The 55,194-nt window shown below is 64.0% G+C and carries 53 protein-coding genes and 1 pseudogene (2 of these 54 running past the window's edge); 28 read left to right on the forward strand and 26 right to left on the reverse strand.

What is annotated here, in order from left to right; all coding sequences use genetic code 11:
- Positions 1 to 418: the 5' portion of a nitroreductase family protein gene (locus RAZWK3B_RS16720; RefSeq protein WP_007817219.1), read on the reverse strand. 161 nt of this gene lie to the left of the window's left edge; 418 of the gene's 579 nt are visible here — the first part of the coding sequence; its start codon is at positions 416 to 418; its stop codon lies beyond the left edge, outside the window.
- A gap of 100 nt (positions 419 to 518) precedes the next feature.
- Positions 519 to 764, reverse strand: coding sequence for a DUF8831 family protein (locus RAZWK3B_RS16725; RefSeq protein WP_007817221.1), 246 nt, complete (start codon positions 762 to 764; stop codon positions 519 to 521).
- Positions 765 to 882: 118 nt separating this feature from the next.
- Here RAZWK3B_RS16725 and RAZWK3B_RS16730 point away from each other — a divergent pair, with 118 nt between their 5' ends.
- The 4 genes from RAZWK3B_RS16730 (at position 883) to RAZWK3B_RS16745 (ending at position 2,626) form a co-directional block, all read left to right on the forward strand.
- A complete protein-coding gene (locus RAZWK3B_RS16730) occupies positions 883 to 1,590 on the forward strand; it encodes a M48 family metallopeptidase (protein WP_007817223.1) in 708 nt (235 codons plus the stop codon).
- Positions 1,590 to 1,955, forward strand: a complete 366-nt coding sequence (locus RAZWK3B_RS16735; protein WP_007817225.1) for a YigZ family protein — start codon at positions 1,590 to 1,592, stop codon at positions 1,953 to 1,955. Before RAZWK3B_RS16730 ends, RAZWK3B_RS16735 begins: the two co-directional genes overlap by 1 nt.
- A gap of 86 nt (positions 1,956 to 2,041) precedes the next feature.
- Entirely contained in the window at positions 2,042 to 2,308 is a 267-nt protein-coding gene (locus RAZWK3B_RS16740; RefSeq protein ID WP_037296156.1) for a DUF6455 family protein, read from the forward strand.
- 36 nt (positions 2,309 to 2,344) lie between these two features.
- A complete protein-coding gene (locus tag RAZWK3B_RS16745) occupies positions 2,345 to 2,626 on the forward strand; it encodes a DUF6455 family protein (RefSeq protein ID WP_007817229.1) in 282 nt (93 codons plus the stop codon).
- 34 nt (positions 2,627 to 2,660) lie between these two features.
- Here the strand turns inward: RAZWK3B_RS16745 and RAZWK3B_RS16750 are convergent, their stop codons facing one another.
- From RAZWK3B_RS16750 to rimO, 4 genes are all read right to left on the reverse strand, one after another.
- Complete coding sequence (locus tag RAZWK3B_RS16750) at positions 2,661 to 3,050, reverse strand: thiol-disulfide oxidoreductase DCC family protein (protein WP_007817231.1); 390 nt, start codon at positions 3,048 to 3,050, stop codon at positions 2,661 to 2,663.
- Positions 3,051 to 3,124: 74 nt separating this feature from the next.
- On the reverse strand, positions 3,125 to 3,436 hold the full coding sequence (gene cutA, locus RAZWK3B_RS16755) for a divalent-cation tolerance protein CutA (RefSeq protein ID WP_007817232.1): 312 nt from the start codon (positions 3,434 to 3,436) through the stop codon (positions 3,125 to 3,127).
- Between the two features lie 159 nt (positions 3,437 to 3,595).
- Positions 3,596 to 4,246 (reverse strand): PAQR family membrane homeostasis protein TrhA, encoded by a 651-nt coding sequence (gene trhA, locus RAZWK3B_RS16760; protein WP_007817233.1) that lies wholly within the window; start codon positions 4,244 to 4,246, stop codon positions 3,596 to 3,598.
- Between the two features lie 82 nt (positions 4,247 to 4,328).
- Complete coding sequence (gene rimO, locus RAZWK3B_RS16765; RefSeq protein WP_007817234.1) at positions 4,329 to 5,708, reverse strand: 30S ribosomal protein S12 methylthiotransferase RimO; 1,380 nt, start codon at positions 5,706 to 5,708, stop codon at positions 4,329 to 4,331.
- A gap of 105 nt (positions 5,709 to 5,813) precedes the next feature.
- Here rimO and RAZWK3B_RS16770 point away from each other — a divergent pair, with 105 nt between their 5' ends.
- Positions 5,814 to 7,796 carry an AsmA family protein gene (locus RAZWK3B_RS16770; protein ID WP_007817235.1) on the forward strand — a complete coding sequence of 661 codons (1,983 nt, stop codon included), beginning with the start codon at positions 5,814 to 5,816 and terminating at the stop codon, positions 7,794 to 7,796.
- Between the two features lie 175 nt (positions 7,797 to 7,971).
- Here the strand turns inward: RAZWK3B_RS16770 and RAZWK3B_RS16775 are convergent, their stop codons facing one another.
- A complete protein-coding gene (locus RAZWK3B_RS16775; protein WP_007817236.1) occupies positions 7,972 to 8,565 on the reverse strand; it encodes a GcrA family cell cycle regulator in 594 nt (197 codons plus the stop codon).
- A 126-nt stretch (positions 8,566 to 8,691) separates the two neighbouring features.
- Between RAZWK3B_RS16775 and RAZWK3B_RS16780 the strand changes: the two genes are divergently transcribed.
- On the forward strand, positions 8,692 to 9,495 hold the full coding sequence (locus tag RAZWK3B_RS16780; protein ID WP_007817237.1) for an ABC transporter permease: 804 nt from the start codon (positions 8,692 to 8,694) through the stop codon (positions 9,493 to 9,495).
- A 4-nt stretch (positions 9,496 to 9,499) separates the two neighbouring features.
- Here RAZWK3B_RS16780 and RAZWK3B_RS16785 read toward each other — a convergent pair whose 3' ends face one another.
- Complete coding sequence (locus RAZWK3B_RS16785; RefSeq protein WP_037296142.1) at positions 9,500 to 9,847, reverse strand: hypothetical protein; 348 nt, start codon at positions 9,845 to 9,847, stop codon at positions 9,500 to 9,502.
- A 49-nt stretch (positions 9,848 to 9,896) separates the two neighbouring features.
- Here RAZWK3B_RS16785 and RAZWK3B_RS16790 point away from each other — a divergent pair, with 49 nt between their 5' ends.
- Both RAZWK3B_RS16790 and RAZWK3B_RS21255 read left to right on the forward strand, forming a co-directional pair.
- Positions 9,897 to 10,850, forward strand: coding sequence for an SDH family Clp fold serine proteinase (locus RAZWK3B_RS16790; RefSeq protein WP_232279557.1), 954 nt, complete (start codon positions 9,897 to 9,899; stop codon positions 10,848 to 10,850).
- A gap of 128 nt (positions 10,851 to 10,978) precedes the next feature.
- Positions 10,979 to 11,131 carry a hypothetical protein gene (locus RAZWK3B_RS21255; protein WP_007817240.1) on the forward strand — a complete coding sequence of 51 codons (153 nt, stop codon included), beginning with the start codon at positions 10,979 to 10,981 and terminating at the stop codon, positions 11,129 to 11,131.
- A gap of 179 nt (positions 11,132 to 11,310) precedes the next feature.
- On the opposite strand, the gene RAZWK3B_RS16795 is transcribed toward RAZWK3B_RS21255, so the two are convergent.
- The 5 genes from RAZWK3B_RS16795 to RAZWK3B_RS21260 form a co-directional block, all read right to left on the reverse strand.
- Complete coding sequence (locus RAZWK3B_RS16795) at positions 11,311 to 12,705, reverse strand: hypothetical protein (RefSeq protein ID WP_037296158.1); 1,395 nt, start codon at positions 12,703 to 12,705, stop codon at positions 11,311 to 11,313.
- Positions 12,706 to 12,799: 94 nt separating this feature from the next.
- Positions 12,800 to 15,889, reverse strand: coding sequence for an efflux RND transporter permease subunit (locus RAZWK3B_RS16800; protein ID WP_007817242.1), 3,090 nt, complete (start codon positions 15,887 to 15,889; stop codon positions 12,800 to 12,802).
- Positions 15,886 to 16,995: an efflux RND transporter periplasmic adaptor subunit gene (locus RAZWK3B_RS16805; RefSeq protein WP_007817244.1), complete on the reverse strand. Its 1,110-nt coding sequence runs from the start codon at positions 16,993 to 16,995 to the stop codon at positions 15,886 to 15,888. Before RAZWK3B_RS16805 ends, RAZWK3B_RS16800 begins: the two co-directional genes overlap by 4 nt.
- A 57-nt stretch (positions 16,996 to 17,052) precedes the next feature.
- The gene (locus RAZWK3B_RS16810) at positions 17,053 to 18,168 is read right to left on the reverse strand and encodes a glycine cleavage T C-terminal barrel domain-containing protein (RefSeq protein WP_007817245.1); all 1,116 of its coding nucleotides are present in this window, start codon (positions 18,166 to 18,168) and stop codon (positions 17,053 to 17,055) included.
- 245 nt (positions 18,169 to 18,413) lie between these two features.
- Positions 18,414 to 18,743 carry a hypothetical protein gene (locus RAZWK3B_RS21260; protein WP_157132292.1) on the reverse strand — a complete coding sequence of 110 codons (330 nt, stop codon included), beginning with the start codon at positions 18,741 to 18,743 and terminating at the stop codon, positions 18,414 to 18,416.
- Between the two features lie 46 nt (positions 18,744 to 18,789).
- Between RAZWK3B_RS21260 and RAZWK3B_RS16815 the strand changes: the two genes are divergently transcribed.
- From RAZWK3B_RS16815 to arsB, 4 genes are read left to right on the forward strand one after another with little or no spacing between them, the layout of a single operon-like run.
- A complete protein-coding gene (locus tag RAZWK3B_RS16815) occupies positions 18,790 to 19,650 on the forward strand; it encodes an arsenate reductase/protein-tyrosine-phosphatase family protein (protein ID WP_007817249.1) in 861 nt (286 codons plus the stop codon).
- Positions 19,647 to 20,645 carry an ArsJ-associated glyceraldehyde-3-phosphate dehydrogenase gene (locus RAZWK3B_RS16820; protein WP_007817250.1) on the forward strand — a complete coding sequence of 333 codons (999 nt, stop codon included), beginning with the start codon at positions 19,647 to 19,649 and terminating at the stop codon, positions 20,643 to 20,645. The genes RAZWK3B_RS16815 and RAZWK3B_RS16820 overlap by 4 nt, the downstream gene beginning before the upstream one ends.
- Complete coding sequence (gene arsJ, locus RAZWK3B_RS16825; RefSeq protein ID WP_007817252.1) at positions 20,642 to 21,913, forward strand: organoarsenical effux MFS transporter ArsJ; 1,272 nt, start codon at positions 20,642 to 20,644, stop codon at positions 21,911 to 21,913. The genes RAZWK3B_RS16820 and arsJ overlap by 4 nt, the downstream gene beginning before the upstream one ends.
- Positions 21,910 to 22,917, forward strand: a complete 1,008-nt coding sequence (gene arsB, locus RAZWK3B_RS16830; RefSeq protein ID WP_007817254.1) for an ACR3 family arsenite efflux transporter — start codon at positions 21,910 to 21,912, stop codon at positions 22,915 to 22,917. Before arsJ ends, arsB begins: the two co-directional genes overlap by 4 nt.
- 11 nt (positions 22,918 to 22,928) lie before the next feature.
- On the opposite strand, the gene RAZWK3B_RS16835 is transcribed toward arsB, so the two are convergent.
- Both RAZWK3B_RS16835 and RAZWK3B_RS16840 read right to left on the reverse strand, forming a co-directional pair.
- The gene (locus tag RAZWK3B_RS16835) at positions 22,929 to 23,717 is read right to left on the reverse strand and encodes a GntR family transcriptional regulator (RefSeq protein ID WP_007817256.1); all 789 of its coding nucleotides are present in this window, start codon (positions 23,715 to 23,717) and stop codon (positions 22,929 to 22,931) included.
- Positions 23,710 to 24,834: an alpha-D-ribose 1-methylphosphonate 5-triphosphate diphosphatase gene (locus tag RAZWK3B_RS16840; RefSeq protein ID WP_007817258.1), complete on the reverse strand. Its 1,125-nt coding sequence runs from the start codon at positions 24,832 to 24,834 to the stop codon at positions 23,710 to 23,712. The genes RAZWK3B_RS16835 and RAZWK3B_RS16840 overlap by 8 nt, the downstream gene beginning before the upstream one ends.
- 103 nt (positions 24,835 to 24,937) lie before the next feature.
- Here RAZWK3B_RS16840 and RAZWK3B_RS16845 point away from each other — a divergent pair, with 103 nt between their 5' ends.
- From RAZWK3B_RS16845 to RAZWK3B_RS16870, 6 genes are all read left to right on the forward strand, one after another.
- Positions 24,938 to 25,795 (forward strand): PhnD/SsuA/transferrin family substrate-binding protein, encoded by an 858-nt coding sequence (locus RAZWK3B_RS16845; RefSeq protein ID WP_007817260.1) that lies wholly within the window; start codon positions 24,938 to 24,940, stop codon positions 25,793 to 25,795.
- 73 nt (positions 25,796 to 25,868) lie between these two features.
- Complete coding sequence (locus tag RAZWK3B_RS16850) at positions 25,869 to 26,684, forward strand: phosphonate ABC transporter ATP-binding protein (protein ID WP_007817262.1); 816 nt, start codon at positions 25,869 to 25,871, stop codon at positions 26,682 to 26,684.
- A complete protein-coding gene (gene phnE / locus RAZWK3B_RS16855) occupies positions 26,677 to 27,477 on the forward strand; it encodes a phosphonate ABC transporter, permease protein PhnE (protein ID WP_007817264.1) in 801 nt (266 codons plus the stop codon). Before RAZWK3B_RS16850 ends, phnE begins: the two co-directional genes overlap by 8 nt.
- A gap of 217 nt (positions 27,478 to 27,694) precedes the next feature.
- Positions 27,695 to 28,351, forward strand: coding sequence for an ABC transporter ATP-binding protein (locus tag RAZWK3B_RS16860; protein ID WP_007817265.1), 657 nt, complete (start codon positions 27,695 to 27,697; stop codon positions 28,349 to 28,351).
- Positions 28,348 to 30,747 carry an FtsX-like permease family protein gene (locus RAZWK3B_RS16865; RefSeq protein WP_007817266.1) on the forward strand — a complete coding sequence of 800 codons (2,400 nt, stop codon included), beginning with the start codon at positions 28,348 to 28,350 and terminating at the stop codon, positions 30,745 to 30,747. The genes RAZWK3B_RS16860 and RAZWK3B_RS16865 overlap by 4 nt, the downstream gene beginning before the upstream one ends.
- The gene (locus RAZWK3B_RS16870; protein ID WP_007817268.1) at positions 30,737 to 31,795 is read left to right on the forward strand and encodes a lipocalin-like domain-containing protein; all 1,059 of its coding nucleotides are present in this window, start codon (positions 30,737 to 30,739) and stop codon (positions 31,793 to 31,795) included. The genes RAZWK3B_RS16865 and RAZWK3B_RS16870 overlap by 11 nt, the downstream gene beginning before the upstream one ends.
- A gap of 64 nt (positions 31,796 to 31,859) precedes the next feature.
- Here RAZWK3B_RS16870 and RAZWK3B_RS16875 read toward each other — a convergent pair whose 3' ends face one another.
- Positions 31,860 to 33,182 carry an acetamidase/formamidase family protein gene (locus tag RAZWK3B_RS16875; RefSeq protein WP_007817271.1) on the reverse strand — a complete coding sequence of 441 codons (1,323 nt, stop codon included), beginning with the start codon at positions 33,180 to 33,182 and terminating at the stop codon, positions 31,860 to 31,862.
- Positions 33,183 to 33,308: 126 nt separating this feature from the next.
- On the opposite strand from RAZWK3B_RS16875, the gene RAZWK3B_RS16880 reads away from it, so the two are divergent.
- From RAZWK3B_RS16880 to RAZWK3B_RS16895, 4 genes are all read left to right on the forward strand, one after another.
- The gene (locus RAZWK3B_RS16880; RefSeq protein WP_007817273.1) at positions 33,309 to 33,977 is read left to right on the forward strand and encodes a cupin domain-containing protein; all 669 of its coding nucleotides are present in this window, start codon (positions 33,309 to 33,311) and stop codon (positions 33,975 to 33,977) included.
- 558 nt (positions 33,978 to 34,535) lie between these two features.
- Positions 34,536 to 35,774 (forward strand): aminopeptidase, encoded by a 1,239-nt coding sequence (locus tag RAZWK3B_RS16885; RefSeq protein ID WP_007817277.1) that lies wholly within the window; start codon positions 34,536 to 34,538, stop codon positions 35,772 to 35,774.
- Between the two features lie 10 nt (positions 35,775 to 35,784).
- On the forward strand, positions 35,785 to 36,573 hold the full coding sequence (locus tag RAZWK3B_RS16890; RefSeq protein WP_007817279.1) for a ZIP family metal transporter: 789 nt from the start codon (positions 35,785 to 35,787) through the stop codon (positions 36,571 to 36,573).
- 100 nt (positions 36,574 to 36,673) lie between these two features.
- Positions 36,674 to 37,150 (forward strand): DUF411 domain-containing protein, encoded by a 477-nt coding sequence (locus RAZWK3B_RS16895; protein ID WP_007817281.1) that lies wholly within the window; start codon positions 36,674 to 36,676, stop codon positions 37,148 to 37,150.
- Here RAZWK3B_RS16895 and bhcR read toward each other — a convergent pair.
- Positions 37,135 to 37,983, reverse strand: coding sequence for an HTH-type transcriptional regulator BhcR (gene bhcR / locus RAZWK3B_RS16900; RefSeq protein ID WP_007817283.1), 849 nt, complete (start codon positions 37,981 to 37,983; stop codon positions 37,135 to 37,137). The genes RAZWK3B_RS16895 and bhcR overlap by 16 nt on opposite strands.
- 198 nt (positions 37,984 to 38,181) lie before the next feature.
- Here bhcR and bhcA point away from each other — a divergent pair, with 198 nt between their 5' ends.
- The 4 genes from bhcA to bhcD all read left to right on the forward strand — a co-directional run bounded on the left by bhcA (position 38,182) and on the right by bhcD (position 42,691).
- Positions 38,182 to 39,375, forward strand: coding sequence for an L-aspartate--glyoxylate aminotransferase BhcA (bhcA, locus tag RAZWK3B_RS16905; RefSeq protein ID WP_007817284.1), 1,194 nt, complete (start codon positions 38,182 to 38,184; stop codon positions 39,373 to 39,375).
- Complete coding sequence (gene bhcB, locus RAZWK3B_RS16910; protein WP_007817286.1) at positions 39,375 to 40,343, forward strand: beta-hydroxyaspartate dehydratase BhcB; 969 nt, start codon at positions 39,375 to 39,377, stop codon at positions 40,341 to 40,343. The genes bhcA and bhcB overlap by 1 nt, the downstream gene beginning before the upstream one ends.
- 66 nt (positions 40,344 to 40,409) lie before the next feature.
- Positions 40,410 to 41,573 (forward strand): 3-hydroxy-D-aspartate aldolase BhcC, encoded by a 1,164-nt coding sequence (bhcC, locus tag RAZWK3B_RS16915; protein ID WP_007817288.1) that lies wholly within the window; start codon positions 40,410 to 40,412, stop codon positions 41,571 to 41,573.
- 101 nt (positions 41,574 to 41,674) lie between these two features.
- A complete protein-coding gene (gene bhcD / locus RAZWK3B_RS16920; protein WP_007817291.1) occupies positions 41,675 to 42,691 on the forward strand; it encodes an iminosuccinate reductase BhcD in 1,017 nt (338 codons plus the stop codon).
- 18 nt (positions 42,692 to 42,709) lie between these two features.
- On the opposite strand, the gene tsaA is transcribed toward bhcD, so the two are convergent.
- Together tsaA and RAZWK3B_RS16930 are read right to left on the reverse strand one after the other, a co-directional pair.
- Positions 42,710 to 43,189 carry a tRNA (N6-threonylcarbamoyladenosine(37)-N6)-methyltransferase TrmO gene (tsaA, locus tag RAZWK3B_RS16925; RefSeq protein WP_007817293.1) on the reverse strand — a complete coding sequence of 160 codons (480 nt, stop codon included), beginning with the start codon at positions 43,187 to 43,189 and terminating at the stop codon, positions 42,710 to 42,712.
- A gap of 94 nt (positions 43,190 to 43,283) precedes the next feature.
- Entirely contained in the window at positions 43,284 to 44,705 is a 1,422-nt protein-coding gene (locus RAZWK3B_RS16930; RefSeq protein ID WP_007817295.1) for an FAD/NAD(P)-binding protein, read from the reverse strand.
- 172 nt (positions 44,706 to 44,877) lie between these two features.
- Between RAZWK3B_RS16930 and RAZWK3B_RS16935 the strand changes: the two genes are divergently transcribed.
- Positions 44,878 to 45,891, forward strand: a complete 1,014-nt coding sequence (locus RAZWK3B_RS16935) for an NAD-dependent epimerase/dehydratase family protein (RefSeq protein WP_007817296.1) — start codon at positions 44,878 to 44,880, stop codon at positions 45,889 to 45,891.
- Between the two features lie 56 nt (positions 45,892 to 45,947).
- Here the strand turns inward: RAZWK3B_RS16935 and RAZWK3B_RS16940 are convergent, their stop codons facing one another.
- From RAZWK3B_RS16940 to RAZWK3B_RS16960, 5 genes are all read right to left on the reverse strand, one after another.
- Positions 45,948 to 46,487, reverse strand: a complete 540-nt coding sequence (locus RAZWK3B_RS16940; RefSeq protein WP_007817298.1) for an adenine phosphoribosyltransferase — start codon at positions 46,485 to 46,487, stop codon at positions 45,948 to 45,950.
- Between the two features lie 89 nt (positions 46,488 to 46,576).
- Positions 46,577 to 47,554, reverse strand: coding sequence for a methyltransferase domain-containing protein (locus RAZWK3B_RS16945; protein WP_007817300.1), 978 nt, complete (start codon positions 47,552 to 47,554; stop codon positions 46,577 to 46,579).
- 33 nt (positions 47,555 to 47,587) lie between these two features.
- Positions 47,588 to 48,460, reverse strand: a complete 873-nt coding sequence (locus RAZWK3B_RS16950) for an S-methyl-5'-thioadenosine phosphorylase (RefSeq protein ID WP_007817302.1) — start codon at positions 48,458 to 48,460, stop codon at positions 47,588 to 47,590.
- Positions 48,461 to 48,552: 92 nt separating this feature from the next.
- Positions 48,553 to 49,578: a M48 family metalloprotease gene (locus tag RAZWK3B_RS16955; protein ID WP_007817305.1), complete on the reverse strand. Its 1,026-nt coding sequence runs from the start codon at positions 49,576 to 49,578 to the stop codon at positions 48,553 to 48,555.
- Positions 49,579 to 49,675: 97 nt separating this feature from the next.
- A complete protein-coding gene (locus RAZWK3B_RS16960; RefSeq protein WP_007817308.1) occupies positions 49,676 to 51,304 on the reverse strand; it encodes an AMP-binding protein in 1,629 nt (542 codons plus the stop codon).
- 141 nt (positions 51,305 to 51,445) lie between these two features.
- Between RAZWK3B_RS16960 and RAZWK3B_RS16965 the strand changes: the two genes are divergently transcribed.
- The gene (locus RAZWK3B_RS16965; protein ID WP_037296144.1) at positions 51,446 to 52,090 is read left to right on the forward strand and encodes a sulfotransferase family 2 domain-containing protein; all 645 of its coding nucleotides are present in this window, start codon (positions 51,446 to 51,448) and stop codon (positions 52,088 to 52,090) included.
- A gap of 67 nt (positions 52,091 to 52,157) precedes the next feature.
- Here the strand turns inward: RAZWK3B_RS16965 and RAZWK3B_RS16970 are convergent.
- Positions 52,158 to 54,360, reverse strand: a pseudogene (locus RAZWK3B_RS16970) (3-hydroxyacyl-CoA dehydrogenase NAD-binding domain-containing protein).
- A gap of 22 nt (positions 54,361 to 54,382) precedes the next feature.
- Positions 54,383 to 55,194 carry the 3' portion of an acetyl-CoA C-acetyltransferase gene (locus RAZWK3B_RS16975; protein ID WP_037296167.1) on the reverse strand. Its footprint extends 400 nt past the window's final position, so only the last 812 of its 1,212 coding nucleotides appear in the window; its start codon lies beyond the right edge, outside the window; the stop codon is at positions 54,383 to 54,385.

Below are 55,194 nucleotides of genomic sequence, written 5' to 3' on the forward strand. Positions count from 1 at the left end.
TCAGCCAATTGGCACCCCAGCCCGACGCCAGTGCCGCGTTGAGCAGCGCAAGGCACACGGCCCCCGCTGAATAGGTTTGCTCGATGGGCGGAATTTTCTCCGACGGCGTCTGAACTTCGATCACCGCCACCGCAAGATGGCTGTCGTCGAATTGCCTGCGCCCCTTGGCGACATCCGCCTCGTCGCGGCCCAGTGACTTGCCGCGCGCCTCCGCCAGATCCGCCAGCCGGTCCAGTGCTGCACGTTCCAGCACGATGAACCGCCAAGGCTCGAGCTTGCCATGATCCGGAGATCTTGCCGCCGCTGTAAGAATCGGGATCAACGCGTCGCGATCGGGAACCGGCAGACCAAGGGTCTTGGCGGGGCGGGAACGGCGGCTCAGAAGAAAGTCGAGGGCGGCTTGATTGCGATCTGGCATGGTGGTCCCGGTGCTATGACATTCTGCTGCTCTATGTCGTGTGACCGGGCAACAGGGTCAACCCCGCCAACCGCGATCCGACAAGACCGCCGGGTATCCGTCAGCCGTTTCGCTTGGGATTGTTCAGCGTATAAACCCCTTCGGGCAAATCCAAAGCCGCGCCCAGATCGCGCAATTGGCCCATGGACAGCGTGATTTTCTGCATGCTGTCGGTTCTTGGGTCGTATTGCTCGATGGTGACGCATTCCTCGAAAGCGTTGATGACCACGTCCTCCTGCAGGGGCGCGGGGGCATCGTCCACAAGCGTGATGACGGTCGAGTCGAATTCATGTTCAATCGAAAACATACCCGCAGCCTACCCACTTGGCAGGTCTTTGCAACCGCGCTCATCTTGCCGTGATCGGTGCTGCAGGGGTCGCGATAATCTGCTAAGACGTTGCCCTGTCAATCTGATGAGGATGTCTATGCGCTGGATTGCCGTTTTATGCCTGACCCTTCTTGCCGGATGTGTCTCGACGCCTGTGCCTCAGGCACCGGGGACGCCGCAGCCCAAACCGGCGCAAGCCCCGGCGACGCCGACCCGCGCCAAGGTGGATCAGTTCGTCGCGGTCGTCCAGACGGTCGAACCTGTGGCCGAGCAGTTCTGCACGGCGCAGACGAACCCGGGCACCAATTGCGATTTCCAGATCGTGATCGACGACCGGCCGGGGCAGCCGGTGAATGCCTATCAGACGCTTGATCGTAACGGTCGCCCGATCATCGCCTTCACGCTTGCGATGATTGCCGAGGTTCGCAATCAGGACGAGCTTGCATTCGTGATGGGCCATGAGGCGGCGCATCACATCGCCGGCCACATCCCTCGCCAGCAGCAGAACGCCATGGCGGGCGCCATCCTTCTGGGCGGGTTGGCGACGCTGTCGGGGGCGACCGGCGATGCGGTCCGGACGGCATCCGATCTGGGTGCATCGGTTGGCGCGCGCAGCTATTCCAAAGAGTTCGAGCTGGAGGCCGATGCGCTTGGCACGGTGATCACCAAGCGCGCAGGTTACGATCCGGTGCGCGGTGCCGAATTCTTCACCCAGATCCCGGATCCCGGTGACCGGTTTCTTGGAACCCATCCGCCGAACGCGCAGCGTATCGAAACCGTCCGGCGTGTCGCATCACAGCTGTGATGCGGCAGCTCTCCGGCGTCATCGTCGACCGTGGGTCGAAATACGCGGTGTCCGGTGGGCCGGCTCGCACCCGAGACGAGGTGGACGCCTTTCTCAAGAAGCTGAAAAAAGACAAGAAATTCGCCAAGGCCACGCATAACACATGGGCGGTTCTGCTGGAGGACGGCGTGCCGCTCAAGGGCGACGATGGCGAGGCAGGCGCAGGCATGGTGATCCTGCGCATGTTGGAACGCGAAGACCTGCGCGCGCATGTCATCGTCGTGACGCGCTGGTTCGGCGGCAAGCATCTCGGCGGTGACAGATTCCGCCATGTGCAGGAGTGTGTCCGCGCCTATCTCGACGATCTGGGCAATCCGCAGGCTTGACTCAGGTCAAGGATAAGCGCGCGGCGCTGCGTTAGCCTCTGTGTCAGGCGCTCGCGGATCAGGGGTGCCCCAACATGGAGGCTCTGATGCCCGAAAACACTACGCTCAAGCGACACGCTGCCTTGGTTGACCGGATGGCGAATACCGTCGGGATTGATCTCGAAGAAAAGCTGATGGCAGGCATGCTCGATGTCGATACGATCGGTGATGCCGTCTTGAACTGCACCGGCTGCAGCAGTCCCGGCGATTGCGAACGCTGGTTGGATGCGCATTCCCACGGGGCCGATGCTCCGCCGTCGATCTGTCGCAACACCGAACTTTTCGAACGCCTTCAGGCGGGTAAGCACGCCTGAATTTCGTCCCAAGATCGAAGAGGAGCTGGACATATCATGACCGCTCATGTCGCCTATCTTGGCGATCCGACCAAGCATTTCTGGCTGACCCGGTCGGTCGCCCGAGCGATGAACCTCAACTTGTCCGAGGCGATGGCGCATGGCTACCTGTCCGCACGGGCATATAGTGACATGATAACGCGATGCCGGACCTGTCAGCATGTCGAGAGCTGCGAATTGTGGCTGGCCTCAAGCGCTGGTGGCGCGCAATGCGCCCCTGGCCATTGCGCGCATGCCGATATTCTGAACGATCTGGCCGACCGCATGGGGACTGGTTGAGCCAGCCTGATCTGTTCGCAGATATGCCTGACTGTCAGGAGTTCCTGTCGGCTGCTTGCAATCGCATCACGCGGCGACGGTGCCGAGTATACAAGGCCGGCGCGAGGATGTGATCGTATATAGCGGCGGCCAGTTGGCGGATGATGGGCAAACCGACGAGTTTCGCAAGGGGCCGATACCGCGGCATCCGGCGCCACAGGACCAGAAACGCATCAATCCCCGCGTAGACCTGTCCATCATGTAAAACATGCAGTCGTCGGGCGGCGGCATCCTTGTCCACGCCGTAGCGTGCAAGGTCGCAGTCGTTCAGATCGTCGAACCTGATCGCAAGGCCACGCGCGGTGCTATAATTGGCATAGTGGCTGATCTCGTAATTGCAAATCGGGCAATCAGCGTTGAACAGAACGCGGGTATCGTCGGACATCGTGGCACTCCCTTGTGGAGAGTCAACTATTGCAGCCGAGCGGTTCGTCCAGAGGTCTGCGCTGCTCTGTCGCGTCAGTCGCCGCCGGTTTCCTCCGAGACCCAGGCCTCGGCATCCGAGCCGGCCGATATTTCCTGCCAGGTAATGACCGGCAGATCATAGGGGTGCTCATCCTCCAGCAGCGAAATCAGGCTGGCACGATGGGCGGTGCGGGTCTTGAGGGTCAGACCGACCTCGGTCTCTTCCTCGATCCGACCTTGCCAATGAAACAGGCTGAGAATGCCGGGGGTTATGTTTGCACAGGCGGCCAGACGCGCCTCGAGCGCGCTGCTGGCCAGCATGCGTGCGGTATCGAGATCGGGACAGGTTGTGTGCACTTGGATCATTGCTGGCCTCATGAGGTTATGTCGGGTCAGCCTAAAGCGTTTCGCAAAAAACCTGAATCACAGATTTTCGCGGAACGCTTTAGCGGTGGGAACGTCCCCTGTTAAGAGCAAGCGGTGCGCGACTGGAAACCCGGTGTGGCCATGCCTGTCCGCGCAGCCTTATCCGTTTTGTGCAAGGGCTGCGGAAATACCGATGAAGAAACAGGCCGACGCGATCACGATGAAGCCATGCCAGATGGCATTCGAAAAGCGCAGGCTTTCCCAGCAGTAAAACACCACGCCCGCTGTATAAAGCAGCCCGCCTGCAACGATCATCGCAAGGCTGAGGCCCGGCAGGACGGCGCTCAACGGCACCAGCAAGGCCAGCCCGGCCCAGCCAAGCGCCACATATGGCACCCATCCTGTGGTCATCTTGCCCGGCGCTGTCATCAGTTTGGCGCCCGCGCCGATCAGCGCGCAGGTCCAGACAATCGCAACCACCACATAGCCGAAGGCGGTTCCCAGAAAAACGGCAAGCGGGGTGAATGTCCCGGCGATTTTCAGATAGATCGCCGCATGATCCAACCGGCGCAGAAACGGGCGCGCCGATGTATGCGCGGCCATGTGATAGGCTGCCGAGGCCGTCAGCATCAGCAGCAGCGCGGCACAATAGAGGACCGTTGCCGCCAGTGTCGCGCCATCCATCGTGAACGCCCAGACCGCGAACAGCAGCGCGATACCGACAATCGCCGCGCAAATGCCGAAGATATGCACAAGCGCGTCGGCAATGCGTTCGGCCCGGGTATAGGCGGGATAGGACAAAAGGATCATCCTTGCTGTGCGACATGCCCAGTCTAGCAAGCGAATACCGGCATGTCTTGCGCTGTGACACTCCGCTGACGTAGCGGCAGGTTCAGCCCCGCAGCGTCAGAGATCCCCAGAGATCGTAGTCTCCGGCCTCGTCGACCTCGACGGTGACGATGTCGCCCACGCTCAGCCCCTCGGTGCGCTCGTCGATGAACAGGCAGCCGTCGATTTCAGGGGCATCGCCCTTGGTGCGGCATGTGGCGATACCGTCTTCGTCGATATCGTCCACGATGACCTGCTGCACCGATCCAACCTTGGCGGCCAGTTTGGCTTCGGAAATCGCCTGAGCCTTTTCCATAAAGCGGTCCCAACGGTCCTGTTTGACCTCTTCGGGAACATGATCGGGCAGCGCGTTCGAGCGCGCGCCAGCGACATTTTCGTATTTGAAACACCCGACACGATCCAGCTGCGCCTCGTCCAGCCAGTCCAGAAGTGTCTGGAATTCCTGTTCGGTTTCGCCCGGGTAGCCGACGATAAATGTGGATCGCAAGGTGATGTCCGGGCAATCGCTGCGCCATGCTGCGATCTCGTCCAGTGTGCGCGCGGCGGCCGCGGGGCGGGCCATGCGCCTGAGTGTTTCGGGGTGGGCGTGCTGAAACGGAATGTCGAGGTAGGGAAGCACCAGCCCTTCGGCCATCAGCGGAATGAGGTTGCGCACATGCGGGTAGGGATAGACGTAATGCAGCCGCACCCAAGCGCCGAGGCGTCCCAGATCACGCGCCAGATCGGTGATATGGGCGCGGTGACCATTGGCCTCGGCGTGCTTGATATCGACCCCATAGGCGCTTGTGTCCTGACTGATGATCAGCAGCTCGCGCACGCCGTTTTCCACCAGCTTCTGGGCTTCACGGATCACGGCATGGGCCGGGCGGCTCGACAGTTTGCCACGCATGTCGGGAATGATGCAGAACTTGCACTTGTGATTGCAGCCCTCGGAAATCTTGAGATAGCTGTAATGGCGTGGCGTCAGCTTCACGCCGCTGGCCGGTAGCAGGTCCACGAACGGATCGGGCGAGGGCGGTACCGCCGCGTGCACGGCATCCAGCACCTGTTCATATTGATGGGGTCCGGTCACCGCCAGCACGCGGGGATGGACGCCGGTGATGTAATCGGGTTCGGCGCCAAGGCAGCCGGTCACGATCACGCGTCCATTTTCGGCAAGGGCTTCGCCGATGGCCTCAAGGCTTTCGGCCTTTGCGGAATCGAGAAAGCCACAGGTGTTCACGATCACCGCATCCGCGCCGGAATAGTCGGGCGAAATCCCATAGCCCTCGGCTCGCAAACGGGTCAGGATGCGCTCGCTGTCAACCAAGGCCTTGGGACAGCCCAAAGAGACCATGCCGATCGTCGGCTGGCCGCTGCGCGGCATTTCGGTCACGCGGGCGCGGGCAAGGTCGGGGCGCAGATCGGGCGGGTTGGTGCTCATGTCGCGGCATATAGTCGACAGGCGCGCGCACGGGAAGGGAAAACCGGTTGTTTGCGCGGGACCATGCGCTTACATTTTAGGTAGCATCGGGTAAAGGGGGCTGACATGCGGTGGGTGTTGCGTTTGGTCGGGCTGGTGATCGTCTTGGTCGTGGTCGCCGTGGGTTCGCTGCTTTTGCTCCCCGGAGATCGGATCGCCAAGATCGCCGCCGAGCAGATCAGCACTGCGACGGGTCGTGATGTCATCTTTTCGGGGCGCACCACCATCAGTTTCTACCCTGTTCTGGGGGTCAGCACCGGCGAGGTGCTAGTCGCAAACGCAGGCTGGTCCGACGCGGGTCCTATGCTGGAAGCCGACAGCCTGAAGATCGGCGTGGAGCCGGTGGCGCTGTTCGGGGGCGAAATCCGGATCACCGGGCTTGAGGCGGTCAATCCCAGGGTTTTGCTGGAACGTGCTGCCGATGGCCGCGTCAACTGGGAAATAGGGGTCGAAGGGGTGGCGCCCTCGGGACAATCTTCACCTGGTCAACCCGCTGCCCGGTCGGAACGGCTGGCGCTGACGCTGGACCGCGCGCTGATTACCGATGCGCAAGTCACTTACAGCGATCATGGCACGGGCGAAACGCTGACCCTGCAGAACATCAATCTCGATTTGCGCTGGCCCGATTACGATGGCGCCGCCACGTTCGAAGCCTCGGCCAGGCCGGCAGGCTCGGTGGTGACCATCTCGGGCGAGCTGGATCAGGTCGGCACCTTCATCGCCGGGGGGGTGACCGATCTGCTTGCTACGATCAGCACGTCGGGCGGAACGGTGGATTTTGACGGGCGTGCGGGTGTTCTGCCGCAATTGGGCGGGCGGTTGAGCGCTGAACTGAGCGATACGGCGGCTTTTCTGGCGGCGTTTGGTGTCTCCGGTGTGGACATACCGCAGGGCATGGGACGCGCCATTTCGGTCGCGACGGACATGACATTGTCCGAGAACATGCGCCTGTCGCTGCGCGACTCCGCGCTTGCGCTGGATGACAACCGGCTGACGGGAGCAGCAGATATTTTCCTGGGCGGTGAGCGGCCTCGCCTGAACGCGCAGCTGACGGCCAGAAGCCTCGATTTCTCGGCGCTGGCGGCAGGGCAGGGCGCATCGGCCACATCCGGCACCGCGCAAAGCGGAAGCGGTTCAGGGGGCAGCTTGCCGACCGATGGCTGGCCCAAGACCGCGATCGATGCCTCCGCCCTCGGGCTGGCGGATGGAGAGGTGGCACTGGTGGCCGACAGCATCGATCTTGGTGATCTGAAGCTGGGCAAGACCCGCACCTTGGCGACCCTGACCCAATCACGCTTGGTCTTTGCCTTGCGTGAGGTGCAGGCCTATGACGGAAACATCACAGGCGAATTCGTGCTCAACAACCGGTCCGGCCTGTCGGTGGGCGGCAAGATGACGGCTGCCGGCATCAATCTCGAGACATTCCTCAGAGATGCGGTGGATATTTCGCGGTTCTCTGCAAAAGCCGATGGTGAAGTCAGTTTTCTGGGTGTTGGCCAGTCGCTCCATGCAATCATGAACAGCCTCGAGGGCAGCGGCGGCCTGCGCACCGGGCGCGGCGTCATCTCGGGGATCGACCTCGACAAGCTGATGCGCTCGGGCGATGTCAGTGGTGGGACAACTGTGTTCGACAGTCTGGGCGCCAGCTTCACGATGCAGGCGGGCAACCTTTTCAACAACGACTTGCTGCTCAGCCTGCCCTTCGCCAAAGCGCGTGGCGAAGGACGTATCGGGCTCGGCGCGCGGGACCTTGATTACACCTTCACCCCGACCTTGCTGGAGGGTGACACCCGCAAGGGGCTTGCGATCCCGGTGCGCATTCGCGGACCCTGGGCGAACCCGCGTATCACCCCCGATCTGGAAGCGGCGATCGATCTGAATTTCAAGGAACAGAAAGACGAGTTGAAGGCCAAGGCCAAGGAAGAGGTGAATCGCGCCGTCCAGAAGGAACTGGGCGTCACCGTTGAGCAGGGGCAGTCCGTGGAAGACGCCATCAAGAATAAGGTCGAGGACGAGTTGAAAAAGGAATTGTTCAAGCTGTTCGACTGACTGCAGCGTTCGGCATTAAACCTGAGGCATCGGCTAAAGGCGGAACGCGTGCAACGATTGAGCGCAGCAACGTATTTCGCGAAAAGCTGTGAGCCAGGTTTTTCGGGAAACGCTTTAAAAAAGGCGCGCCGGACCGAACCTGACGCGCCTTAATTCGTGATTGTGCAGGTCGCGATTAGCGCTTGCGGTCGCGACGGCTGCTCATGGGTTGGAAGGCCACGCCCACATGCGCTTCGCAATAGGGTTTGCCGGATTGAACGGGCAGGCCGCAGAACCAGAAATCCGGTGTCGCGGGGTCGCCCACAGGCCATTTGCAGGTTCTCTCGGTCAATTCCATGAGCGTGAGTTTCATCGCTTTCTTCTCGATTTCACTGACCTTGGCCAAAGCTGCGGGGTCGATCTCGTTGGTCGAGGGCTGCGGCGGCAGGGGCTGCCCGGCCGGAATGATCTGTTTGGCGCGCGATACCGGGGCTTGCGGTGCCGCAACCGACACCTCCTTGGGTTCTGGTGCGGGCTTGGGTTCGGCCTTGGCGGCGGGCTTGGTTGTTGCCTTGGACTTGGCCTCGGCCTTGGCGGTGGGCTTGGCCTTGGGGGCTGTCTCGGCGCCCGACGCTGCCGAGCCGTTTCGGTTCGACAGTCCAAGCCGATGCACCTTGCCTATTACGGCATTGCGCGTCACGCCGCCGAGTTCCTTGGCGATCTGGCTGGCCGACTGGCCTTCGCTCCAGAGTTTCTTCAGAAGTTCGACGCGTTCGTCGCTCCAGGACATGGTGGCTTCCTATCTCAAAAGGCGGCCGGTTGCCCGCGCCGCCCTGCTTATTCCGTAGTCGCCCTATTCTAATCACTCGTCAGTAAGTTACAAGGCGTCGAATCATCAACGACCGGAGGGCACGGCATGGCCGAGATCAGCAACATGGGCACACGACGTTTCGGACGCGTGAACTGGCTGGGATTATATACGCTGGCCGTGCGTGAGATGCAGCGTTTCATGGCGGTTTGGACCCAGACCTTGCTTGCCCCGCTGGTAACGGCGGGGCTGTTCATGGTGATCTTCTCGATTGCGATCGGCCCGCGCCGTGGCGATGTCATGGGGGTGGATTTCACGACGTTCATTGCTCCGGGCATTCTGATGATGACCGTGATTCAGAACGCATTCGCCAATACATCGTCTTCCATCGTGATCTCGAAGGTGCAGGGCAATATCGTGGACACACTTATGCCCCCGCTCAGTGCGGGAGAATTGGTTCTGGGCTACATGGCCGGTGGTGTCGGACGGGGCGTGCTCGTGGCACTGGCCATTGCTTTGGGTCAATTCGCGGTTCTGGGGTTGGTCCCCGCGCACCCCATCTGGATGATGGTCTTTGTGGTGCTTGGCGCGGCGTTTCTGTCGGGCCTCGGCATGGTTGCAGGGATTTTTGCCAACAAATTCGACCAGATGGCGGCGATCACCAATTTCGTGGTCACGCCTCTCGCTTTCTTGTCGGGCACGTTCTATTCGGTGCAGGCATTGCCGCCCGTGTTGAACGAGATCACCCATTTCAACCCAATTTTCTACATGATCGACGGGGTGCGCTATGGGATGATCGGTGTGTCCGACAGCTCGCCCTGGCTGGGGCTTGGCGTCGGTATCGGGGCGACGCTCGCCATTTCGATCACCGCATTGTGGATGTTCGCGCGTGGCTATCGGCTGAAGGCCTGAGCGCTCAGCTGCACAACCGTTCGGCCCGTTCGCCATAGGCGCGATACGCCGCCCAGAAGCGTTCGTCACTGGCGCTATCGGATTGCCGGGTATCCTGTGCAAGCTGCGGATTGCCGTAAAAAGCCACCGCGCGGCGCTGTTGCGAGCCGGTCAGAGTCTGGTCGGCAGCGGCCTGGATGCAGCCGCAAAGCGCGCGCGAGCGGGCCTTTCGATCTGATGCGAGACAGGCCTGATTGATCGGACCGGATGCCATCGGGACACCGCCGGATGGGCCCGAGCCGCCACGGAACCTGTCACCGCCGCCGCATCCTGCAAGAAGTAACGTCAAACCAAGGATAATCGCCTGTCGCATCGTGTTCGCCTCTTTGCTCGGGATCCGGTGCGGTTATCGGCCCGCCTGCATGGTCCCGCTCGTTCTTTACCTGCAGGATCATTGCCCGAACAGCGGAATTTTTCAATTCACAAGGTGGCGCATTGCTGCAAGACTCAATCTGATTTTATTGATGGATAAACGGCCCGGAGGCCTTATGGAATTTAGCCTTTCGACGATTTTCTTCTTGTTTTTCATAGTGATGATCCTGCAGCCTGTTCTTATGGGGCGCATTTTCGCCTTCCGTCGTGAGCAGGCGATCCGTGCGATCGAGCGCAAACGTCGCAGCCGTGTGATCACCATGATTCACCGTCAGGAGCGGCGCAGTTTCTTCGGGGTCAATGTCAGCCGGATGATCGACCTTGAAGATGCGCAATCCATCATCTCGGCGATCAAGGCCACACCTGCCAATACGCCGATCGACCTGGTCCTGCACACACCCGGCGGGCTGGTGCTCGCGGCCATGCAGATCGCCCGCGCGGTCGAGACGCATCCCGCAAAAGTCACTGTTTTTGTTCCGATTTATGCGATGTCGGGCGGTACTCTGATCGCACTTGCCGCTGATGAAATCGTGATGGGAGAGTTCTCGATGCTGGGGCCAATCGACCCGCAAATAATGGGGATTTCCGCAGCTTCGATCATCGCGGCGCGGGACGCCAAACCAATCGAGCACGTCTCGGATGTGGCACTGGTTTTGGCGGATGTCAGCGACAAGGCCATCGCGCAGGTGGTGAGGGGGGCGGTGGAGATTATGACGCCGAGGATGGAAAGGGGGAAGGCGGAGGAGCTGGCGAAGACCCTGGCGTCGGGGACATGGACGCATGATTATGCGCTGACACCGGCCGAAGCGCGGGAACTGGGGCTCGAGGTGACGGTGGGGATGCCGTCGGAAATACTTGATCTCATGAAACTTTTTCCGGCGCCGGTGAAACAGAGCGCGGTGGAGTTCCTGCCGTTCGACCCGCCGGGCAAGAAGCTGGGCTGACCCCGGACAGGCGCGCAAGAGATGGGTTAACCACAAAAAACCGGGATCGGTATCACGTCGGTATGACGTCGGTATTGCGTCGGTACGAGGCCGCCGGATCGCGCCGGTCAGCGCCTCGCGCGCAGCGGATGGTACGAAACACCCCCCTCTTTGGTACGGGCTGCCGCGGCGGCACGCAGCCTGACAGGATCACCACTGTCACCAAACTTTTCGCGGCGCCGGTGAAACAGAGCGCGGTGGAGTTTCTGCCGTTCGACCCGCCGGGCAAGAAGCTGGGCTGACCCCGGACAGGCGCGCGGGAGATGGGTTAACCACAAAAAACCGGGATCGGTATCACGTCGGTATGATGTCGGTATCGCGTCGGTACGGGGCCGCCGGATCGCGCCGGTCAGCGCCTCGCGCGCAGCGGGTGGTCCGAAACACCCCCCTCTTTGGTACGGGGCCCAGGCGGCCCACAGGCTCAGAGGCTGGCATAAAGCGCCACCCAGCCTGACAGGATCACCGCTGTCACCAGAGCATAGGCGCCGTTCCAGCGCAGCCCGACATGGCGCGCGCTGACGCGTCCGAACGAGCCGATCAGGAGTGTCGTGGCGGTGAAGGGCGAGGTCACCCCGGTCAGCGCCCAACCCGAGGTGATCGCCACGATGATCGCGTTAGGGGTGACGCCCAGATCGGCGGCTTCCGGGATCAGGGGCGCCAGAAGCGTCACGGTCAGGATCGGGTTCATGCCAAGCTGTCCGGCCAGTGGGATAATCCACACGAAGGAGATCAGCAGAAGCGGCGCAGGCATGCTGGCAAGGTCGAGGCCGATGCCCATCAGCACAGGTCCGAGCAGGGGCGCGCCGACGGTGCCGATATAGCCGGCCATCATCAGCAGGATGATTTCGCCCCGATAGGCGGGAAGCTCGACAAAGGCATAATCGGCCACCCGTCGCCCGACGCCCGGCGCATCGGGCTTGCCCCGGGCCTGCAGCGCGAGCCAGAAGCCGGCGATGACCGGAACGATCACCAAGACAAGCCCGACGATCCTGATGCCGGTGGCGGCATAGAGCACCGCGATGCTGGTGACGAGGATCGCCAGCAAAAGCGCCAGAGGCAGCATCAAGGCCCATGTGCCCTCGGGCATCTGGCGAACCGGGGCAGGGGCGGAGAGTTTCGGCTTGAAGGCCGCATCGAGCACCCAGCCGGTTGCCGCCAATACGAACGATGTGACAAGGCCGGGTAGGACCGCCAGCGCCCAGCTTGTTCCGGGGATGAGGGCCGTGGAAATGGCGACCGCGAAAGACAGCGGCGACCATGGCAGGGCCGATGTGAAGGCGCGCTGGATCGCCAGCAGCATCCGGCGGGTGCGGTGGCGGCGGATTTCGGGGTCTTTTTCCTCGTTTGCGCTGGTGGTGGCGAGGCTGCCGAGCAGGGCAATGGCGCCGTAGTTCAGCAAGAGCGCGAACATCTGCCCGCCGACCGTGAGCGCGAGATAGCGCCGGCCGGGCGGTTGCTGGGCCAGAAAGCGGCCACTGGCACGAATCGCGGGCGATGTTTCGGCCACGCTGCGCAGGGTGGCGAGGGCCGTGAAGAACGCGGTGATGAAGGCGGCGGTCATCAGGCCACGGTGCATGATGTCGCGCCAGTCGGGATTGGTGGCGATCAACGCCGCACTGAGCGCCAGAGCCACCACCGCGAAGAGATAGCGGCCCGCGCGGACCTGCAGCGCCAGCACCAGCGTCGTCAGGATGACCAGCCATGGCAGAACGGTTTCGGCCATGGTGCTGGAGGCCCAGACCGAGAGGATTTCGAGCCCGGTGATGGCGACCAGAAGGCCGCCTGTCAGTCTGTTTGATGTCGCCGAAGGTTTCATGTTGCGCAAGTCATGCGGAGAAACGCGGCGCTGTGCAAGCTGATGCGCAAGATGAACGGGCGGACGGATGCGCCGGGCCGCCGGAAGGGAGCGGTCAGCGGATGTCGGCGCGGGCTGCGGCTTCAAGCTCGCTATCAAGTGCTTGCCCCGAAGAGGCGCGCGATGTGGTGGCGCCGCTGACCAGAGCATAGGCGGCAGGCGTCAGGAACAGGGTGAACACCGCCGCCAGCCCGAGCCCGCCGACGATCACCCAGCCGATCGAGGCGCGCGCCTCGGCGCCGGGACCGGAGCCGAGGATCAACGGCAGGCCGGACATCACGGTGCAGATCAGCGTCATGGCGATGGGGCGTAAACGGGCCTGAGCGGCCTCGAAGGCGGCGTCGATCACCGGGCGCCCCGCATCGCGGAGCTGATTCGCGAATTCCACCAGCAGGATGCCGTTCTTGGCCATGACCCCGATCAGCATCAGAATTCCGATCTGACTGTAGATATTGACGGTCGTGCCGGTCAGAAGCATCGCATAGATCGCGGCGCAGACCCCGAAAGGCACGGTCAGCATCACCACCAGCGCGCTTGTCAGGCTTTCGAATTGCGCGAGCAGCACCAGAAAGACCACCAGAAGTGCGATCACATAGGTGGCGGCCAGCGCCGATGAGGTTTCATCGAGCGTTGCGGCTTCGCCCAGAAAGATCAGGCCGATCCCGTCGGGCAGGCGGTCCTGAGCCAAGGCGCGGACATCGTCGATCACCTCGCGCAGGGTCACGTCGGGTGACACCGAGGCGTCGATTTCGATGGCGCGGCGCTGGGCGTGGCGGTCAAGCTCGGCGGCGACGCCCTGTTCGCTGAAGGTGACGATCTGGCTGAGCGGGACAAGATCGCCGGCGTCGGAGCGGATGGAGAGGTTCAAAAGGTCCATCGGATCGCGCACCGCGCCGGCGCTGGATTGCAAGAGGATCGGAATGGCCTGATCGTCGATGGTGAGCTCGGCGATCTCGTCTTCGTCGATGAGCGCGCGCAGGGTGTCCGAGAGGGTCGACATCGGCACCTGCAGGTCCGAGGCACGCTGGCGGTCCACCGATATGCTGAGTTGCGGCTGTGTCGCCTGATATTGCACGCGGATGCCCGAAAGGCCGGGGATTTCGGCCAGATCGAGGGCGAAGGCATCGGCGGCAGAGGCGATGTCGGGATAGGCGGGGCCGGTGAGCGCGATGGACAGCCCTCCGCCAGAGCCTCCCCTGACGCCAAGGCTGTTGCCACCCGCGATGCGGGCCCGCGCGCCGGGCAGGGTTGCCAGATCGCCGCGGATCGCATCCTCGATCTCGGCCTGGGAGGTGTCACGCTGCTCCCAGGGGACGAGGCGGATGCCGACGCTGCCGCGGTTGAGGTCATAGCGCCCGGTGATCGAATAAAGCCCCTCGGCCACGCCTTGATCCACATAGGGGCGCAGCAGCGCTTCGACGCGGACCACCTGCCGGTCGGTATAGTCGAGACCGGTGCCGTCGGGGCCTTGCATGCGGACGGTGACCGCGCCACGATCCTCGGGGGGGACGAGTTCCTCGCCAAGCTGGCCATAGGCGAAAAACGCGCCACCGGCCAAAAGGCCCGCGCCGACAAGGGTGACGAGGGGCGCACGGATCATCGGGCGGATCAGCGCGGCATAGAGCGCCGCAAGGCGCGCGCCGAGGCCCGACATCAGCCCGCCGCTCTGCCCGAGGCCGCCCGAGACCGACGCCAGCATCGGGCAGATGGTCAGCGCGACGAAGGACGAGATCGCCACGGTCACCGCCAGCACGAAGCCGAATTCGGTGAACAGGCGGCCGGCGTCGCCGGGCAGGAAGGAGATCGGCACGAAGACCGCGATCAGCGTGAGGGTGGTGGCGATGACGGCGAAGAACACCTGAGAGGCGCCGAGCACGGCGGCGGCGCGGGGGGCCATGCCGTCCTGGCGGCGGCGCTGGATGTTCTCGGTGACCACGATGGCGTCATCGACCACCAGCCCGGTGGCGAGCACCAGAGCCAGAAGGGTGATGAGGTTGATGGAAAAGCCCATGAGCCAGATCCCCGCGACCGAGCCGACAAGGGCGACCGGGATCGCGACGGCGGGGATCAGGGTGGCTGACAGGCGCCCGAAGAAGAGCCACATGACGCCGATCACGATCAGGAGGGCGGCGCCCAGTGTCTTGAGCACTTCGGCGATGGCGCCACGGATGAAGACCGCGTCGTCACTGGTGACCTGGAACCCCAGATCGGGAAAGCGCTGCCGGAGCTGCGAGATTGCGCCCTGAACCTGATCGGAGATGCGCACGGTGTTGGATTGCGCCTGCCGGACGATGCCGAGATTGATGACCAGCCGCCCGTCAAGGCGCGCGACACTGCTGGGGGTGGCGAGGCCGAAATAGACATCGGCCACATCGCCCAGACGGATCCGGTCGCGCAGCATCAGGTCCTCGATGCGGGCGGGGTCGGCGACGGTGGCGTCGGCGCGCACCAGCACTTCGAGAGGACTCGACGAAAAGCTGCCGACCGGCACGTCGAATTGCGCGGCGCGCAGCACGTTTGCCACCTCGCCGATCGACAGGCCGAACGCGGCCAGACGGTCGGGCCGGACCGCGACGCGCAGGACGCGCTGCCGGTCGCCGAACAGCACCACATCGGCCACACCGTCGATGGCGGTGAATTCAGGCACCAGAGCGTCCTCGACCAGCCGGGTCAGAGCGTCGATCGAGCGCGCTTCGCTCCAAACGGCGATATTGACGATGGGATCGGCGTCCTGTTCGGATTTGACCACAAACAGATCCTCGACCCCGTCGGGCAGGCGGTTTTCAACGCGGCTCACGGCCTCGCGCACATCGTTGGAGGCATTGGCCAGATCGCGGTCGGGGCTGAATTCGACGCGCATCCGGAAATTGCCCTCCTCGGAGGAGGTGCGCACCGCCTGCACGCCGGCGACGCGGGCGACGGCGCCTTCGACCACGGAGGCCAGTTCGGCATCGACGGTGGTGGGCGAGGCGCCGGGGAAATTGGCCCGCACCGACACCACGGGCCGATCTACATCGGGCAGTTCGCGCACTTCGATGCCCCACAGCGCGCCGATGCCCGCGATCATGATGAGCAGGCTCATCACCGCCGCCAGATAGGGGCGGCGCACGCTGAGATCGGGCAGGCCGCGACCGCGCGTCATCATGAGTTGCCCACGTCCGTCGTGTTCAGGACGGTGACCGGGATGCCGGGGCGCAACCGCTGTGTGCCTTCCACCACGATCGGGTCGCCGGTGCTCAGCGGGCCATCCACCACCACCATTCCGGCCCGCCTGCGCACGAGGCGCACCTCGACCTGTTCGACCTTGCCCTCGGCCACTCGCCAGACATGGAGCGCGCCGGACGAGAATTGCAGCGCCAGTTCCGGCACCGCGGGATAGGTCTTGCCCGGCAGATCGAGCCGCAGCGCGAAGGATGCGCCGGGGCGCAGCCTATCGGCGGTATTGTCGATTTCGGCGCGGATGCGGGCGGTGCGGGTGATCGGATCGACGCGGCTGTCGATGGCGGTGATCTTGCCCTCGAAGCTGCGCCCTTCGACGGCCGGGGTGGTGGCGGTCACGGCAAGCCCCTGGGAGATGCGGCCCAGAAGCGCCTCGGGCAGATCGAATTCCACGAGGATGCGGCTGCGGTCATCGAAGCTGCCGATGGCGTCATCGGTGGCGATCCGGTCGCCGGCTTCGACAAGGGCCAGACCGGTCACGCCATCGAAGGGCGCGCGCAGCGTTCGGTCGGCCAGATCGGCGTGGGCCTTGTCAAGCTCGATGCGGGCCACCTTGAATTCGGTCTGCGCCTCTTCGAAGCGGGCGGTGGCGGCAGTGCCGGTATCCTGAAGCGTCTGGTAGCGGTTACGCTCGGAGGTGGCCCGGTCCAGCTGCGCCTCGGCCAGGGCGACGGCAAGGCGTTCATCGCTGTCGTCAAGCTGCATGAGCGTGTCACCGGCGGCGAATTTCGCGCCGGGCGCGATGGCCAGCGACGTGATCTCACCGCCCGAGGGGGCGCGCAGGGTGATCGAGCGCAGCGCGAAGCTGGTGCCGATCACGGAAAAGGTCAGATCATCCGAGACGGCCTCCACATCGGAGACGATGACCGGGGGACCGTCGTTTGCGGTGGAGGGGGCGCTGTCTTGCGGTTGGGCGGCTTGCGCGCCTGTCCAGAGGGCCGCAACCTCGGTCCGGTAGTGCCACGTCAAGGCTACCGCAGCGATCAGCGCCGCAGACATCGTGAGCTGTTTCCAGATGGCAATCTTTTGCATGGTCGCGCCCGTTGTCCCGTCTGTCAGCTTAAAAACATAGGGCAAGGCGCCACGAAGTCACCTGATGAAGGGTATCGGATGCAGCTCCGCGCGCCAGATGCTGTCTTCGATCCGCAGGTCGAAATGCTGCGCGCTGTCGGCCAGATCGGCCCGGATGAGGCCAAGGCCGATGGTCTTGCCCATGCGGCGGGACTGCACCAGTTCGCTGACAGTGCCGACGGTTTCACAATCCAGCATCAGGGGAACGGGATGGCCGGGCAGGGGCGGCGCGCCTTCAACCACAAGACCGACGCGGCGCCGGGCCGGAGGGGCGCCAGCGAGGCGCAGAAGGGCGGCGCGACCGATGTAATCAAGATCACTTTCCAGATCGATCAGCGGGCCGAAGCCCATCTCGAACGGGGTGGCGCGATGATCCTGCCAGCGCATGTCGGCCCCATAGGACATGAGCCCGCTTTCAATCCGTTCGATATCGTTGGGCGCGCCGGGGCCGATGCCGAAGGGGGCGCCGGCCCCTTTGACCTTGTCCCAAAGTTCGCTGCCGCGGGTGGCGTCCTTGAGGTAAAGCTCGACCCCGCCCTGTTTGGACCAGCCCGAGCGCGCCAGAACGAGGGGGATGCCGTCCAGCGATGTCTCGACAAAGGCGAAGGGACGCATGCTGCGGACCTCATCGCCGAAAAGGGCGGCGGCCACATCCATCGCAAGCGGCCCCTGAATGGCGAGAGGAGAGACATCGGGCTCGGTTATGTGGACATCCCAGCCTTTTTCACGCGCGATGGCCGAAGCCCAGAGGTGAATGTCGCTGTCGGCCACCGAGAGCCAGTAGCGCGTCTCGTCGAATTTGAGCAGCACCGGATCGTTGATGAGCCAGCCGTCGTGATCGCACAGCGGGACATAGCGACCCTGACCGGGGCGGGTGCCACCGAGGTTGCGGGGCGTGAGATACTGCGCCAGTCGCCCTGCGTCGGGGCCGTCAAGTTGCACCTGCCGTTGGGCTGCGACATCCCACATGGCAACGCCGCTCAGCAGTCGGTCGTATTCGGCGTCGGGATCGCCGAAATGGGCCGGAATATACATGTGATTGTAGACCGAGAAGGAGCGGACGCCATCGCGGACCGTGGCATCGAAATAAGCGGATTTGCGGATGTTCGGTCCGATGCCGATCGAGAAACTCAACGCGTGTCCTCCGGATAGGGTGCATGACTTGGCTTAGAACATTGCGAGCGGGAGATGTGCAAGCGGGGTGAAGGGAAGGCTCAGGATTGGGGACGAACGCCGGGCAGAGCGGGCAAGGTCGCACTGATGCGGTGGCACAAGGGTTCGGTGGCCCCAGAACCGGTCACAGCATGGGGCGAAGGATCGCAGGTGATCGAGGATGCGCAGACTGGTGCCTGCAACGGTGCAGATGCGCTGCGGAGGCCTTAGCCTTGATCGCGTCCCATGGAGGCGAGAAGGGCGAAGATCAGCCCGCTGACAGCAATCAATCCGATCAAAATCACAGCACTCGACATCGAAATCATCCCAGGGTTGTCACGGCAATAGGTATGAGTTTGCGGCAGAATCAGGCGTTGCCGCAACTCTCCGGGTGAAGTGTGATCCGGACCTGTTGCTGAAATGTTAACATCATCGGCGGAATTTGACTGATGCGCGGTGTTTTCTGGTCGATGGCGACAGGACGGTGGTCTGAGCGGGGGCGAAAAGCGCCTAAGGCTGAGTATTTGTTTCAGGTCGGGTCGGGCGAACTTTGTCATGAAAGTTTCATGTGTAAAGCGTCACTAATTCCATTATTCGTGAAATATGGAAAAAGTGATTCTCTCCCGTCTTGACGTGTTGTCCCATCCGGGGCGCATGTCGGTATTTCGTCTGCTGATGCGGCGCTATCCCGATGCGGTGCCTGCCGGTGAGGTGGCGCGCGCGCTCGAGATCAAGCCCTCGACGCTGTCGGTCTATCTGTCGGCGCTGTCGGCGGCGGGATTGGTCAGCCAGCGGCGCGAGGGCACGTCGTTGCTCTATACGGCAAGGACCCAAGCGGCGGGCGAGATCATGGATTTCCTGTTCAACGATTGCTGTCGTGGGCGTCCTGATGCCTGCGTTTCCCTTTCCGGAGCTTCTGAAAAAGGTATGCCCGCCATGTCCGACCGCAACTACAACGTGCTGTTCATCTGTACCGGCAATTCCGCCCGGTCCATCTTTGCCGAAACGCTGCTGCGCGCCGAAGCCGGGGACCGGTTCGACGTCTATTCGGCGGGCACGCGTCCGCAATCGGAGTTGAACCCCTTCGCGCTCGAGGTGCTGGAGGCCAAGGGCCATGACATTTCCGGGCTGCGCGCCAAGAACGTGTCGGAGTTCACCGGGCCGGATGCGCCGGTGATGGATTTCGTGTTCACCGTCTGTAATCAGGCCGCCAACGAGGAGTGCCCGGCATGGGACGGCCAGCCGATCAGCGCCCATTGGGGGATGCCGGACCCGGTCAAGGCCGAAGGCACGGATGCCCAGAAAAGCCTTGCGTTTCAGCAGGCTTACGGCGCGTTGCGCAACCGGATCCTGGCCTTCACGGCGCTGCCGCTGGAGACGCTGGACCGGATTTCGTTGCAAAAGGCCGTGGATGATATCGCACGCGATGCGGGCGCGGATGATAAGGACGAGGTGTCGGCATGACAGTCTATGCATTGAACGGGCTTGGCCGCGTGGGCAAGCTGGCGCTGCGTCCGCTGCTGGAGCGCGGCGCGCAGATAGCCTGGATCAACGATGCGGTGGGCGATGCTGAAATGCACGCGCATCTGCTGGAATTCGACACGGTGCATGGCCGGTGGGATGCCGCCTTCGGGCATGATGAGAGCAGCGTCACGGTCGACGGCACGCGGCTGCCCTTTGTCGGGGCGTCGCGGATCGAGGATCTGCCGCTCGAGGGTGTCGATGTGGTGATCGACTGCACCGGCGTCTTCAAGACCGAGGCGAAGCTTGCGCCCTATTTCGAGGCGGGTGTGAAGAAGGTCGTGGTGTCTGCCCCGGTCAAGGACGGGGATGCGGCTAATGTGGTCTATGGCGTGAACGAGGCGATTTACGAGCCTGCGCGCCACCGGATCGTGACCGCGGCCAGCTGCACCACCAATTGCCTTGCGCCGGTGGTGAAGGTGCTGCACGAGAACATCGGCATCCGCCACGGCTCGATCACCACGATCCATGACGTGACCAATACCCAGACAATCGTGGACCGTCCCGCCAAGGATCTGCGGCGGGCAAGGTCTGCGCTGAATTCGCTCATTCCGACCACAACAGGCAGCGCCACGGCGATCACGCTGATCTATCCAGAGCTGACCGGGCGGCTGAATGGCCATGCGGTGCGGGTGCCGCTGCTCAATGCGTCGATCACCGATTGCGTGTTCGAGCTGGAGCGCGAGACGAGCGTGGAGGAGGTCAATGCGCTGTTCAAGGCGGCGTCGGAGACGGAGCTCAAGGGTATTCTGGGCTATGAGGAGCGGCCGCTCGTGTCGGCGGATTACACCAATGACACACGCTCAGGGATCGTCGATGCGCCCTCGACCATGGTCATTAACGGGACGCAAGTGAAGGTCTATGTCTGGTATGACAACGAGATGGGCTATGCGCATCGTCTTGTCGATGTGGCCTGCATGGTCGGGACCGCGCTGTGAGCCAACGCCCCGAAGGACTGTCGGCCTATATCGCGGTGACGGCGGCCTATTGGGCCTTCATGCTGACCGATGGCGCACTGCGGATGCTGGTGCTGCTGCATTTTCATACGCTTGGCTTCAGCCCGGTGCAACTGGCCTATCTGTTCGTGCTCTACGAGATCGCGGGCATGGTCACCAACCTGTCGGCGGGCTGGATCGCGGCGCGGTTCGGGCTGACGGCGACGCTGTATGCGGGGCTCGGGCTTCAGGTGGTGGCGCTGCTGGCGCTGACGCAGCTTGACCCGGCTTGGGCGCTTGGCGCGTCGGTCGCCTATGTGATGGCGGTGCAGGGGGCCAGCGGGGTGGCCAAGGACCTGGCCAAGATGTCGTCGAAATCGGCGGTCAAGCTGCTGGCGCCCAAGGGAAATGGCGGGCTGTTCCGGTGGGTCGCGATCCTGACGGGATCGAAAAACGCGGTGAAGGGGCTGGGATTCCTGCTGGGGGCGGCGCTGCTGGCGGTTGTGGGGTTCGTCTGGGCGGTGCTGGCGATGGCGCTGGTGCTGGCGGTAATCCTGTGTGCGGTGGTCCTTGCGATGCCGTCGGGGCTGCCGCGCGGACGCAAGGGGGCGAAATTCTCGGAGGTGTTTTCCAGCGAGCGGAACGTCAACTGGCTGAGTGCGGCGCGGGTGGTGCTGTTCGGGGCGCGCGACGTGTGGTTCGTGGTCGGCATCCCGATCTATTTCTACGCGGTGCTGTCGGATGGCAGCACGGAGGGCAACCGGGCGGCGTTCTTCATGATCGGCACGTTCATGGCGGGGTGGATCATTCTTTATGGCGCGGTGCAGGCGGCAGCCCCGAGGCTTTTGAGTGCCGCCACCCGCCCCGAGGCTGAGCTGATCCGCGCGGCGCGCGGATGGGCGGCGGTGCTGTGCATCGTGCCGGCGGTGCTGGCACTGGCGGTTGGCCTGTCGGAGGGGCCGTCACCGGGCCTGACGGCGGTGGTGGTCGCGGGATTGCTGGTGTTCGGTGGGCTGTTCGCGGTGAACTCGGCGTTGCATTCCTATCTGATCCTGGCGTTCACCCGCGATGAGCGGGTGACGATGGATGTGGGGTTTTATTACATGGCCAATGCGGCGGGCCGGTTGATCGGAACGGTGCTGTCGGGGCTGACCTATCAGGTCGGTGGTCTGGCCTTGTGCCTTGCCACGGCGGCGGTCATGGTCGGGCTGAGCGCGCTGGCGGCGGGCCGACTGGAGCCGCAGAATCATCAGGCGGAAACACGGGCATGAGCAGTTTCGAACGGTATCTGAGCCTTTGGATCGGGGCGGCGATGATCGCCGGGATCGTGATCGGCACGCTGGCGCCGGGGCTGGTGGGGATGATTGCCGCCGCCGAGTTCGCGCGCGTCAACCTTGTGGTGGCGGTGCTGATCTGGGCGATGGTCTATCCGATGATGGTGGGGGTCGATCCGCAGCAATTGCGCCATGTGTTCCGCCAGCCCAAGGGGCTGGGGATCACGCTGGCGGTCAACTGGTTGATCAAGCCGTTCACCATGGCAGCCCTTGCGGTGCTGTTCTTCGAGGGCGTTTTCGCCGATCTGATCGCGCCCGAGGATGCGCAGCAATATATCGCCGGGCTGATCCTGCTGGGGGCGGCGCCCTGTACGGCGATGGTGTTCGTGTGGTCGCAACTGACCCGGGGGGACGAGAATTACACGCTGGTGCAGGTCACGCTGAACGATGTGGTCATGGTCTTTGCCTTCGCGCCGATCGTTGCGTTTCTGCTGGGGATGACGGATATCATCGTGCCTTGGGAGACGCTGGTGCTGTCGGTGGTTCTGTTCGTGGCGCTGCCGCTGGCGGCGGGGCTGCTGACCCGAGCGCGGCTGCAAAGCGAGGCGCGGATCGAGGCGTTCAAGGCGCGGGTCAAGCCGTTCTCGATGGTTGGGCTGATTGCGACGGTGGCGATCCTCTTCGGGCTTCAGGGCGATGTCATTCTGGAGCGGCCGCTGGTGATCGTGCTGATCGCGGTGCCGATCCTGTTGCAATCCTACGGCATTTTCGCGGTGGCCTATGCGGCGGCATGGATCATGAAGGTCCCGCACCGGATCGCGGCGCCCTGCGCGCTGATCGGCACGTCGAATTTCTTCGAACTGGCGGTGGCGGTGGCGATCAGCCTTTTCGGGCTGAACTCCGGTGCTGCGCTGGCCACGGTGGTGGGGGTGCTGGTGGAGGTGCCGGTCATGCTGTCGCTGGTGGCGTTCGCCAATCGCACGCGGCGCGGCTTCGGCTGATCGGATGCGCGTCAGCCTTCGGGCGAGACGAACACGAATTCCACGCTGGCCATGGCCCAACACCCGCGATTGTATTCGATCGCCGCGCCATCCGCCGTGCGGTTGATCGCGGTGACATGCTGCACCGGGGTCTTGGCGTTGATGCCGAGGATCTCGGCCTCGTCCGGTGTGGCCAGCCCGCCGCGCACACGGGTTTCGGCGCGGCGGAACCACGGGATGCCCGACGCCTTGTAGACCGCGCTGACGGATTGCAGCCGCTCATAAAGCCGTTCGAAATCGGGGAAGCGGTGGGCTGGCAACTCCTTGCGGGTGAAATAGATCGGCGCGCCATCCAGCAGCCGCATCCGGTGCAGCACGATCACCCTGTCGCGCGGTGACAGCCCAAAGAGGCGCGTGGCCTCGGGGCTGGGTGCTGCACGTTCGAGCCTTAATGTGCGCGATGTCACGTCCTGCCCGCAGCCGATCAGAGAGTCGGAAAACCGCATGTCGTTCTGGATCACGAAGGCGCGGGGCGTCTGGCGCACGAAGATGCCGACGCCCTTGCGGGCCTGCAGCTTGCCTTCGCTTTGATGCAGGGCCAGTGCGCGGCGCATGGTGACGCGGTTGACGCGGAACATTTCGGCCAGTTGCACCTCGCCGGGCAGTTTGGCGCCCTGTGCGACAAGGCCGCTGTCGATGGCCTCGGACAGCCTGTCGTAGATCTGCAGCCAGATCGGGCGCAGCGCGCGGGCCTCATAGGGCTGCTGCGCCAGCGCCAGAAGAGAAGAGCTGCCTCTTGGGGCGACGGATGCTTCAGCCACGATCCAGAACCTTTCTGCCGTTCACGAAGACTGCCCGAATGTGACGCGTCTGTTTGTCCACCACAAGCAGGTCGGCGCGTTGACCCGGCGCAAGCGTGCCGCGATCCTGCAGCCCGACCGCCGCTGCCGGGTTGGCGGATATCAGCGCCCAGCCTTGGGCCAGAGGCAGCACACCGGCATCGTGCAGGCGGAAGACCGCATGGAACGGGGCGGGATAGTAATAGTCCGATGCCAGAACGGTGCAGAGCCCCGCAGCGATGGCCTGCGTCGCGCATAGCGCGCCATTGTGGCTTTCGCCGCGCAGCGCGTTGGGCGCGCCGAGGACGACCTGTTCGCCCGCATCGCGCGCGGCGCCCGCGGCGTCGGCGGACATCGGGAATTCGGCGATGGTGACGTTGCGCGCGCGTCCCGTCAGCCGGTCTTCGACGGTCATGTCGTCATGCGACATCACGGGGCGGCCAAGTGCCGTAGCCCTTTCGCAGATCCGATCGGTGGCGGCGGGCACTTCGGTGCGGCGGTCCCAGATGCGGTTGATCTCGCGCTTGGCGTCGGCGGGCGAGAGGTGCATGCGCGCCGCCATCCGCTTGAGCTTGGCGCTGTCGTCGTCGAGCGCGCGGTTGGCGGTCGTATGATCGTTGAGCGACAGGATGTCGCCGGGGCGCGCGGCCAGCCAGCCGATCACCTCGTCCACGTGATCGATCGCGAAGGTTTCCCACCGGATATTGAGCCGCGTGTCACAGGCAAGGCGTGGGGCGATATCGTTGAGCGAGGCGACCAGCGCGCGCGATATCGCGATATCGCGCAGGCCCGGTTCCCAAGACACCGTCAGCGCGTGATAGCCGGTGGTGATCCCGTTGGCGATCATCTGGGCATCGGCCTCGGCATAGGCGAGGGCATGGGGGAAATGCACGCCGGGGCGGGGCTGCACGATGGATTCGAACCCGTCGCCATGCAGATCGACGATGCCGGGCAGGATCCACGCGCGGCTTGCATCGAAGCTCTGCGCGTCATCGGAGCGGTCGGCGGTGATCCGTCCCCCGGCCAGATGCAGATCGGTGTCGGTGAAGCCATCGGGCAGCAAGGTTTCGCCGCCGGTGAGTGTCCAGGCGTTGGTCATTGGGTCTTTGGTCTCCGTGTCACGAAAGTGTCAATCGAATCCCTTATGCATCGCTTGTGTGACGTTCCTGTATACACAACCTTGGACATCTTGGAGAGGCTCAATGATCCGTTCCCTGCTCGCCGCCGCCGCGGTTTCCGTCGCTGCCATCCCCCCCGCCATCGCCGAACCGCTGAAATTCGCGGTCACCGACATCGAAGGGCTTGAAGCCCTGCAACAGGAGTTTGGCGCGTTCGAGGCCAAACTCGAAGAGCTGACCGGCTATGAGGTCGATCTGTTCCCGGTCTCGTCGCGCACCGCCGCTGTCGAGGCACTCAAGCAGGACAAGGTCGATCTGGTGCTGACCGGCCCGGCCGAATACGTCGTCATCAAGGAGCTGACCGATGCGGTGATCGTGACCGCATGGCAGCGCCCGAACTATTTCGCGCAGATCGTCACCTTGTCGGATGGTCCGATCAAGTCGGTGCAGGATCTCAAGGGCAAGACCGTGACCTTTGGGTCGGTCGGCTCGACCTCGCAGCATCTGGGACCGGCGCAGGTTCTGGCGGATTTCGGTCTGGCCTATAACACCGACTACCAGCCGCAGATCATCTCGCGCAATCTGGCGGTCGAGGCGCTGATCCGCGGAGATGTGCAGGCGGTGGGCATGAATGAAGGCCATCTTAGCCGCATCCGCGAGGCGTTCCCCGATACGGCCTTCACCGTGGTGGCGCGCGGTCGGGATCTGCCCAACGATATCCTTGTGGCGCGTTCGGACATGGATCAGGAGGCCGTCGCCGCCGTCAAGGCCGCCTTTGTCGATCACTCGGTCGAGCTGATGCAGGCGGTGCTGACTGGCGAGGACAACCAGAAGTTCAAGGGTGGGTTCTTCCTGACGCAGGTCGATGACAGCGAGTATGACTACGTGCGCTCGATGTATGCGACCATCGGTGTCGATACGAGCGACTTCGTGGGCAACTGAGCCCGTCTTGGCGATGAGGCCGGGGGCGGATGCTCCCGGCCCTTGGCCCTTTTGCGTTCAAATCCCAGGGGGCATGATGCTTGATCTCGTGACCGACCGCCCGAGTGGCGCCGCCGCAAAGGCGCAGGCGCTGGCCCAGAACGGCCCGCTGATCGCGGCGCATGGCCTGTGCAAATCCTATGACCGGCGCCGCACGATCCTTGACGGGGTCGATCTGGAGATCGCGGCGGGCGAGCGGGTTGCGTTGATCGGCTCAAACGGCAGCGGCAAGTCCACCCTGCTGAAAAGCCTGATCGGGTTGCATCCGATCTCGGGCGGGACGCTGCAGTGTTTTGGCGAGCCGGTGGATGCGCGCGGCAGCCGCAAACAGCGGCTGGCCATGCGGCGGCAAACCGGCTTCGTCTTTCAGAAACACTGTCTGGTGCGGCGCCGCACGGTGCTGTCCAATGTCATTCATGGCCTTTTCGGGGACGCGGGAAGCTGGCGGGCGTTTTCGCATTCTCTGGCGCCGCCCGAATGGCGTGATCGCGCGATGCAGGCCTTGGCCGAGGTCGATCTGGCCGACAAGGCGCTTGAGCGCGCCGACGCTTTGTCGGGCGGACAACAGCAGCGCGTGGCGATTGCCCGTGCGCTTGTGCGTCGTCCCCGCCTGTTGATCGCGGATGAGCCTGCGGCCAGTCTTGACCCGGTGTCGGGGCGCAATGTGATGGAATTGTTCACCCAGCTGTGCCGGGATCACGGCATCACGCTGCTTTATACATCGCATGACATGGCGCATGCGGTGGATTACGCGGATCGGGTTGTGGCGCTGAAAGGCGGCAAGGTGCTGTTCGACCGGCCCGCGGCACAGGTCACGCGCGCCGATCTCAAGGATACGTTCGATGGCTGATCGCAGGTTGGAGGCGCCTGGCCGCTTCACGGGGTTTTCGCCGCTCAATTTCGCGCTGCTGGTGGGTTTGGGCGCGGTGATCCTTGCCTCGATGGGCAAGGTGGCGCCGTCGCCGCAGCAATTGGCGGATGGTGTGCCGGGGATGGTCAATCTTGTGGGGCGCATGCTGCCGCCCAATACCGAACCTGCGTTTATGGCGCGGATCGGGTTGCGCATCCTCGAGACCTTCCAGATCGCGCTGGTCGGTGCTGCCATTGGTATCGTGCTGAGCCTGCCAATCGCGTGGTGTGCGGCGCGGGGCGTGTCGCCGCTTGGGCGCGGCAATCTGCTGGTCAAGGCGTTCGTGTCGTTCCTGCGCACGGTGCCCGATCTGGTCTGGGCGCTGATTTTCGTGGCCTCGATCGGGCTGGGGGCGGTGGCGGGCACCATGACGATCGTGGTCGACACGATCGGCTTTTGTGGCCGGTTCTTTGCCGAAGCGATGGAGGACGCCGAAAAAGAGCCGCAAGAGGCGTTGTCGGCTATCGGGGCGGGGCGCGGCTCGATCCTTGTGGGGGCGATCCTGCCGGATATCATGCCGTCGCTGATCAACGCGTCGCTCTTCGCTTTGGAAAAGGCGGTGCGGTCGTCCGTGGTGCTGGGGCTGGTGGGGGCTGGCGGGATCGGGCAGGAACTCAAGGTGGCGTTCGATCTCTTTCAGTATCGCAACGCATCGATGATCATTCTTGCGATTTTTGCCATCGTGCTGCTGATGGAGTTGTGCACCGACAAGCTGCGCGCGCGTATCCAGTGACCCGAATGGCAGGCTGAGACGCAAAGCGTTTCGCGGAAAACCTGCATCAAGGATTTTCGCGAAATGCGGTGCTGGGTTCAATCGTTGCACGCGTTCCGCCTGTCGCTGATGCCTTGGGTTGAAGGCGGAACGCTTTATTGGCCACCGGGTCGATTTTCGGCGCCTGTGGCTTTTCATCCGCTGCGCATGGCATAGCTTCCCATCAGACGGAGGTGCCATGTTGCTGCAGATCGACAATCTGACGAAATCCTATGCCGGGCCGGAAGGCCCGACAGAGGTGCTGCGTGGCGTGAGCCTGTCGCTGGATGCGGGCGAAACCCTTGCGCTGACTGGCGAGTCGGGGTCGGGCAAAAGCACGCTTCTGCATCTGGTGGGCGGGCTGGACACGGCTGATGGTGGCTGCATCCGGCTGGATGGTCAGGAGGTGACGCGCCTCGATGACACAGGGCGCGCGGCCTTGCGGCGCGGCACGGTGGGGGTGGTGTTCCAGCAGTTCAACCTGATCCCGTCGCTGAGCGTGGCGGCGAATATCAGCTTTCAGGCCCGGCTTGCCGGGCGCTTCGACCAGGCCCGCGCCGACCGACTGGCCGAGGCTTTGGGCCTGACCGGGCAATTGGCGAAATACCCTGAGCAATTGTCGGGCGGCCAGCAGCAGCGTGTCGCCATCGCCCGGACGCTGGCCGCGCGGCCACGGCTTGTGCTGGCGGATGAGCCGACCGGCAATCTGGACGAGGCGACCGCCGCGGTTGTGATCGAAGAAATGCTGGCGCTTGTCCACGAGACGGGCGCCGCGCTGATGATGGTGACGCATTCCCCGGCGCTTGCGGCGCGGGCGGGGCGGCGGCTGCATCTGCGGCAGGGGCGGTTGGAATGATCGCGGCGGCGGGTCAGGCGCTCTGGTCGCATTGGCGGCGCAATCCTTTGCAGCTTTTCACGCTGGTGGCGGGGCTGGCGCTGGCCACGGCGCTTTGGTCGGGGGTGCAGGCGCTGAATGCGCAGGCGCGCAGCAGCTATGACGCGGCCGCGGCCCTGTTGGGCGAGGGGCGGTTCGATCAGCTGGTTCCGCGCAGCGGCGATACGATCGCACAAGACCGCTTCGTGAGTTTGCGCCGTGCGGGCTGGCTTGTCGGTCCGGTGATCGAGGGCAGTCTGGACGCAGGGGGCGAGCGGGTGCGTATCGTCGGGATCGATCCGCTGACAGCGCCCGGCGGGGCAGGGCCGATCACGCAGGCCGGTGATGCCCCCTTGCAAAGCTTTCTGTCCGAACGGTTGATCTTTGCCCATCCGGATATCGCCGAGGCGTTGGCGCGGAGCGTGACACCGCGCGTGGTGGCCGATCCGGGGCTGGCCCCCGACACGGCTGTGACCGATATCGGCGTCGCGCAATCCCTGCTGGATCGCCCGCAGGAGCTCAGCCGCCTGATGCTGGCCGAAAGCCAGCCGCGCGGTCGCCCCCCGCTGGACGAGATCGCGCCCGATCTGGTGCTGCGCCCATCGCAGCAAAGCTCGGATATCGGCCAGCTGACCGGCAGCTTTCATCTTAACCTGACGGCGTTCGGGTTGCTGAGTTTCGCGGTGGGTATCTTCATCGTGCATGGCGCGATCGGCCTCGCGTTCGAGCAACGGCGCGGCATGGTGCGCACGCTGCGCAGTCTGGGGCTGCCGCTGCGGCATCTGATCGGGCTGATGGCGGCGGAACTGGCGGTGATCGCTTTGATTGCGGGGGCTGTCGGAGTGGTGCTTGGATACCTTTTGGCGGCGGCCCTTCTGCCGGATGTGGCGGCTACGCTGGAGGGGCTTTATGGCGCGCAGGTGTCGGGGGCGCTGAACCTTGAGCCGTCGTGGTGGCTGTCGGGTCTGGGGATCGCACTGGCGGGCACGGGGCTTGCGGCGTCGGGCGCGTTCTGGCGGATCGCGCGGATGCCGGCGTTGGCCAACAGCGATGCGCGCGCATGGAGCATGGCTGCAGGCCGGCGTCATGCTCTGCTGGCGATGGCTGGTCTGGGGCTTTTCGGGATGGCGGCGGGGTTGGTGTGGCTTGGCAGCGGTCTGATCGCGGGGTTTGCCGGTGTCGCCTGTCTTCTGTTCGGGGCGGCATTGGTCTTTCCGTTGATCCTTGAACGTGCGCTCAAGACGGCCGAGCGCCGGGCAAGGTCCGTGCGGTGGGAATGGTTCTGGGCCGATACGCGCCAGCAGGTGCCGGGCCTCAGTCTTGCGCTGATGGCGCTGTTGCTGGCGATGGCGGCGAATATCGGGGTGTCGACCATGGTGTCGAGTTTCCGGCTGACCTTTACCGGCTTTCTGGATCAACGTCTGACTGCCGGGCTTTATGTGGCCACCGATGATGCGGCGCAGGCGGAGGCGCTTTTGTCCTTTGTCGAAGGACGTGCGGAGGGCGTTCTTCCGCTCTTGTCCGCCGAGACGCGGCTTGCGGGCCAGAAGGCCGAGATACTTGGCGTGCGCGTCGGCCCGGCCTATCGCGACAACTGGTCCTTTATCGCGCAGGATGGGGCTGTGTGGGATCGGGTGGCTGCGGGCGAGGCTGTCATCATCAACGAACAGATGGCCCGCCGTGCCGATCTGTGGCCGGGGGACAGGCTGCCCCTTGCGCCGGGGCGCGAGGTGCCGATTGCGGGCGTGGTCAGCGATTATGGCAATCCGATCGGGCAGGCGGTGATCGGCGAGGGGCTGTTCGGCGCATTGTTCCCCGAGACGCGCGCGACAAGGTTCGGCCTGCGGACACAGGCCCCCGATGCCTTGCGGGATGCGCTGGTCGATGCGGGCATCGTGGAGGAGGGGCAGATCACCGATCAATCCGCGCTCAAGGCGTTTTCCATGGGGGTGTTCGAGCGGACATTCACCGTGACGGCGGCGCTCAATGTGCTCACGCTGGCGGTTGCGGGCTTTGCCATCCTGATGAGCCTGCTGACGCTGGCGGGCATGCGCATCCCGCAGCTTGCCCCTGCCTGGGCGCTTGGCCTCACCCGGCGCGAGCTTGGCCGGTTGGAGCTTTGGCGCGCGGTGATCCTTGCCGCGCTGACGCTGATGGTGGCGGTGCCTTTGGGGCTGGCGCTGGCGTGGATGTTGCTGGCGGTCATCAATGTCGAGGCGTTCGGCTGGCGGTTGCCGATGTTTCTGTTCCCCTTGGATTACGCGGTGTTGGGGACGCTTGCGCTATGTGCGGCGATGGCCGCCGCCGCATGGCCTGCGCTGAAGTTGGCGCGCACGCCGCCATCGCATCTGCTGAAGGTGTTCGCGCATGAGGGGTGATCGTATTGCATGGCTGCTGGCTTTGGTGCTGGTGCTGGCCTGTCCGGTGCAGGCGCCGGCGCAGGGGTTTGCCGGGATGGGCAGCGATGCGCAAGGTTTCGCCGTGCCACAGCCCGACCCGCAATTCGCCTTTCCGCAAGATCACGGCCCGCACCCCGATTACCGGATCGAGTGGTGGTACCTGACAGCCAATCTGAGCGGCCCTGACGGTGCGCCCTACGGGTTGCAATGGACGCTCTTTCGCTCGGCGCTGGCCCCGGGCGAAGGCCCGGGATGGGACAGCCCGCAGATCTGGTTCGCCCATGCCGCGATCACCACACCGCAGGCGCATCACAGCGCCGAACGCTTTGCCCGTGGCGGGATCGGGCAGGCCGGTGTCACGGCGGCGCCGTTCGAGGCGTGGATCGATGATTGGCGCATGGCGGGCGAGACGCTGGAGGATGTGAGGCTGACCGCGACGGGCGATGTCTTTTCCTATGACATGCGCCTGCAGGCCGAGGGGCCGTTGGTGTTTCACGGCGATGGTGGCTATTCGGTCAAATCGGCGGCGGGGCAGGCGAGCTACTATTACTCGCAGCCGTTTTTCCGCATCTCCGGACAGTTGACCCTCCCCGAGGGCGTGGTGCCGGTCACCGGCACCGCCTGGCTGGACCGGGAATGGTCGTCGCAGCCGCTGGCGGAGGATCAAACCGGGTGGGACTGGTTTTCATTGACGTTCGAGGATGGTGACAAGCTGATGGGATTCCAGCTGCGTCAAACCGATGGCACGGCATTCAGTTCCGGCACATGGATCGGGCCGGATGGGGCGACCCGTGCCTTGCAGGACGGAGAGGTTATCGCCAGCCCGCTGGAGACGACCCGCGTCGCGGGGCGCGACGTGCCGACGCGCTGGCGGCTCGAAGTGCCGGGTTATGGCGTGGATGTCGAAGTGGGGGCGATCAACCCCGATGCATGGATGCACACCAGCGTGCCCTATTGGGAAGGCCCTGTGGTGGTGTCGGGCAGCCATGCGGGGCGGGGCTATCTGGAAATGACCGGCTACGAATGACGAGGGGCGCGGCGCCGGTGGTCCCGGTCCGCGCCCCTGCGGTTTTCACATGGTCAGGCGTCGATCACAGCCCGTATTGCTCGCGGGCGTAATCGCCCAGACCCACCGCATCCAGCTTGGCCAAGGGCGCGAGGAACGTGACCTGAATGACCCCCGGTGCGCGGCCGATCTCGATCGCGCCGTTCACGGTGGCGCGGTTACGCACCTCGGCCACGGTCATGTCCAGCAGCTTGGCGGCGCGCGCCAGCCCGTTTTCGATCGCCTCGTTCAGATTGGCCGCCGTGCCGATCACCGACACCGGTGCAAGTGGTTCGATCTGTGACACGCCCCATTTGGTTGCAAGCCGCTGCCCTTTGGCTTTTTCGGCTTCGGTAAAGGGTTTGGTGAGGGGCGGGAGGTCTTCTTCGAGCGGGAAGAGCACAGGCCCATCGAGCGGGTAGTTTTTCACCACTTCGACCTGCAGGGTGACGCTGCCCGATACATCCATCGTGTGTCCCGCGATTTCGCCATCGCCCTGACCGGCATGCATGTCGCCCATATAGACCCCGGCCCCCGGCACCTTGACCGGGCAGACAAGGATCGCTCCGGCGCGCACCGCGTCGATATCCATATGGCCGTCGGTCTTGTGCTCGTTGAGCTGTTCGACCGTGATGCCGTAGTCATGCGGCGCGCCCACAAGGAAGGCGCCGAAATCGCCGGCGTTATGGCTGTCGGGCATCGGCATGGAGGGGCAGGTGCCAAGCTGACCCATGAAGGGCCGCATCCGGATCAACGTGCCGGGCATGTCCGACGGCGCGAAATGCAGGATCGAATGCTGGCGGCTTTCATCGGGCAGCGCCGAGTAATGATCGGCCTGAGCGGCGATGGCTTCGGCCGCCTCGTGCGGCAGGGTCAGGCCCACGCTGCGCGTATCATCGAAGGTGACGGTATAGCCGTGCACGATTTCAAAGGGTTTGACGGCATTGCCGCAGACGTCGCATTTGACCGAATCCTGTCCGCTGCCTTCGATATGCGTCTCGGGCCAGACGGTGTCGCAGGTCGGGCAGCGCGCCGCGACATAGGGATCGCCCAGACAGAACCCTTCGGGCGAGCTGTCATGGCCGGATGCGGTGGCGATCGAGGTCACTGTGATGTCGCGGATGCGGATCGCGACGCCATCGCCAACCTCGGCGCCTTCCACGAAGATCGGTTTCGTGACTTCATGTCCGCCGCGCAGGCGGGGTGTGATCATCGGCCCCCAGCATCCCGGTGCGGTGTTGGCGATGATGGTGCCGCCATTCTCGACCGGGCCGAGCATCGGCGCATCGGGATCGAGAACACTGTTGGTGAATTCCTGAACCACGACGCTGCGTCGCGATGTCGGTGACGCATTTCTTCCGTCCGGCATGATGATCTCCCCGTGTTTTGCGTTAGTATGAGGGGAGAATAATCCGTCGCATCGAATCCACAAGGCTGGATCACTCATTGCGGCCTTGCGGCTTCTGGCTGTGGCACGACTTGAAAGGACGAGATCATGGAGCTGAATTCCGATTTTTCGCAGCGCGTTCTGGTGCGGACCGAAAAAGAGCCGTGGCATCCCTCGCCCTCACCCGGGGTGGAACGACGCATGCTGGACAGGATCGGCGACGAGGTGGCGCGCGCCACCAGCATCGTGCGCTTCGCGCCGGGTCAGAGTTTTTCCCCGCATACCCATGGCGGCGGCGAGGAATTCATCGTGCTCGACGGCGTGTTTCAGGATGAGCATGGCGATTATCCCGCCGGAACCTATGTGCGCAACCCGCCGACCACCAGCCACACGCCCGGCTCGGACAAGGGCTGCACGATCTTCGTCAAGCTCTGGCAATTCGACCCCGAGGACCGCACGCAGTTCAGCACGCCCATGGCCGAGGGTCTTGTCGCGCAAGGCGATGGCGTGAAGGTCAACGAGCTTTTCCGCGATGGCCGCGAGATCGTGCGCTATTACGCGCTCGATGCCGGTGCCGCGCTCGACTTTGCGCCGGCGGGAGGGCTGGAACTGCTGCTGTTGTCGGGCTCTGTGCAAGATGGCGAAGACAGGCTGCACGCGGGCGACTGGCTGCGCCTGCCGGAGGGGGAGGCGCTCACGCTCAGTGCCGGGCCGGATGGCGCGACACTCTGGATGAAGACCGGCCATTTGCGTTTTGTCGCGGCGCCGGACAGCTGATCCGGCGCGCTCCATCCCTTTGATTGGTGGGAACTTGGGGTTGATCTTTCGGCACTCAGGGCCGATATACGGCCTCACCATCGGTATGGGCCTGCGCCATGCGCACGGCCACCATGCCCGGGTCCGAATGGGTCCACCCACATGCGATGCCGGCCTCCGGGCCGGACCGAGTGGACATCAACCGTCACGCGCGACACCCGAGCGGCTCTTGCCGCCCGCAGCCATTTGACGCTTCGGCCCACGATCTGAAACAGAACCGATAGGAGACAGCCATGAGCGATATGACGATTGAGGAAATCGAACAGCGGATCGAATCCCTTCAGAATTCGGGGATGCATCTGGCGGCCAAGGCGCTGATGCGCGAACTGCACCACCGGCGCAAGGCCGGTTGAGGTGGGATTGTAACCCATCACAATCCAAAACCGGGCCGCGCCGAAAGGGGGCGGCCCTTTTTGTTGGGTATGGCCCGGATCGCGGCCATGGGAAGGTGGCCTTGCCGCCTTGACCTTCGGCCCGGGTTCTTCGAACGTGCGCGCGACAGTAAATCAGGAGCAGGTCATGACACTTGAGGACAGATACGCGCCGCAACTGGACAAGCTGGCGGAGGTGGCGGTCAGGGTGGGTCTGAACCTGCAGCCGGGGCAAGACCTTGTGCTGACCGCGCCGGTGGCGGCGCTGCCCTTGGTGCGCCGTGTCGTGGCCGAGGCGTATCGCGCGGGCGCGGGGCTTGTGACGCCGATCCTGGGGGATGAGGCGTTGATGCTGGCGCGCTATCGTAATGCGCCCGACGACAGTTTCGACCGCGCGCCGGGTTGGCTTTACGAAGGGATGGCCAAGGCGTTCGAAGGAGGCGCTGCGCGTATGGCGGTCGTGGGCGATGACCCGATGCTTCTGGCCGATGAAGACCCCGCCAAGGTGGCGCGCGCCGGCAAGGCCAATTCCATGGCTTACAAGCCCGCGCTGGAACATATCGCCAATTTCGCGATCAACTGGTCGATCGCCAGCTATCCAAGCCCGTCATGGGCGCGTCGCATGTTCCCCGACCTGCCCGAGGATCAGGCGGTGGACAGGCTGGCGCAGGCGATTTTTGCCGCGTCGCGTGTCGATGCATCCGATCCCGTGGCTGCATGGCAAGCGCATAACGCCACTCTGCGCGCGCGGACCGAGTGGCTGAACGAGCAGCGGTTCGCTGCGCTCCATTTCACCGGACCGGGCAGCGATCTGACGGTCGGGTTGGCCGATGGGCATGAATGGCAAGGTGGGGCGTCGGTGGCGCGCAACGGTGTTAACTGCAATCCGAACATCCCGACCGAAGAGGTGTTCACCACCCCACATGCCGCCCGCACCGAAGGTCATGTGCGTGCCTCCAAGCCGCTGTCGCATCAGGGCAGCCTGATCGAGAATATCGAGGTCCGTTTCGAGGGCGGCCGCATCACCGAAGCCAGGGCCACCCGTGGCGAGGCCGTGTTGCACAAGCTGCTGGACACCGACGAGGGCGCGCGCCGTCTGGGCGAGGTGGCGCTGGTGCCGCATTCCTCACCGATCTCGCAATCGGGGCTGCTGTTCTACAACACGCTCTATGATGAAAACGCCGCGTGCCATATCGCACTTGGCCAGTGCTATTCCCAGTGCTTCGAGGGTGGCGACAGCCTCAGCCCTGACGAGATCGCTGCGCGTGGCGGCAATGCCAGCCTGATCCATGTGGACTGGATGATCGGCGGGGCCGAGACCGATATCGACGGTCTGCGCGAGGATGGTACGCGCGTTCCGGTGTTCCGGCAGGGCGAATGGGCCTGAGGCCGACGTGATGGATGGCTTTGCCTCACCGCTGATGCTGGGGTTTCTGGGCAGCCTTGCGGCAGGGCTGATGACGGCGGTCGGGGCTTTGCCGGTGCTGGCGGGGCGGGAGCCGGGACGGGCGTTTCGGGACATGTCGCTTGGCTTTGCCGCGGGCGTCATGCTGGCCGCGTCATTCTTTTCGCTGATTATCCCGGCGCTGGATGCGGCGGGGCAAACCTATGGGCGGGGCGCCATACCGGCGCTGATCGCCTGTGTGTCGATCCTGATCGGTATGGCGGCGGTGCATCTGATGAACGAGGCGCTCCCGCATGAGCATTTCCGCATGGGCCGCGAAGGGCCGGATGCGGTGGCGCTGCGTAGGGTTTGGCTGTTCATCTTCGCGATCACCATTCACAATTTTCCAGAAGGGCTGGCTGTTGGCGTGGGCTTTGGCGCGCATGGGCTCGAAGGCGGTTTGCCTCTGGCCATCGGCATCGGCTTGCAGAACGCACCCGAAGGGCTGGCCGTGGCGGTGGCTCTTCTGGGCGAAGGATACGGGCGGGCGCGAGCGTGGGTGATTGCGGCGCTGACCGGGCTGGTGGAGCCTTTGGGCGGTGTGCTTGGCGCGGGGCTTGTTTCGATCTCCGAGCCTTTGCTGCCTTGGGGTCTGGCCTTTGCGGCGGGGGCGATGCTCTATGTCATCAGCCACGAGATCATCCCTGAAACCCATCGCAGCGGCCACCAGAACAAGGCGACGCTTGGGCTGGCGGTGGGTTTGGTGGTCATGCTGTTTCTGGATGTCTGGCTGGCGGGCTGAGCCGGTGGACACGATTTCGTGCGCTGCGGGAACCGGCGGTTGGAGGCGGCGGTGGGCTGGTCTATGCTGACCTGCAACGCAAACCCGGAGGCCGAAGACGATGACACGCCCGACCCTGACCCGCCGCAGCCTGCTTGTCGGCAGTGCTGCCGTGACATTGAGCGCAGCCATGCCCGCCGCCGCCGCCGGGCGGCCGTTGATCCATGTTCTCAAAGACCCCAATTGCGGATGCTGCGGCGCCTGGATCGAGATCATGCAGGCCGAGGGGTTCGAGGTGACGACAGAAACCAGCTTCGGCACCGCGCTCAGCCGCTACAAGCTGGACAATGGCATTCCGCCCAAGATGGCCTCGTGCCACACGGGCAAGATCGCGGGCTACATGATCGAAGGCCATGTGCCTGCCGCCGACATCCGCCGCCTTCTCGACGAGCGGCCCGACGCGGTGGGGCTTGCCGTGCCGGGGATGCCCTATGGTTCGCCCGGCATGGGACCGGAAGACCGGCGCGAGGCGTATGACGTGCACTTGATCCGCCGTGATGGCACGACCGAGGTTTTCACCAGCTACGACGCCGCCTGATCCGCGACCTGAGACGGCTTGTTCGTCTCGGCCCCGAGGGCGCGGGACACGGCCGCCGCCGCTTCGCGCACCATCGCGCCGATCTCTTCGATCCGCGCCAGATCCATCCGATGGGTGGGCCCAGACACCGAAATGCCCGCCACGGGTTCGGCGAAGATGTTGAAGATCGGCGCCGCGACACAACGCATTCCGGCGGCCTTTTCCTCGTCGTCCCAGGCCCAGCCACGGGCGCGCGTCAGGGCCATGTCCTCGCGCAAGGCATCCGGATCGGTGATGGTTCTGTCGGTGAAGCGGGTCAGCGCATGCGCTTTGAGAAACGCTGCCATCCGATCATCGGCATATTGCGCCAGCAGCGCCTTGCCGATGCCCGATGCATGCATCGGCGAGACAGTGCCCGGTGGAAAGAAGGCCCGGATCGTCTGTGGGGTTTCCACCTGACTGATGAACATCACCTGTCCTGCCTGTTCGATCCCCAGATTGGCGGTTTCGCCCGTGCTTTGCATCAACTCGCGCATGCTGGCGCGGGCACGTTCGACCACGCCAGAGCGGCGCAGAAAGGCGGATCCGATCCGATAGGCCATCGCCCCTATGAACCATGTCTGCGTGCCGGTGTCGCTGTCGACGATGCCCCGCGCCTCGAGCGTGGCCAGCACGCGGTGGATCGTGGCGGGGGACTGCTCCAGCGTTTCGGCGATGTCGGTCAGCGTCAGACCGTCGCGCGCGGCAAGGCAATCGAGCACGTCGAATGCCCGGTCAAGCGACTGGATCGTGGTCTTGGAGGTGGGGCTGTTGAAGCCCTTTGGCCGTCCGCGCCGGCGTGTCGTCTGATCCATCCGTGGCTCCGATTCCGGTGGTTGTATCCGATGGTATTCTAAATGTGAAAAATAATTCCATCTAGTGAAAAAATACAAGTCATTGAAAAACATGTAAATACACCTGAACGCTTGTCTTCGAAAAAGTTTTTCAAAAAAATTGGGTTTGTGATGGCGGCTCTGTAAGTTGAACATCGACACACCGAGGAGGGCCATGTCATGAGCTTTCAGAACCCCGTTTTCATCCCGGGTCCGACCAATATGCCCGAGGAATTGCGCAAAGCCGTGGACATGCCCACGCTTGACCACAGGTCGCCACTCTTTGCCGATATTCTCCACCCTGCCCTGGAAGGCGTCAAAGCCGTGCTGAAATCGCAAACAGCAGAGGTATTCGTTTTTCCCGGCACCGGGACCGGCGGATGGGAGACTGCGATCAGCAACACGCTGAGCGCTGGCGATGCCGTTCTGGCTGCGCGCAACGGGATGTTCAGCCATCGCTGGATCGACCTGTGCCAGCGTCACGGTCTGGACGTGCAGGTGATCGAGGCGGGCTGGGGTGCGGGCTTGCCCGCAGACCGCTACGAAGAGGTTCTGGCCGCCGATACGGGGCACCGGATCAAGGCCGTGTTGGCCACCCATAACGAGACCGCGACCGGCGTCGTGTCCGATATCGCCGCGATCCGTCGCGCGATGGATGCGGCAAGCCATCCGGCGCTGTTGCTGGTCGATGGGGTCAGCTCGATCGGGTCGATGGATTTCCGCATGGACGAGTGGGGCGTCGATATCGCGGTGACCGGCTCGCAAAAGGGCTTCATGCTGCCCGCCGGTCTGGCCATCGTCGCCTTCTCGCCGCGTGCCATGCAGGCGGTCGAGGGGGCCACTCTGCACCGCACCTATTTCGATATCCGCGACATGGCCCGGGGTTATGCGGCGGGCGCCTATCCCTACACGCCTGCAGTCGGGTTGCTGAACGGTCTCAAGATGGCCACGGGCATGTTGCTGGACGAAGGGCTGGACAATGTCTTTGCCCGTCACCACCGGATTGCCGGAGGGGTGCGCCGTGCGGTGCATGCCTGGGGACTGGAGTTGTGCGCCGACAGCCCGGATCTGTGGTCTGACACCGTGTCGGCGATCCGTATGCCCGAGGGTGTGGATGCGAACCGTTTTGTTGCACATGCGGTCGAGCGGTATGGCGTCGCCTTCGGCACTGGTCTGGGTGAGCTCGCAGGCAAGGCGTTCCGCATCGGTCATCTGGGCCGCATGACCGACGTCATGGCCCTGAGCGGCATTGCCACGGCGGAAATGGTGATGGCCGATCTGGGCATGGATATCGCCCTTGGTTCGGGCGTGGCGGCGGCGCAGGCTCATTATCGCCTCGATCCCGCAACCACCACGAGGAAGGAGGCCGCGTGATGAAAGATACCGTGACGCAAATACCCACCTATGAGGACATGCTTGCCGCCCATGAGCGCATCAAGCCCTATATTCACCGCACGCCGGTTCTGACCTCGTCGTTCCTGAACGATCTCACGGGGGCCGAGCTGTTCTTCAAATGCGAGAATTTCCAGAAGGCCGGAGCGTTCAAGGTGCGCGGCGCCTCGAACGCAGTCTTCGGTCTCAGCGATGAGATGGCCGCGCGCGGTGTCGCCACCCATTCCAGCGGCAATCATGCGCTCAGTCTCAGCTATGCGGCGGGGCGGCGGGGCATCCCCTGTCACGTGGTCATGCCGCGCACCGCGCCGCAGGCCAAGAAGGACGCCGTGCGCGGCTATGGCGGGATCATCACCGAATGCGAGCCATCAACCACCTCGCGGGAGGCAGTGTTTGCCCAGGTGCAGGCCGAAACCGGGGCCGAGTTCGTGCATCCCTATAACGATCCGCGGGTGATCGCGGGGCAGGGGACATGCTCGAAAGAGTTGATGGAGCAGACCGACGGGCTGGATGCGGTGATCGCGCCCATCGGCGGTGGCGGTATGGTGTCGGGCTGTTGTCTGACGCTGAGCACGCTGGCGCCAGAGGTGGCGATCTATGCCGCCGAACCCGAGCAGGCCGACGACGCCTATCGCAGCTTCAAGGCGGGCCATATCATCGCCGATGACGCTCCTGAGACCATCGCGGACGGTCTCAAGGTGCCGCTGAAGGAAAACACCTGGCATTTCGTGTCGAACCACGTGACCGATATCCTGACCACCAGCGAACAAGAGATCATCGACGCGATGAAACTCACATGGGCGCGCATGAAGATCGTGATGGAGGCCAGCTGCGCACCGCCGCTTGCGGCCATTCTCAAGAACCCCGATATCTTCCGGGGCAAGCGCGTGGGAGTCATCATCACCGGCGGCAATGTCGATCTCGACAAACTGCCCTGGATGCGCGGCTAAGGCCTGGCCATCACGGGCCGGAGAGAACAGATATTTGAATTCCGAACACACCAGGGAGAGACCAAGATGAACGACATGAGCAACATTCACGAGCTTGAAGTGGGCTTTGACATCCCTGCGCTGCCCGGCATGGACGAGGCCGATATCCAGACCCCCTGTCTGGTGCTGGACCTTGACGCGCTTGAACGCAACATCCGCAAGATGGGCGATTACGCCAAGGCACATGGGATGCGGCACCGGGTGCATGGCAAGATGCACAAATCGGTCGATGTGGCCAAGCTGCAGGTGGAACTGGGCGGCGCGTGCGGTGTCTGCTGCCAGAAGGTGAGCGAGGCCGAAGTCTTTGCACGTGGCGGCATCAAGGATGTGCTGGTGTCCAATCAGGTCCGCGAGCCCGCCAAGATCGACCGGCTGGCGCGGATGCCCAAACTGGGCGCGCGCACGATCTGCTGCGTGGATGATATCGATAACGTGGCCGATCTGTCTGCGGCGGCGCAAAAGCACGGCACGCAGATCGAATGCCTTGTCGAGATCGATTGCGGCGCGGGCCGTTGTGGCGTGACCCAGACCGCCGATGTGGTGCGCATAGCCAAGGCGATCGACGCCGCGCCGGGGCTGAAATTTGCCGGCCTGCAGGCTTATCAGGGCGCCATGCAGCACATGGACAGCTATGAGGACCGCAAGACCAAGGTGGACATCGCCATCGCCATGGTGCGCGACGCGGTCGATGCGCTGAAAGCCGACGGGATCGAGTGTGACATCGTCGGCGGCGGCGGCACTGGCAGCTATTATTTCGAGAGCAATTCAGGCGTGTATAACGAGCTTCAGTGCGGATCGTATGCCTTCATGGATGCCGATTATGGCCGTATCCTCGACAAGGACGGCAAGCGCATCGATCAGGGCGAATGGGAAAACGCGCTGTTCCTGCTGACCAGCGTCATGAGCCATGCCAAGGCCGACAAGGCGATCGTGGATGCCGGTCTCAAGGCGCAGTCGGTCGATAGCGGTCTGCCTTTCGTCTTTGGGCGCGATGACGTGGAATATGTCAAATGCTCGGACGAGCATGGTGTCGTGGCAGACCCGAAGGGCGTTCTCAAGGTCAATGACAAGCTCAAGCTGGTGCCGGGTCATTGCGACCCGACCTGCAACGTGCATGACTGGTATGTGGGCGTGCGCGGTGGCAAGGTCGAAAGCGTCTGGCCCGTTTCCGCACGCGGCAAGGCCTACTGACGCGTTTTGGTCGGCCCCCGACAATCACGTTGCGGGACCGGCCTTGATCTGACGCAGGATATCCAGAATGACGCGGGGCCTTGCCCCGGAAAGGAGAGGTCATGAATGACCTGAGCGCACAGGCGCCCAAGGCCGCGCAAGCCGGCAACACTGTCACCATCGTCCCCGAAGCCGAGATCGCGGGCCTCATGACCCCCGAGGCCGCCTTTGACGCGGTCGAGGCGACATTCGCGGCCATGGCGCGCGGCGATGCCTATAACTTTCCGGTGATCCGCGAGGCGATCGGCCATGCCGACGCGCTGTATGGGTTCAAGTCGGGATTTGACCGCGAGAGCCTTGCGCTCGGGCTGAAATCCGGTGGCTATTGGCCCGGAAACGAGGCGCGTGGCCTGACCAACCACCAGTCGACCGTGATCCTTTTTGACGCTGATACGGGCCGTCCAAGTGCGCTTGTCGGGGGTAACCTGCTGACGGCGCTGCGCACGGCGGCGGCCAGTGCGGTGTCGATCCGGTATCTGGCGCGGCAGGATGCCAAGGTTCTGGGCATGATCGGCGCAGGCCATCAATCGGCGTTCCAGATGCGCGCGGCTGTCCAGCAACGGTCCTTCGAAAAGGTGGTGGGTTGGAATTACCACCCCGAGATGCTGTCGCGGCTGGCGGATACCGCCGCAGAACTTGGCCTGTCCTTCGAGGCGGTGAGCCTTGAGGAATTGGGCGCGCAGGCGGATGTGATCGTCACGATCACCTCGTCTTTTGCCCCGTCGCTGCTCGATGCGCATGTGCGCCCCGGCACGCATCTGGCCTGCATGGGGACCGACACCAATGGCAAGCAGGAGGTCGAAGCGGGTTTGCTGGCCCGCGCGCGCGTCTTCACCGACGAGGTGGCGCAATCGGTGACCTTGGGCGAGGCGCAACATGCCGTGGCCGAAGGACTGATATCGGCGGATGACATCACCCAATTGGGCGCGGTCATCAACGGCATCCATCCGGGCCGGAGCTCGGATCAGGAGATCACGCTGTTCGACGGCACCGGCGTCGGGCTGCAGGATCTGGCAGTGGCGGCGGCGGTGGTTCGGCTGGCGCGGGAACAGGGTGTTGCGTCCGAGGTGGTGCTCTGAGGCGGGTCTGTCCCTGTCTTAGGTCACGCCGGGTTTGTCGGGCGCCTTGGGCGTGAACTCGCAGCGGTCGGGCTTCACGTCGATCAGGGGCGTTCCGTCAAGGCAGTCAAGCCCGCGCACGATCAGGCTGCTGCCCTCCACCCGTTCCAGCGTCACAAGCGATGTGCCGATCGGGTTGGGCCGTTGCGGCGAGCGCAGCGCGAAGGTGCCGAAATAACGCTCACCATCCGATTTCGGGTTCTGCAGGATCAGGTCGCGGCGCGAGCGATCCAACCAATAGAGGATCTCGAGCCGCCCATAGGCCTCGATCCCGGTAAGCGCGCGATCCCATGGCGCGAAGATTTCGATCCGGCATTCCGGACCATCGCTGCGCCCTTGCCGGGGGCATTGGTCGCGCGTGGTCCAGGGCGTGTGGATGCGCCCAATGAAATAAAGCGATGCGTCTGATGCATCGGGGATCTCTGCGGTCTGCTCTCCGGGGCGCAGGCGGGTCTGCATGAGGCTGCGTGTCCATGTCTGATATCGGATGGTTCTACCCTATGCGCAATCGCGCCCATGTCCAGATGCGGGCGGGGTCACTCTGCCTCTCGTGTCAGTCCAACCTGTTGGCGCGGGCCACCTCATCGCGCAGCCCACCCAGATCGAAGAGCGGAAAGGGCGCCACGGTATCGCCCACCTCTGTCACGGTCGGTGCGAGATAGCGCATTCCCTCCGGCCCCGCACGCAGCCCCGGCCCGGTGGTCACGCCGGCCTCGTCAGGGCCAAGGCCAAGCCAACCGCGCGCCACAAGGCTTTTACTCAGCGGATCAAGGGCGAGCCGCGGGCCGGGACCGGCACAGTTGATCACCACGGGCGCATCAAGGCTTTCGGTATCTCCATCGGCGTTGGTCACGCGGACCTGCGCCCCGAGGGGCGAGGGGCGCACATCCTTGGCGCGCGCGATGATATCGGTGATCTGACCTGCCTTTGTCAGGCGCGTGTAATCGGCGATGCTGTCATGCGTGCCGCGGCGAAACCGGCGTTCCAGAGAATGTGTGACGCGCCGCCGCTCCGCCATGTCGGGCAGCAGCGCGGAGAGCCGCTCCTGTGTGAGCCAGGCTTTGAAGCCGGGGCGCAGCTCGGACATGGTCGCGCCCTCGTCGCGGCGCAGCCGGGCGATTTCGGCATCGACGGCTTCCATCAGAGTGGCGCAGGTGTCGAAAGGTCCGGTGATCCGCGGCGTCACGGCGGGTCTGCGCGGGCGGTGCCAGATCAGCGGCTCGGGGCGCAGACCGGTGGCGGATATGACGATCATGCGGATCGTGGACTCGTCCATCACCGATTGCAGAAACCGCAGCACATCGAGCATCGCGGCATTGGCCCCCACACAGATCACTGGCTGGTCGGGGCGCAGCCGGTCGGCGATGGCGGCCTCGTTGCCATAGAGCATTGGAAAGGCGGCTGGCCCCGCATCGGCGCAAAACGCATCCATTGCAGGCGTGCCGGGGGCGAGATCCACATGGCTCGCATTCAGCGGCGCGCCCTTGGCGCGGCGCACCGTGCAGCCGGACCCGTCGTGATCGAGCCCGGTGACCTCATCGTCGATGAACGTCACCTGCACGCCCGCCGCGCGGTGCCGCTCCAACCCGTCCCGCACAAGCCTGCTCAGGTAATCGCCAAAGATCGCCCTGGGGGCAAAAAGCGCAGCGTAGTCGCCCGCCGCGATATGGTCTGATCCGAACCCCAGCCAGTCGGGCTTGCGGCCTGCCATGCGCTCGGCCAGGTCGGACCATCGCGCTTCGAGATCTTCCGCGAAGGCAGGGAGCACCGCGGCGGATGGGGAATTCAGCAGATAGGCATAGCGCCACGGCGCGTCCTCGGGATGGTCGCCATAGGCAAGCCCCCGGCCCAGATTGGCGGTGTCGCGGCCGATCACGGTCAGCCGGTCACCGGGTCCAAGCGGGGCCATTTCGGCGAATGCGGCGGCGCTGGCGCCGTCACCGATCACCACATGATGTCGGGAGGTAAAGGTCATTGTCCTGGTCTTGATTGTGCTCTTGGTCTTGCCGTTATCTGCGCCACGCAGTCTGGTCGAGATCGCGGACAAAGGCCATAGGCCGCGTGCCGGCGGCGCATGCGGCTTGTGCGGTGGCGCGCCAGCCGTTATCGCTCAGTGGATCGGGCAATGACAGCTGGGGGCAAGCGGCATGACACGGGTTTTCATCACCGGCACGGCGGGTTTCATCGGCTTTCACCTCGCCGCCCTGCTGCTCGATGAAGGGGTCGAGGTGCATGGCTTCGACGGGATGACGGATTATTACGACATCACACTCAAGCAGCGCCGCCATGCGATCCTGTCCGGCAAACCCGGCTTCACCGCCACGCAAGCGATGCTGGAAGACACCGCCGCGCTGGATCGTGCGGTGGATGCCTGTGCGCCGGACGTGATCGTGCATCTCGCCGCTCAGGCCGGGGTGCGCTACAGCCTTGAAAACCCGCGCGCCTATCTGGATGCCAATGTGATCGGCAGTTTCAACGTGATGGAGGCCGCGCGCCGGCATGAGGTGCGCCACCTTCTGATGGCCTCGACCAGCTCGGTCTATGGCGCCGAAACGCAAATGCCCTATGCCGAGACGATGAAGGCCGACACCCAGATGACCATCTATGCCGCGACCAAGAAGGCGAGCGAAGCGATGGCGCATGCCTATGCGCATCTGTGGGGTGTGCCGACCACGATGTTCCGCTTCTTCACGGTCTATGGTCCCTGGGGACGGCCCGACATGGCCTATTTCAAGTTCACCGACGCGATCCTCAATGGCCGGCCGATCGACATCTACAATCACGGCGACATGTATCGCGACTTCACCTATGTCGACGATCTGGTGCGCGCGATCCGGCTGCTGATCGACGCGGCGCCCGAGCGCCCCGCAACACCTGCCGATATCGCCGAAGGCGACAGCCTGTCGCCGGTGGCGCCTTGGCGGGTGGTCAATATCGGCAACTCGACCAGCGTTCGGTTGCTGGATTTCGTCGAGGCGATCGAGGATGCGCTTGGCGTCAAGGCGCAGCGCAACCTGATGGAGATGCAGAAAGGCGATGTGCCGGCGACTTGGGCGGACGCGTCCTTGCTGCAGCGCTTGACCGGCTACAAGCCGCAAACCGACATGCGCGACGGGATCGCGCGCTTCGTGGCGTGGTACCGCGACTATTACGGCGTGTGACAGGCCCGGCGATCCGCGCCTTTGCCCGGTTTGGCCTCAGCCCGCGGCACGATGGCTCAAGCGCCCTCGAACGCGCAAAGCGCGTGCACATCCATGCCCATCGTCTCCAGCCGTTCGCGCCCTCCAAGCTCGGGGAGGTCGATCACGAAGGCGCAGCCCATGATTTCACCACCCAGCCGTTCAACCAGCTTGATGCCCGCCTCGGCGGTGCCGCCCGTGGCCAGAAGATCGTCGACCAGCAGCACCTTTTCTCCGGGCTGGATCGCATCGTCGTGGATTTCGACGATCGCCTCGCCATATTCCAGCTGATACTCCTCCGAGATCACAGCGCCGGGCAGCTTGCCCTTCTTGCGGATCGGCACGAAGCCAAGCGACAGCTGATGCGCGATCGCGCCGCCCAAAATGAAACCGCGCGCCTCCAGACCCACCACCTTGTCGATCCGCAGACCGGCATAAGGATGCAGCATCTGGTCGATCGCCATGCGAAACCCGCGCGGATCGGCAAAAAGCGTGGTCACATCGCGGAACATGATCCCCTCATGGGGGAAATCGACGATGGTGCGGATGTAATCCTTGACGGTGCGGGTCACGGGCATTGGTTGGCCTCTGGAGCAGAAAGTCTCATCGAGGTGTTTGGCCCAAGCGGCCCGGCCATGCAAGCACGCTGTCCCGCCATGGGTCCGGCTCAGTGGGTCTTACGGGCCTTGCGTCGGTGCTTGAGGCGGATGCGCCAATTGTTCAGCCGCCCGGTGATCGCGCGCCGCAGCCCTGCCACCGGCCCCAGCCCGAACCCTGCGGTGCCAAGCCCGCGCGACATTGCGGTCAGCAGTGCCTTGCGCTGCGCATAGAACGTCTCGTCGGGGATATCCTGCAGCGTCTCGGGCTTGCGCAGATGCACGAAGAATTCCAGCCCTCGGGTCTGGCTGACCTCGATCACGTCCAGCTCGATCAGCCCCAGATACCGCAGATCGCGCAGCATCAACTCAAGGCTTTCGGGGAAGAAAACGTTGCAATGCGTGTCGCGATAGTCTCCGGGCGCCTCCCTTGAGGCGACATAATCCGCATAGGCCTGCGCAAGGTTCCGATCCGGCTCGAACCCTGCGGGATCGTCATAGGCCAGATTGCATCCCGGCGTCGCTTTGCCGTCGCGGATATAGGCCGATTGGTTCGCGGCGCTGTCCATCACGGTTTCTGGGCTGGGTTGGCGGCGGTCCTCGTGATAGGCGGCCAGCCAGTCCGACAGCCTTGTGGGCATCCGGAAATGATCGAAACTGGCGCGGCAATCGGGGACTGCCATGCTCAGAACGCCGCCCGGTGCCAGCGCCTCACCGGCGCCGCGCAGAAACAGGATTGGGTTGGGCAAATGCTCGAAATTATGGGACGAGACGATATAATCAATGCTCCCCTGCAACCCCGCCTTTGCAATCACCTCGCCAAGGCGTGAGGCGTCGCCCACCAGATCCACCTCTTCGATCTCGGCGGCACGCGCGCTGTCGATCAGCGGATCGTCGCGGACCCGGTCGCGCAGCGTTTCGGTGTCGAACACGTCCATGATCAGAAGATCATGCCCCTCGCGCTTGGTCAGGATGGGATTGAAATAGGGGGCAACCTCGATCCCCTTGCCCGAGGTCTTGGCATATTTCAGGATGAGATCGCGCTTCATCGGGGTCCCCTCATGCGCTGGTGACCGCGTTGCTCACAGCACGCGGCCCGCAACCGCATCGAGCCGTGCAACGAGCTCGGGGTCGCGTGCGCCGGGCGCGGTCAGGATCGCATTCTCGAGCGCCCGGTCGCAGCCATGCGGGCAGGGGGCGCGCTCAGCCCCCAACAGGGCGGGCAGGCGGCGCACCATGTCGCGGCCCTTGTCGGCATTGCCCATCAGGGTGGCGATGATCTGCGCGACATCCACCTCGCCATGATCGGGGTGCCAACTGTCGTAATCGGTTATCATAGCAACCGAGGCGTAGCATAGCTCTGCCTCACGGGCGAGCTTGGCTTCGGGCATGTTGGTCATGCCGATCACATCCGCGCCCCAAACCTCGCGATACATCCGCGATTCCGCCAGAGTGCTGAATTGCGGGCCTTCCATCGCCAGATAGGTGCCACCCTCATGGACGGTGATGCCCGCGTCGCGCGCCGCCGATACACAGGCCGCGCCAAGCCGGGGACAGGTGGGATACGCCACGCTGACATGGCCCACGCAGCCGGTGCCGAAAAAGCTTTTCTCGCGCGCGAAGGTGCGGTCGATGAACTGATCCACCACGACGAAATCGCCCGGCGCCATCTCTTCGCGAAACGATCCGCTGGCACTGACCGCGATCACGTCGGTCACGCCAAGTCGCTTGAGCGCATCGATATTGGCGCGGTAGGGCACCGTGGAGGGCGAATGCACATGGCCCCGTCCATGGCGCGGCAGAAAGGCCATCGCCACGCCGTCAAGCCGGCCGGTCAGGATCGCATCTGACGGCGCGCCCCAAGGGCTGTCCACGGTGATCCATTCCGCGCCTTCCAGCCCGTCGATCTCATAGAGGCCCGATCCCCCGATTACCCCGATCATCGTCTTTGTCATGTGCGATCCTTATGCCTTGGCACCATATTCCGGCCAAGGTTTAGGCCAAGCGACCCGCGATGCAAATGGCTAATACGGCCACAAGGCGTGCCTCAGCCGCCGCAGATGCCCTGCAGTCTCAGCCAGTCCGCATCGCTGAGCAGCGGCTCGGGCGCGTCGCCGGCAAAGGGATCGGCCTCAATCAGAGGCAGCGTCGACTCGCCCGAGATGTCCAGCGCATAGGCATAAGGCGTCGAACGCACGCGCCAGGCCCCGAACGCTTCGATCAGACTGTCGGTCTCGGCTTGCGGGCGCGGGCGCTTCAGCAGGTGCTGCGCATAGGCCTCGAGCGAGGCGGGATCGATCTGGCCGGTGGTCAGCAGCCGGAACGTGGCCCGGAACCCTGCATGGCTCAGCAGATCGTCCAGCGGATCGGTCAGTTGCGCGCGCAGCCGTTCCGCCACGATATAGCCCGCAACCACGTCAGGCTCTTCGTGATCTTCGACAAGGGTGCGATTGATGAGGATCGTGCCGCCTGGTAAATGGATCGTCGTCCTGACGCCGCTGCGCACCACGTCGAGCCGCCCCGGACCGCGCGGCGCAGGCAGCCGCCGCGCCAGACGGTTCAGCGCCGTGCGCCCTTCGGTGCTGCGGCAGGCCGGGCCGGTGATCCGTTGAAGGTGTCCCATCAGATCGGCGCCGATCTCGGCGCGCTTGACATCGGGCACCACCGTCAGCGCGTGATGCCGTGCCGCCCCCGGCAGCCAGAACACCGCCAGCGCAACCACCGCCAGAAACGAGGCGCCCAACATCACCAGACGCAACCGGCCCGGATGCGGGCGACGGCGCTCGACCGCGGCGCGGAGCTTTTCGATCGCCTCGATCATCGCGTCTTCGTCTTCGGCCAGCTCCAGCGTCTCGCCGGGGTCTCCGTCGGGGTGATAAATCGCGGGCATCCGTCCCGGATTGGCCCGCTGGATCGCCGCCAGAGACCAATGCGCCAAAGGTTTTTCGCGGATGTTGCAGATGACCAGGCTCGACTCTCCGATCGACACGATGACATCACTGCGCTGATCCTCTGGCGAGGCGCGCCACAGGCCCGATGCTTCAAGCCTCTGGTATTCGCTCAGTGCGGTCATGCTGGTGTCGTGGGCCTGCTCTGCCTCTTGCCTCGCCACGATAGCATGTGCCCGCGCGCCCCGTCCATCGCCAAGCGCGCAGACCGGCGCGGCCCGCTCACAGCTCTCGGGCCAGCTTGCGCAGCTCGAATTTCTGGATTTTCCCGGTCGATGTCTTGGGCAACTCGCGGAACTCCACGCGCTTGGGCGTCTTGAACCCCGCCAGCCTGTGGCGGGCGAAGGCGATCAACTCGGCCTCCGTGGTGTCGGCGCCGTCCTTGATCTCGACAAAGGCGCAGGGCACCTCGCCCCATTTCTCGTCGGGCTTGGCGACCACCGCGCAGAGCAGAACCGCCGGATGCATCATCAACACGCCCTCCACCTCGACCGAGCTGATATTCTCGCCGCCTGAGATGATGATATCCTTTGCCCGGTCGGCGATCTGCAGATAGCCGTCTGGATGCTGCACCGCGATATCGCCCGAATGGAAATAACCGCCCCGGAACGCCTCTTCAGTGGCTTTCGGATTCTTCAGATAACCTTTCATCACCGCATTGCCGCGGATCATGATCTCGCCCTGCGTGGTCCCGTCCATTGGGGTTTGGATCATGGTTTCGGGATCCATCGCCGTGATGTCCTCCATCATCGGCATCAAGACCCCGGTGCGTGCCTTGATCGCGTAGCGGTCGTCATCGGCCAACCCGTCCCACCGGGTCTGCCAGAGGCACTCGGTCACGTGACCATAGGTTTCAGTCAGCCCATAGACCTGGGTCACCTGAAAGCCCAATGGCTCGATTGCGCGCAGGGTTGCGGCGGGCGGTGGGGCGCCCGCGGTGAACACCTCGACCACGTGATCGAAGTCGCGGCGGTCCTCGGGCTTGGCGTTGACGATGGTATTGAGCACGATGGGCGCCGCGCCGAAATGGGTCACGCCTTCGTCGGCGATCGCGTCATAGATCGCGCTTGCGGTGATGTCGCGACAGCAGATGACCGTGCCGCCGACCATTGGCATCATCCAAGTGTGGTTCCAGTTGTTGCAATGAAACAGCGGCACGATGGTCAGGTAGCGGGCATGGCGCGGCATCGGCCAGCTGATCGCGGTTCCCATGGTCATGAGATACGCGCCGCGATGGTGACAGACCACGCCCTTGGGCCGTCCCGTGGTGCCCGATGTATAGTTCAGCGCAAGGCTTTCCCATTCATCCTCGGGCATGATCCACTCAAACGCCGGGTCGCCGCTCGCCAGAAGCTCTTCGTATTCCATGTAGTGCCCATGCGCATGGGCTCCGGCCTGATCGTCGGCTACCTCGATCACGGTGGGGGCCGGGCCATCCATCATGTCGATGGCTTCGGCCGCGACCGGCAGGAATTGCGGATCGACCAGCAGCACCTTTGCCCCGCCATGATCGAGGATATAGGCGATGGTGTCCGCCTCGAGCCGCGTATTGATCGTGTTCAGCACCGCGCCACAGGCCGGCACGCCGAAATGCGCCTCGGCATGGGCGGGCAGGTTGGGCAGCAGCGTGGCCACCACATCGCCGGGCGTCACCCCCAGCTTGACCAGCGCCGAGGCCAGCCGCGTGCAGCGGTCGTGATACTCGGCATAGGTCTTGCGAAACCCGCGATAGACGACCGCCTCGTGATCGGGAAACAGCCGGGCCGCGCGTTGCAGATGCGACAGCGGCGTCAGTGCCACGAAATTGGCCAAGCATTTATCCAGCCCGGTCTCATCCGCCATCCAGCCCATATCGATCCTCCCTGATTCCCCGTCCACCGCGTTCAGCGGAGGATATTGCTTTTGCCGCCGCAATCAATTTCAAATGTCAGACAATTGCATGCCCGTCGCCAAGGCTATTGTGCGCAGACCGCGCCGGGCCTAGCCTTGGGCATGATCATCTCGGGCGGGCGCAATTACATCTTCGTGCATATCCCCAAAACGGGCGGCACCTCGATGGCGCTGGCGCTCGAGGGGCGGGCCATGGCCGATGACATCCTGATCGGCGATACCCCCAAGGCGCGCAAGCGCCGCCGCCGGCTTGACGGGGCGCAGGCGGCGGGGCGGCTTTGGAAACATTCGACACTGTCGGATATCGTGGGTCTGGTCCCCCCCGAGCAGATTGCGGGCGCCTTCACCTTCACCATGGTGCGCAACCCCTGGGACCGGATGGTGAGCTATTACACATGGCTACGCCGGCAAAGCTTCGATCATCCCGCGGTGACGCTTGCGAAAAAGCTCGATTTCAGCGCTTTCCTGAACCACCCGCACACTGCCGCCTCGCTGCGTGCCGCGCCCTATGGAAGCTACATGCGTGGCCCCGATGGCAGGGAACACTGTCGCGCCTTTATCCGCCTCGAACATCTGGACGAGGATACGGACCCTCTCTGGGCGCATCTGGGCTTCCGGCTGGACCTGACGCATGAGAACCGCTCGGACCGCACCGCCGATTACCGGGAGGCATATAGCGACGCAGACGCCGAAACGGTGGCGCGTCTTTGCTCGGAGGACATCGCGCGGTTCGGCTACGCGTTCTGACCCCGGCCAGTGCCCCTGCGCGCCTTTCATCAATGCGCGCAGGGGGATCGGGTAGGGGGGCTAGGTGTCAGGCCGCCTTTGCCCCGCTGTCGAACCGCTTGTAGAAGCTCTGGTTTTTTATCGGCCATCTCGCGCAGCAGCGCAGGGCAGGCGAAACGCGGGCCATGGGCCGCCTCCAGCGCGTCGCAACGCTCTGCGGCATAAGGCGTGCCGATGATGTCGAGCCAACTGAATGGCCCGCCCGACCACGGCGCAAAGCCCCAGCCAAGGATCGCGCCCACATCGCCTTCGCGGATATCCTCGAGCACGCCCTCTTCCAGCGCCCGGACCGCTTCAAGCACCTGTGCGAACATCAAGCGGTGCTGCACGGTGGTGAGATCGGGCTGGTCTTCGGCCAGCGGATATTGCGCCGTCAGTCCCGGCCAATAGCCCTGCCGCTTGCCCTTGTCGTCATAATCGAAGAACCCGGCATTGGCCTTGCGCCCCAGACGCCCCTCGCCCTCCATCCAGAAGATCACCTCATCGACCGCCGCATCGGGATAGGCATCGCCCATCGCGGCCTTTGTCGCGCGGGCGATCTTGGCGCCAAGGTCGATCGAGGTCTCGTCTACCAGTTGCAGCGGCCCCACCGGGAAGCCAAGCTGCCGCGCCGCATTGTCGATGAGCGCAGGCGCCACGCCTTCGGCCACCATGCGGATGCCCTCGTTTATATAGGGAATGATGCAGCGGTTGGCGTAGAAGAACCGCGCATCATTGACCACGATGGGCGTCTTGCGGATCTGTCGGACATAATCCAGCGCCTTGGCCACGGCCCGCTCGCCGGTTTTCGCGCCCTTGATGATCTCGACCAGATACATCTTCTCGACCGGCGAGAAGAAATGAATTCCGATGAACTGCTCGGGGCGATCGCTGGCGCGGGCCAGCTCCGAGATCGGCAAGGTCGAGGTGTTGGTGGCAAAGATGCAGTCGTCGCCCACCACCTCCAGCACCTTTCGGGTGACCTCGGCCTTGATGCCGGGATCTTCGAACACCGCTTCGATCACCAGATCGCACCCCTTAAGTGCGCTGTAATCCGTGGTCGCAGTGATCCGCTCGAGCAGGGCGGTCTTCTTGTCCTCGGTGGCCTTGCCGCGCTTGATACCCTTGTCCATGTAGTCGGCAGCATAGGCCTTGCCGCGATCCGCGGCCGCCTGCTCCTGATCGATCAGGACCACCTCGATGCCCGCCTGTGCGGATACCAATGCGATGCCCGCACCCATCATGCCAGCCCCCATGACGCCCAGCTTCGTCACCTTCTGGTCCGCCACATCGGGTCGATTGGCGCCTTTCTCCAGCGCCTCCTTGTTGATGAAGAGCGAGCGGATCATCGCGCCCGAGGATGGATCCATCAGCACATGGGTGAACCAGCGCGCCTCGATCTTCAGCGCCGTGTCGAAGGGCACCAGCGCACCCTCATAGACCGCGCTCAGCAGTGCCTTGGCTGCGGGAAAGGCGCCTTGGGTCTTGCCGTTCACCATGGCGCTCGCGCCCACGAAGGTCATGAACCCTGCAGGGTGATAGGGCTCGCCGCCGGGCATCTTGTAGCCCTTCTCGTCCCAAGGCTTGACGATGTCCTTGTCGGTCGCCTCCAGCACCCAGGCCTTGGCGCGCTCCAGCAATTCCTCCGCGGGCACGACCTCGTCGATCACACCGGCCGACTTGGCCTTTTTCGGCTCGTTCAGCTTGCCCTCCAGCAAAAGTGGGGCTGCGGCCATAGCACCCATCTTGCGCACCAGCCGCGTCGTACCGCCGGCCCCGGGGAAGATGCCGACCATGATTTCGGGCAGGCCGATCTTGGCCTTGGGATTGTCGGCGGCAAAGATCCGGTGGCAGGCCAGCGGAATCTCCAGCCCTATGCCAAGCGCCGTGCCGGGCAGGGCGGCGGCAATGGGCTTGCCGCCCTTGTTGCGCTCGTCCATGCCGGCGCGCTCGATCTTGCGCAGGATGGCGTGCATCCCCATCAGCCCCTCGAACAGACCCTTGGCCGGATCATCGCCCGCCATGTCCTTCATCTTCGCGATGACGTTCAGATCCATGCCGCCGGCAAAGGATCCCTCCTTGCCCGAGGTCAGGACGATCCCCTTGACCGCCTCATCCGCCAGCGCATCGTCGATCAGCTGCTCCAGCAGTGGCCAGGCCTCCATCGACATCACGTTCATCGATTTTCCGGGCACGTCCCAGGTAATCACGGCAACGCCATCGGTGCCTTTTTCCATCGTGAAATCAGTCATCTGTCAGTCTCCTGTCGGTCGCTCAGACGCGTTCGATGATCGTTGCCGCACCCATGCCGGATGCGATGCACAACGTGGCAAGCCCCACTTCTCGGTCGCTGCGCTCCAGCTCGTCCAGCAGCGTGCCGATGATGATCGCCCCGGTCGCGCCAAGCGGATGGCCCATCGCGATCGAGCCGCCATTCACGTTGACCACATCCGAGTCCACATCGAAGGCCTGCATGAAGCGCAGCACGACCGAGGCAAACGCCTCGTTCACCTCGAAAAGGTCGATATCCCCGATCGTCATGCCGCTGTCGCGCAGCGCCTTTTCGGTGGCCGGCACCGGACCGGTCAGCATGATCGTCGGATCGGTGCCGATCTTGGTGGTCTGGCGGATGCGGGCGCGCGGCTTGAGGCCCCATTTTTCGCCAAACGCCTTCGAGCCCACCAGAACGCCGGCCGCACCATCAACGATGCCCGAGGAATTGCCGGCATGGTGGATATGCTCGATCCTCTCCAGATGCGGGTATTTCAGCTTGGCCACGGCGTCGAAGCCGGGCATGCCCTCGCCCATCTCCTTGAAGCTGGGCTTGAGCGCGCCAAGCGCCTGCATGTCCGTGCCGGGCCGCATGTATTCGTCCCGATCAAGGATCGTGAGCCCGTTCTGGTCCTTCACCTCGAGGATCGAGCGCGCGAACCGCCCGTCGGCCCAGGCGGCCGCGGCGCGGTTCTGGCTTTCCACCGCCAGGGCATCCGCCTGATCCCGGGTGAAGCCATATTCCGTGGCGATGATATCGGCGCTGATACCCTGTGGGACGAAATAGCTGTCCATCGCCACGCTGGGATCGACCG

The organism is Roseobacter sp. AzwK-3b, from assembly GCF_000170875.1.
In the GTDB taxonomy this organism is placed as follows: Bacteria; Pseudomonadota; Alphaproteobacteria; order Rhodobacterales; family Rhodobacteraceae; genus Roseovarius; species Roseovarius litoreus.

Coding starts and splice junctions, on each gene's coding strand:
- RAZWK3B_RS16860 (WP_007817265.1), top strand. CDS start 27,695: ATGTTGCTGCAGATCGACAATCTGACGAAATCCTATGCCGGGCCGGAA.
- cutA (WP_007817232.1), bottom strand. CDS start 3,436: ATGATCCAAGTGCACACAACCTGTCCCGATCTCGATACCGCACGCATG.
- RAZWK3B_RS16775 (WP_007817236.1), bottom strand. CDS start 8,565: ATGTCCTGGAGCGACGAACGCGTCGAACTTCTGAAGAAACTCTGGAGC.
- RAZWK3B_RS16870 (WP_007817268.1), top strand. CDS start 30,737: ATGAGGGGTGATCGTATTGCATGGCTGCTGGCTTTGGTGCTGGTGCTG.
- bhcB (WP_007817286.1), top strand. CDS start 39,375: ATGAAAGATACCGTGACGCAAATACCCACCTATGAGGACATGCTTGCC.
- RAZWK3B_RS16955 (WP_007817305.1), bottom strand. CDS start 49,578: ATGACCGCACTGAGCGAATACCAGAGGCTTGAAGCATCGGGCCTGTGG.
- RAZWK3B_RS16725 (WP_007817221.1), bottom strand. CDS start 764: ATGTTTTCGATTGAACATGAATTCGACTCGACCGTCATCACGCTTGTG.
- bhcC (WP_007817288.1), top strand. CDS start 40,410: ATGAACGACATGAGCAACATTCACGAGCTTGAAGTGGGCTTTGACATC.
- RAZWK3B_RS16940 (WP_007817298.1), bottom strand. CDS start 46,487: ATGCCCGTGACCCGCACCGTCAAGGATTACATCCGCACCATCGTCGAT.
- RAZWK3B_RS16780 (WP_007817237.1), top strand. CDS start 8,692: ATGGCCGAGATCAGCAACATGGGCACACGACGTTTCGGACGCGTGAAC.
- RAZWK3B_RS16795 (WP_037296158.1), bottom strand. CDS start 12,705: ATGAAACCTTCGGCGACATCAAACAGACTGACAGGCGGCCTTCTGGTC.
- RAZWK3B_RS16875 (WP_007817271.1), bottom strand. CDS start 33,182: ATGCCGGACGGAAGAAATGCGTCACCGACATCGCGACGCAGCGTCGTG.
- arsB (WP_007817254.1), top strand. CDS start 21,910: ATGAGCAGTTTCGAACGGTATCTGAGCCTTTGGATCGGGGCGGCGATG.
- RAZWK3B_RS16935 (WP_007817296.1), top strand. CDS start 44,878: ATGACACGGGTTTTCATCACCGGCACGGCGGGTTTCATCGGCTTTCAC.
- RAZWK3B_RS16895 (WP_007817281.1), top strand. CDS start 36,674: ATGACACGCCCGACCCTGACCCGCCGCAGCCTGCTTGTCGGCAGTGCT.
- RAZWK3B_RS16945 (WP_007817300.1), bottom strand. CDS start 47,554: ATGAAGCGCGATCTCATCCTGAAATATGCCAAGACCTCGGGCAAGGGG.
- trhA (WP_007817233.1), bottom strand. CDS start 4,246: ATGATCCTTTTGTCCTATCCCGCCTATACCCGGGCCGAACGCATTGCC.
- RAZWK3B_RS16885 (WP_007817277.1), top strand. CDS start 34,536: ATGACACTTGAGGACAGATACGCGCCGCAACTGGACAAGCTGGCGGAG.
- tsaA (WP_007817293.1), bottom strand. CDS start 43,189: ATGCAGACCCGCCTGCGCCCCGGAGAGCAGACCGCAGAGATCCCCGAT.
- RAZWK3B_RS16850 (WP_007817262.1), top strand. CDS start 25,869: ATGATGCTTGATCTCGTGACCGACCGCCCGAGTGGCGCCGCCGCAAAG.
- RAZWK3B_RS16840 (WP_007817258.1), bottom strand. CDS start 24,834: ATGACCAACGCCTGGACACTCACCGGCGGCGAAACCTTGCTGCCCGAT.
- bhcA (WP_007817284.1), top strand. CDS start 38,182: ATGAGCTTTCAGAACCCCGTTTTCATCCCGGGTCCGACCAATATGCCC.
- RAZWK3B_RS16880 (WP_007817273.1), top strand. CDS start 33,309: ATGGAGCTGAATTCCGATTTTTCGCAGCGCGTTCTGGTGCGGACCGAA.
- RAZWK3B_RS16865 (WP_007817266.1), top strand. CDS start 28,348: ATGATCGCGGCGGCGGGTCAGGCGCTCTGGTCGCATTGGCGGCGCAAT.
- RAZWK3B_RS16790 (WP_232279557.1), top strand. CDS start 9,897: ATGGTCCCGCTCGTTCTTTACCTGCAGGATCATTGCCCGAACAGCGGA.
- RAZWK3B_RS16785 (WP_037296142.1), bottom strand. CDS start 9,847: ATGCGACAGGCGATTATCCTTGGTTTGACGTTACTTCTTGCAGGATGC.
- RAZWK3B_RS16770 (WP_007817235.1), top strand. CDS start 5,814: ATGCGGTGGGTGTTGCGTTTGGTCGGGCTGGTGATCGTCTTGGTCGTG.
- bhcR (WP_007817283.1), bottom strand. CDS start 37,983: ATGGATCAGACGACACGCCGGCGCGGACGGCCAAAGGGCTTCAACAGC.
- RAZWK3B_RS16960 (WP_007817308.1), bottom strand. CDS start 51,304: ATGGGCTGGATGGCGGATGAGACCGGGCTGGATAAATGCTTGGCCAAT.
- bhcD (WP_007817291.1), top strand. CDS start 41,675: ATGAATGACCTGAGCGCACAGGCGCCCAAGGCCGCGCAAGCCGGCAAC.
- phnE (WP_007817264.1), top strand. CDS start 26,677: ATGGCTGATCGCAGGTTGGAGGCGCCTGGCCGCTTCACGGGGTTTTCG.
- RAZWK3B_RS16735 (WP_007817225.1), top strand. CDS start 1,590: ATGCGGCAGCTCTCCGGCGTCATCGTCGACCGTGGGTCGAAATACGCG.
- RAZWK3B_RS16930 (WP_007817295.1), bottom strand. CDS start 44,705: ATGACCTTTACCTCCCGACATCATGTGGTGATCGGTGACGGCGCCAGC.
- rimO (WP_007817234.1), bottom strand. CDS start 5,708: ATGAGCACCAACCCGCCCGATCTGCGCCCCGACCTTGCCCGCGCCCGC.
- RAZWK3B_RS16890 (WP_007817279.1), top strand. CDS start 35,785: ATGGATGGCTTTGCCTCACCGCTGATGCTGGGGTTTCTGGGCAGCCTT.
- RAZWK3B_RS16815 (WP_007817249.1), top strand. CDS start 18,790: ATGGAAAAAGTGATTCTCTCCCGTCTTGACGTGTTGTCCCATCCGGGG.
- RAZWK3B_RS16745 (WP_007817229.1), top strand. CDS start 2,345: ATGACCGCTCATGTCGCCTATCTTGGCGATCCGACCAAGCATTTCTGG.
- RAZWK3B_RS16820 (WP_007817250.1), top strand. CDS start 19,647: ATGACAGTCTATGCATTGAACGGGCTTGGCCGCGTGGGCAAGCTGGCG.
- RAZWK3B_RS16740 (WP_037296156.1), top strand. CDS start 2,042: ATGCCCGAAAACACTACGCTCAAGCGACACGCTGCCTTGGTTGACCGG.
- RAZWK3B_RS16750 (WP_007817231.1), bottom strand. CDS start 3,050: ATGTCCGACGATACCCGCGTTCTGTTCAACGCTGATTGCCCGATTTGC.
- RAZWK3B_RS16950 (WP_007817302.1), bottom strand. CDS start 48,460: ATGACAAAGACGATGATCGGGGTAATCGGGGGATCGGGCCTCTATGAG.
- RAZWK3B_RS16805 (WP_007817244.1), bottom strand. CDS start 16,995: ATGCAAAAGATTGCCATCTGGAAACAGCTCACGATGTCTGCGGCGCTG.
- RAZWK3B_RS21255 (WP_007817240.1), top strand. CDS start 10,979: ATGGTACGAAACACCCCCCTCTTTGGTACGGGCTGCCGCGGCGGCACG.
- RAZWK3B_RS21260 (WP_157132292.1), bottom strand. CDS start 18,743: ATGACAAAGTTCGCCCGACCCGACCTGAAACAAATACTCAGCCTTAGG.
- RAZWK3B_RS16965 (WP_037296144.1), top strand. CDS start 51,446: ATGATCATCTCGGGCGGGCGCAATTACATCTTCGTGCATATCCCCAAA.
- RAZWK3B_RS16730 (WP_007817223.1), top strand. CDS start 883: ATGCGCTGGATTGCCGTTTTATGCCTGACCCTTCTTGCCGGATGTGTC.
- RAZWK3B_RS16800 (WP_007817242.1), bottom strand. CDS start 15,889: ATGATGACGCGCGGTCGCGGCCTGCCCGATCTCAGCGTGCGCCGCCCC.
- RAZWK3B_RS16845 (WP_007817260.1), top strand. CDS start 24,938: ATGATCCGTTCCCTGCTCGCCGCCGCCGCGGTTTCCGTCGCTGCCATC.